62 protein-coding genes (2 of these 62 cut by a window edge) are annotated in these 57,671 nt (G+C 36.6%); 21 read left to right on the top strand and 41 right to left on the bottom strand.

The window, feature by feature from the left end:
• The 9 genes from soxB to dsbD form a co-directional block, all read right to left on the bottom strand.
• A protein-coding gene (soxB, locus tag MNY28_RS02965; RefSeq protein WP_226065482.1) for a thiosulfohydrolase SoxB crosses the window boundary here: on the bottom strand, window positions 1–1,637 show its 5' portion. 124 nt of this gene lie to the left of the window's left edge; 1,637 of the gene's 1,761 nt are visible here — the first part of the coding sequence; the start codon lies at window positions 1,635–1,637; its stop codon lies off the left edge, out of view.
• Window positions 1,638–1,648: 11 nt separating this feature from the next.
• Window positions 1,649–2,419: a sulfur oxidation c-type cytochrome SoxA gene (gene soxA, locus MNY28_RS02970; RefSeq protein ID WP_151900145.1), complete on the bottom strand. Its 771-nt coding sequence runs from the start codon at window positions 2,417–2,419 to the stop codon at window positions 1,649–1,651.
• Window positions 2,420–2,423: 4 nt separating this feature from the next.
• The gene (gene soxZ / locus MNY28_RS02975; RefSeq protein ID WP_193149969.1) at window positions 2,424–2,759 is read right to left on the bottom strand and encodes a thiosulfate oxidation carrier complex protein SoxZ; all 336 of its coding nucleotides are present in this window, start codon (window positions 2,757–2,759) and stop codon (window positions 2,424–2,426) included.
• 51 nt (window positions 2,760–2,810) lie between these two features.
• Window positions 2,811–3,278: a thiosulfate oxidation carrier protein SoxY gene (gene soxY / locus MNY28_RS02980; protein WP_151900143.1), complete on the bottom strand. Its 468-nt coding sequence runs from the start codon at window positions 3,276–3,278 to the stop codon at window positions 2,811–2,813.
• A gap of 18 nt (window positions 3,279–3,296) precedes the next feature.
• Window positions 3,297–3,821, bottom strand: a complete 525-nt coding sequence (gene soxX, locus MNY28_RS02985) for a sulfur oxidation c-type cytochrome SoxX (protein ID WP_151900142.1) — start codon at window positions 3,819–3,821, stop codon at window positions 3,297–3,299.
• Window positions 3,822–3,900: 79 nt separating this feature from the next.
• Entirely contained in the window at window positions 3,901–5,058 is a 1,158-nt protein-coding gene (locus MNY28_RS02990; RefSeq protein ID WP_346388857.1) for a HAMP domain-containing sensor histidine kinase, read from the bottom strand.
• Complete coding sequence (locus MNY28_RS02995) at window positions 5,048–5,701, bottom strand: response regulator transcription factor (RefSeq protein WP_151900140.1); 654 nt, start codon at window positions 5,699–5,701, stop codon at window positions 5,048–5,050. The genes MNY28_RS02990 and MNY28_RS02995 overlap by 11 nt, the downstream gene beginning before the upstream one ends.
• Complete coding sequence (locus MNY28_RS03000) at window positions 5,698–6,792, bottom strand: cache domain-containing protein (protein WP_346388858.1); 1,095 nt, start codon at window positions 6,790–6,792, stop codon at window positions 5,698–5,700. The genes MNY28_RS02995 and MNY28_RS03000 overlap by 4 nt, the downstream gene beginning before the upstream one ends.
• A 30-nt stretch (window positions 6,793–6,822) precedes the next feature.
• The gene (gene dsbD, locus MNY28_RS03005; RefSeq protein ID WP_188110055.1) at window positions 6,823–8,559 is read right to left on the bottom strand and encodes a protein-disulfide reductase DsbD; all 1,737 of its coding nucleotides are present in this window, start codon (window positions 8,557–8,559) and stop codon (window positions 6,823–6,825) included.
• Between the two features lie 130 nt (window positions 8,560–8,689).
• Between dsbD and MNY28_RS03010 the strand changes: the two genes are divergently transcribed.
• Window positions 8,690–8,911, top strand: a complete 222-nt coding sequence (locus MNY28_RS03010) for a (2Fe-2S)-binding protein (RefSeq protein ID WP_151900138.1) — start codon at window positions 8,690–8,692, stop codon at window positions 8,909–8,911.
• Between the two features lie 3 nt (window positions 8,912–8,914).
• On the opposite strand, the gene MNY28_RS03015 is transcribed toward MNY28_RS03010, so the two are convergent.
• Both MNY28_RS03015 and MNY28_RS03020 read right to left on the bottom strand, forming a co-directional pair.
• Window positions 8,915–11,506, bottom strand: a complete 2,592-nt coding sequence (locus MNY28_RS03015) for an ABC transporter substrate-binding protein (protein ID WP_346388859.1) — start codon at window positions 11,504–11,506, stop codon at window positions 8,915–8,917.
• On the bottom strand, window positions 11,503–12,003 hold the full coding sequence (locus MNY28_RS03020) for a nucleoside 2-deoxyribosyltransferase (protein WP_151900136.1): 501 nt from the start codon (window positions 12,001–12,003) through the stop codon (window positions 11,503–11,505). Before MNY28_RS03020 ends, MNY28_RS03015 begins: the two co-directional genes overlap by 4 nt.
• A 277-nt stretch (window positions 12,004–12,280) precedes the next feature.
• On the opposite strand from MNY28_RS03020, the gene MNY28_RS03025 reads away from it, so the two are divergent.
• Window positions 12,281–14,212, top strand: coding sequence for a thioredoxin domain-containing protein (locus tag MNY28_RS03025; RefSeq protein WP_346388860.1), 1,932 nt, complete (start codon window positions 12,281–12,283; stop codon window positions 14,210–14,212).
• On the opposite strand, the gene MNY28_RS03030 is transcribed toward MNY28_RS03025, so the two are convergent.
• Window positions 14,184–15,053, bottom strand: coding sequence for a CHAD domain-containing protein (locus MNY28_RS03030; protein ID WP_346388861.1), 870 nt, complete (start codon window positions 15,051–15,053; stop codon window positions 14,184–14,186). The genes MNY28_RS03025 and MNY28_RS03030 overlap by 29 nt on opposite strands.
• A gap of 104 nt (window positions 15,054–15,157) precedes the next feature.
• Here MNY28_RS03030 and ppk2 point away from each other — a divergent pair, with 104 nt between their 5' ends.
• The 5 genes from ppk2 to MNY28_RS03055 all read left to right on the top strand — a co-directional run bounded on the left by ppk2 (window position 15,158) and on the right by MNY28_RS03055 (window position 19,924).
• Complete coding sequence (ppk2, locus tag MNY28_RS03035) at window positions 15,158–16,081, top strand: polyphosphate kinase 2 (RefSeq protein WP_151901504.1); 924 nt, start codon at window positions 15,158–15,160, stop codon at window positions 16,079–16,081.
• Window positions 16,082–16,145: 64 nt separating this feature from the next.
• On the top strand, window positions 16,146–16,862 hold the full coding sequence (locus tag MNY28_RS03040) for a lysophospholipid acyltransferase family protein (RefSeq protein ID WP_346388862.1): 717 nt from the start codon (window positions 16,146–16,148) through the stop codon (window positions 16,860–16,862).
• Window positions 16,859–17,641 (top strand): pyridoxine 5'-phosphate synthase, encoded by a 783-nt coding sequence (locus MNY28_RS03045; protein WP_346388863.1) that lies wholly within the window; start codon window positions 16,859–16,861, stop codon window positions 17,639–17,641. The genes MNY28_RS03040 and MNY28_RS03045 overlap by 4 nt, the downstream gene beginning before the upstream one ends.
• Window positions 17,638–18,582 (top strand): 4-hydroxythreonine-4-phosphate dehydrogenase, encoded by a 945-nt coding sequence (pdxA, locus tag MNY28_RS03050; protein ID WP_346388864.1) that lies wholly within the window; start codon window positions 17,638–17,640, stop codon window positions 18,580–18,582. The genes MNY28_RS03045 and pdxA overlap by 4 nt, the downstream gene beginning before the upstream one ends.
• 328 nt (window positions 18,583–18,910) lie before the next feature.
• Window positions 18,911–19,924, top strand: a complete 1,014-nt coding sequence (locus tag MNY28_RS03055; RefSeq protein ID WP_346388865.1) for a cytochrome-c peroxidase — start codon at window positions 18,911–18,913, stop codon at window positions 19,922–19,924.
• 21 nt (window positions 19,925–19,945) lie between these two features.
• On the opposite strand, the gene MNY28_RS03060 is transcribed toward MNY28_RS03055, so the two are convergent.
• The 6 genes from MNY28_RS03060 to MNY28_RS03085 form a co-directional block, all read right to left on the bottom strand.
• Entirely contained in the window at window positions 19,946–21,325 is a 1,380-nt protein-coding gene (locus MNY28_RS03060; RefSeq protein ID WP_346388866.1) for a BatD family protein, read from the bottom strand.
• Window positions 21,303–22,850 (bottom strand): VWA domain-containing protein, encoded by a 1,548-nt coding sequence (locus MNY28_RS03065; protein ID WP_346388867.1) that lies wholly within the window; start codon window positions 22,848–22,850, stop codon window positions 21,303–21,305. The genes MNY28_RS03060 and MNY28_RS03065 overlap by 23 nt, the downstream gene beginning before the upstream one ends.
• On the bottom strand, window positions 22,851–23,663 hold the full coding sequence (locus tag MNY28_RS03070; RefSeq protein WP_346388868.1) for a VWA domain-containing protein: 813 nt from the start codon (window positions 23,661–23,663) through the stop codon (window positions 22,851–22,853).
• A 94-nt stretch (window positions 23,664–23,757) separates the two neighbouring features.
• Window positions 23,758–24,144 carry a hypothetical protein gene (locus tag MNY28_RS03075; RefSeq protein ID WP_151900124.1) on the bottom strand — a complete coding sequence of 129 codons (387 nt, stop codon included), beginning with the start codon at window positions 24,142–24,144 and terminating at the stop codon, window positions 23,758–23,760.
• Complete coding sequence (locus MNY28_RS03080) at window positions 24,141–25,001, bottom strand: DUF58 domain-containing protein (RefSeq protein ID WP_346388869.1); 861 nt, start codon at window positions 24,999–25,001, stop codon at window positions 24,141–24,143. Before MNY28_RS03080 ends, MNY28_RS03075 begins: the two co-directional genes overlap by 4 nt.
• A 4-nt stretch (window positions 25,002–25,005) precedes the next feature.
• Window positions 25,006–25,953 (bottom strand): MoxR family ATPase, encoded by a 948-nt coding sequence (locus tag MNY28_RS03085; protein ID WP_151900122.1) that lies wholly within the window; start codon window positions 25,951–25,953, stop codon window positions 25,006–25,008.
• A gap of 62 nt (window positions 25,954–26,015) precedes the next feature.
• Here MNY28_RS03085 and amrA point away from each other — a divergent pair, with 62 nt between their 5' ends.
• Window positions 26,016–26,570 carry an AmmeMemoRadiSam system protein A gene (gene amrA / locus MNY28_RS03090; protein ID WP_346388870.1) on the top strand — a complete coding sequence of 185 codons (555 nt, stop codon included), beginning with the start codon at window positions 26,016–26,018 and terminating at the stop codon, window positions 26,568–26,570.
• Window positions 26,571–26,594: 24 nt separating this feature from the next.
• On the opposite strand, the gene rbr is transcribed toward amrA, so the two are convergent.
• Window positions 26,595–27,251: a rubrerythrin gene (gene rbr / locus MNY28_RS03095; protein ID WP_151900120.1), complete on the bottom strand. Its 657-nt coding sequence runs from the start codon at window positions 27,249–27,251 to the stop codon at window positions 26,595–26,597.
• Window positions 27,252–27,416: 165 nt separating this feature from the next.
• Between rbr and MNY28_RS03100 the strand changes: the two genes are divergently transcribed.
• The 5 genes from MNY28_RS03100 to MNY28_RS03120 all read left to right on the top strand — a co-directional run bounded on the left by MNY28_RS03100 (window position 27,417) and on the right by MNY28_RS03120 (window position 32,162).
• On the top strand, window positions 27,417–28,664 hold the full coding sequence (locus tag MNY28_RS03100) for a serine hydroxymethyltransferase (RefSeq protein ID WP_151900119.1): 1,248 nt from the start codon (window positions 27,417–27,419) through the stop codon (window positions 28,662–28,664).
• 9 nt (window positions 28,665–28,673) lie between these two features.
• On the top strand, window positions 28,674–29,216 hold the full coding sequence (locus MNY28_RS03105) for a DUF1882 domain-containing protein (protein ID WP_151900118.1): 543 nt from the start codon (window positions 28,674–28,676) through the stop codon (window positions 29,214–29,216).
• A 61-nt stretch (window positions 29,217–29,277) separates the two neighbouring features.
• Window positions 29,278–29,928, top strand: coding sequence for an SPOR domain-containing protein (locus MNY28_RS03110; RefSeq protein WP_346388871.1), 651 nt, complete (start codon window positions 29,278–29,280; stop codon window positions 29,926–29,928).
• 16 nt (window positions 29,929–29,944) lie between these two features.
• Entirely contained in the window at window positions 29,945–31,357 is a 1,413-nt protein-coding gene (locus MNY28_RS03115; RefSeq protein ID WP_151900116.1) for a chorismate-binding protein, read from the top strand.
• Window positions 31,358–31,367: 10 nt separating this feature from the next.
• The gene (locus MNY28_RS03120) at window positions 31,368–32,162 is read left to right on the top strand and encodes a shikimate dehydrogenase (RefSeq protein ID WP_151900115.1); all 795 of its coding nucleotides are present in this window, start codon (window positions 31,368–31,370) and stop codon (window positions 32,160–32,162) included.
• Here MNY28_RS03120 and MNY28_RS03125 read toward each other — a convergent pair.
• Genes MNY28_RS03125 through MNY28_RS03135 form a run of 3 tightly spaced genes read right to left on the bottom strand, consistent with a single transcriptional unit; the run spans window position 32,159 to window position 34,719 of the window.
• Window positions 32,159–33,049 carry a phospholipase A gene (locus tag MNY28_RS03125; protein ID WP_346388872.1) on the bottom strand — a complete coding sequence of 297 codons (891 nt, stop codon included), beginning with the start codon at window positions 33,047–33,049 and terminating at the stop codon, window positions 32,159–32,161. The two genes, MNY28_RS03120 and MNY28_RS03125, sit on opposite strands and share 4 nt — an antisense overlap.
• Entirely contained in the window at window positions 33,050–33,619 is a 570-nt protein-coding gene (recR, locus tag MNY28_RS03130) for a recombination mediator RecR (RefSeq protein WP_151900113.1), read from the bottom strand.
• Window positions 33,616–34,719 (bottom strand): murein transglycosylase A, encoded by a 1,104-nt coding sequence (locus MNY28_RS03135; RefSeq protein ID WP_346388873.1) that lies wholly within the window; start codon window positions 34,717–34,719, stop codon window positions 33,616–33,618. The genes recR and MNY28_RS03135 overlap by 4 nt, the downstream gene beginning before the upstream one ends.
• An 87-nt stretch (window positions 34,720–34,806) precedes the next feature.
• On the opposite strand from MNY28_RS03135, the gene dnaJ reads away from it, so the two are divergent.
• Both dnaJ and MNY28_RS03145 read left to right on the top strand, forming a co-directional pair.
• On the top strand, window positions 34,807–35,928 hold the full coding sequence (dnaJ, locus tag MNY28_RS03140; RefSeq protein WP_151900112.1) for a molecular chaperone DnaJ: 1,122 nt from the start codon (window positions 34,807–34,809) through the stop codon (window positions 35,926–35,928).
• Between the two features lie 5 nt (window positions 35,929–35,933).
• On the top strand, window positions 35,934–36,527 hold the full coding sequence (locus tag MNY28_RS03145; protein WP_151900111.1) for a class II aldolase and adducin N-terminal domain-containing protein: 594 nt from the start codon (window positions 35,934–35,936) through the stop codon (window positions 36,525–36,527).
• On the opposite strand, the gene MNY28_RS03150 is transcribed toward MNY28_RS03145, so the two are convergent.
• On the bottom strand, window positions 36,524–37,819 hold the full coding sequence (locus MNY28_RS03150) for an adenosylmethionine--8-amino-7-oxononanoate transaminase (RefSeq protein WP_346388874.1): 1,296 nt from the start codon (window positions 37,817–37,819) through the stop codon (window positions 36,524–36,526). The two genes, MNY28_RS03145 and MNY28_RS03150, sit on opposite strands and share 4 nt — an antisense overlap.
• A gap of 94 nt (window positions 37,820–37,913) precedes the next feature.
• On the opposite strand from MNY28_RS03150, the gene MNY28_RS03155 reads away from it, so the two are divergent.
• Genes MNY28_RS03155 through MNY28_RS03170 form a run of 4 tightly spaced genes read left to right on the top strand, consistent with a single transcriptional unit; the run spans window position 37,914 to window position 42,179 of the window.
• The gene (locus MNY28_RS03155; RefSeq protein WP_346388875.1) at window positions 37,914–39,380 is read left to right on the top strand and encodes a peptidylprolyl isomerase; all 1,467 of its coding nucleotides are present in this window, start codon (window positions 37,914–37,916) and stop codon (window positions 39,378–39,380) included.
• 1 nt (window position 39,381) lies between these two features.
• On the top strand, window positions 39,382–40,746 hold the full coding sequence (gene ftsA / locus MNY28_RS03160) for a cell division protein FtsA (RefSeq protein WP_346388876.1): 1,365 nt from the start codon (window positions 39,382–39,384) through the stop codon (window positions 40,744–40,746).
• A 12-nt stretch (window positions 40,747–40,758) separates the two neighbouring features.
• Window positions 40,759–41,871: a cell division protein FtsZ gene (gene ftsZ / locus MNY28_RS03165; RefSeq protein WP_151900107.1), complete on the top strand. Its 1,113-nt coding sequence runs from the start codon at window positions 40,759–40,761 to the stop codon at window positions 41,869–41,871.
• A gap of 26 nt (window positions 41,872–41,897) precedes the next feature.
• Complete coding sequence (locus tag MNY28_RS03170; protein WP_346388877.1) at window positions 41,898–42,179, top strand: J domain-containing protein; 282 nt, start codon at window positions 41,898–41,900, stop codon at window positions 42,177–42,179.
• Here the strand turns inward: MNY28_RS03170 and MNY28_RS03175 are convergent.
• The 10 genes from MNY28_RS03175 to MNY28_RS03220 all read right to left on the bottom strand — a co-directional run bounded on the left by MNY28_RS03175 (window position 42,176) and on the right by MNY28_RS03220 (window position 49,129).
• Window positions 42,176–43,135, bottom strand: a complete 960-nt coding sequence (locus MNY28_RS03175; RefSeq protein WP_346388878.1) for a hypothetical protein — start codon at window positions 43,133–43,135, stop codon at window positions 42,176–42,178. The two genes, MNY28_RS03170 and MNY28_RS03175, sit on opposite strands and share 4 nt — an antisense overlap.
• Window positions 43,126–43,785 (bottom strand): ABC transporter ATP-binding protein, encoded by a 660-nt coding sequence (locus MNY28_RS03180; protein WP_346388879.1) that lies wholly within the window; start codon window positions 43,783–43,785, stop codon window positions 43,126–43,128. The genes MNY28_RS03175 and MNY28_RS03180 overlap by 10 nt, the downstream gene beginning before the upstream one ends.
• Window positions 43,782–44,954 carry an FtsX-like permease family protein gene (locus tag MNY28_RS03185; protein ID WP_346388880.1) on the bottom strand — a complete coding sequence of 391 codons (1,173 nt, stop codon included), beginning with the start codon at window positions 44,952–44,954 and terminating at the stop codon, window positions 43,782–43,784. Before MNY28_RS03185 ends, MNY28_RS03180 begins: the two co-directional genes overlap by 4 nt.
• Window positions 44,951–45,148 carry a hypothetical protein gene (locus MNY28_RS03190; protein WP_346388881.1) on the bottom strand — a complete coding sequence of 66 codons (198 nt, stop codon included), beginning with the start codon at window positions 45,146–45,148 and terminating at the stop codon, window positions 44,951–44,953. The genes MNY28_RS03185 and MNY28_RS03190 overlap by 4 nt, the downstream gene beginning before the upstream one ends.
• Window positions 45,141–45,809, bottom strand: coding sequence for a nitrous oxide reductase accessory protein NosL (locus tag MNY28_RS03195; RefSeq protein ID WP_151900101.1), 669 nt, complete (start codon window positions 45,807–45,809; stop codon window positions 45,141–45,143). Before MNY28_RS03195 ends, MNY28_RS03190 begins: the two co-directional genes overlap by 8 nt.
• A gap of 62 nt (window positions 45,810–45,871) precedes the next feature.
• Entirely contained in the window at window positions 45,872–46,363 is a 492-nt protein-coding gene (locus MNY28_RS03200) for a DUF4149 domain-containing protein (RefSeq protein WP_346388882.1), read from the bottom strand.
• 14 nt (window positions 46,364–46,377) lie between these two features.
• Entirely contained in the window at window positions 46,378–47,208 is an 831-nt protein-coding gene (gene prmC, locus MNY28_RS03205; protein WP_346388883.1) for a peptide chain release factor N(5)-glutamine methyltransferase, read from the bottom strand.
• Window positions 47,190–48,449, bottom strand: a complete 1,260-nt coding sequence (locus MNY28_RS03210) for a M48 family metallopeptidase (protein WP_346388884.1) — start codon at window positions 48,447–48,449, stop codon at window positions 47,190–47,192. The genes prmC and MNY28_RS03210 overlap by 19 nt, the downstream gene beginning before the upstream one ends.
• Before the next feature lie 42 nt (window positions 48,450–48,491).
• Window positions 48,492–48,704, bottom strand: a complete 213-nt coding sequence (locus tag MNY28_RS03215) for a hypothetical protein (protein WP_230973313.1) — start codon at window positions 48,702–48,704, stop codon at window positions 48,492–48,494.
• 131 nt (window positions 48,705–48,835) lie between these two features.
• Complete coding sequence (locus MNY28_RS03220; protein ID WP_151900097.1) at window positions 48,836–49,129, bottom strand: Dabb family protein; 294 nt, start codon at window positions 49,127–49,129, stop codon at window positions 48,836–48,838.
• A gap of 67 nt (window positions 49,130–49,196) precedes the next feature.
• On the opposite strand from MNY28_RS03220, the gene MNY28_RS03225 reads away from it, so the two are divergent.
• Window positions 49,197–49,388, top strand: coding sequence for a hypothetical protein (locus tag MNY28_RS03225; RefSeq protein ID WP_151900096.1), 192 nt, complete (start codon window positions 49,197–49,199; stop codon window positions 49,386–49,388).
• On the opposite strand, the gene MNY28_RS03230 is transcribed toward MNY28_RS03225, so the two are convergent.
• From MNY28_RS03230 to MNY28_RS03260, 7 genes are all read right to left on the bottom strand, one after another.
• Entirely contained in the window at window positions 49,383–50,714 is a 1,332-nt protein-coding gene (locus MNY28_RS03230) for a DASS family sodium-coupled anion symporter (RefSeq protein ID WP_346388885.1), read from the bottom strand. The two genes, MNY28_RS03225 and MNY28_RS03230, sit on opposite strands and share 6 nt — an antisense overlap.
• A gap of 14 nt (window positions 50,715–50,728) precedes the next feature.
• On the bottom strand, window positions 50,729–51,616 hold the full coding sequence (locus MNY28_RS03235; protein ID WP_346388886.1) for an NAD(P)H-dependent glycerol-3-phosphate dehydrogenase: 888 nt from the start codon (window positions 51,614–51,616) through the stop codon (window positions 50,729–50,731).
• Window positions 51,588–52,307: an NAD-binding protein gene (locus MNY28_RS03240; protein ID WP_151900093.1), complete on the bottom strand. Its 720-nt coding sequence runs from the start codon at window positions 52,305–52,307 to the stop codon at window positions 51,588–51,590. The genes MNY28_RS03235 and MNY28_RS03240 overlap by 29 nt, the downstream gene beginning before the upstream one ends.
• Window positions 52,300–53,862 (bottom strand): ion transporter, encoded by a 1,563-nt coding sequence (locus MNY28_RS03245; RefSeq protein ID WP_346388887.1) that lies wholly within the window; start codon window positions 53,860–53,862, stop codon window positions 52,300–52,302. The genes MNY28_RS03240 and MNY28_RS03245 overlap by 8 nt, the downstream gene beginning before the upstream one ends.
• A gap of 5 nt (window positions 53,863–53,867) precedes the next feature.
• Window positions 53,868–55,298: an Asp-tRNA(Asn)/Glu-tRNA(Gln) amidotransferase subunit GatB gene (gatB, locus tag MNY28_RS03250; protein WP_346388888.1), complete on the bottom strand. Its 1,431-nt coding sequence runs from the start codon at window positions 55,296–55,298 to the stop codon at window positions 53,868–53,870.
• Window positions 55,299–55,360: 62 nt separating this feature from the next.
• Entirely contained in the window at window positions 55,361–55,624 is a 264-nt protein-coding gene (locus MNY28_RS03255; RefSeq protein WP_346388889.1) for a hypothetical protein, read from the bottom strand.
• A gap of 9 nt (window positions 55,625–55,633) precedes the next feature.
• Entirely contained in the window at window positions 55,634–56,311 is a 678-nt protein-coding gene (locus MNY28_RS03260) for a F0F1 ATP synthase subunit A (RefSeq protein WP_151900090.1), read from the bottom strand.
• A 111-nt stretch (window positions 56,312–56,422) separates the two neighbouring features.
• Here MNY28_RS03260 and MNY28_RS03265 point away from each other — a divergent pair, with 111 nt between their 5' ends.
• Window positions 56,423–56,998 (top strand): DUF3365 domain-containing protein, encoded by a 576-nt coding sequence (locus MNY28_RS03265; protein WP_346388890.1) that lies wholly within the window; start codon window positions 56,423–56,425, stop codon window positions 56,996–56,998.
• 20 nt (window positions 56,999–57,018) lie between these two features.
• On the opposite strand, the gene rny is transcribed toward MNY28_RS03265, so the two are convergent.
• A protein-coding gene (gene rny / locus MNY28_RS03270) for a ribonuclease Y (protein WP_151900088.1) crosses the window boundary here: on the bottom strand, window positions 57,019–57,671 show its final stretch. It continues 916 nt past the right edge of the window; the window shows 653 of its 1,569 coding nt (coding positions 917–1,569); the start codon falls outside the window, past its right edge; the stop codon is at window positions 57,019–57,021.

The following is a 57,671-nucleotide window of genomic DNA, read 5'->3' on the forward strand; positions in this document are numbered from 1 at the left end:
GGACGAATTTTGTCAGTTTGCAAGTTGGCGCCTGCTTTTTGCAGGTTCCCACCCCATGATGAGACTATATATGTTTTCTTCAAGTCTATAGGTTTACCTCCAATCTTAAGATTTGATATTCTCTCACCCGCTTTGTTTGAAACGGCGATAGAATAGGTTACACCGCCAAGACGGCTCATATCACCACCCTGCTGGTATAGAGGGTTTGCATTAAAAACATTATCTGCAATATCTTCTAAAAGTGTTGCAATTTTTTCACCTTTTAACTCAAATGTATACACATCAGGATAGGTAATCCCACACATCTCATATACATTGTCCATTAAAATATTGTCACCGGCAAGCACTGTTGTTCCCCATCTGTACCCTGGAGTAAAAGAGACATCACATTTCATCTCATCCATAATTGCATCATTGATGAGCTGATCAAATGTTGAGAAGAATGTATCACGCTTGTAAAGCATTCCTTTTGTTCGGCCTAACACTTCATTAAACTCTTTATCAAAAGGAGCATACAATTCATTGACAAGCTTTACACCCTCCGGATCTGCCGGAATGATATGAGAAGCAATAGGAATCAGTTTGTACTCATATCCGTTCACTTTTCCGTTTTTTGCATCAATATCCAAACGACCTATATATTTTCCGTGACTTCCTGCAATAACAATAACAGTACCGTTAATTACAATAGGCTCCGGTGAAGGGTCATGTGTATGACCGCTTAAAATAAAGTCGATACCTTTAACTTTACGCGCCACTTCCTGATCAACGCTGAATCCATCGTGCGAAAGCACAACAACGCAGTCCACTTTTTTCTCATTTCTCAACTCATCTACATATTCTTGAAGTGTTTCAAGTCTTAAACCAAAACTCCAACCCTCTGTAAACTCTTTTGGGTTCGCAGTAGATGTAAACGGAAAGGATTGTCCGATAATTCCGATTTTTGCCCCACCACGCTCTTCAATAGTATACGGTTCAAAAATCAACTCTTCATACTCATCAGCAAAAGGATCATCACCTATGATATTTTGAGAAATAAATTTCGCATCAAGCATCTCAATCAGCTCTTTGACTCTCTCTTTCCCATAGGTAAATTCCCAGTGCCCGACCATAGTGTCAATTCCAAGATAATTTTGGGCTTTTACAATAGCTTCGCCAGCGGTTTTCAGTGCCACACCAGTTCCCTGCCATGTATCACCGGAATCAAGGAAAAGTACATTCTCTTTTCCGCGTTCTTTTATAATGTGATTTGTCAAAGTTTTAATGTGCGCGATACCGCCCATTTTTCCAAACTTTTTAGCCAATTTGCTAAAGTCTATATATGTGTCGAAATATGCATCAAGAGAACTTGGTTCAAGTCCATAATGCTTTGCAAATGCTTCACCACATAAAAACCCAGGTGTTCCCACAAGGTTTGGAGCAGAGATCAATGTTGAGGGCTCTCTCCAGTACAGTGGTTTTATATGTGCATGTAAATCACATATATGCATCAGTGTAAAATTACCCATTGAATTAAACTGGTATATATCTTTTAAACCAATCTGCTCTATTTTTTGTGAACTTGCAAAGCTGCTTGTAGCTGCAGTCAGTCCAAATATCGCTGCAATGTGCATAAAATCTCTTCTAGAAATTTCCATTAATTAACCTTCTATCTTTTTAAACCAGGGATTGAAATTTCAGCGCCCTTTGCTTTATTTGTTAAATACACTTCAAGTGCTACCATCTGTTTTGAACCGAGCGGTATAACTTTTAAAAGTGCATTTTTCATACATCCCTGAAAACGGCGTTGCAGTGTTCTTAAAGATGATTTTGTCATTCTGTATGCCGGCCATGTTGCCGCAGCTTTTGCACCTTTTGCACCTAAATCCGGAAGCGGCTGTGTTCTTAAAATACGGCCGACTACAGCAGGAGCATGACAAGAGTTACATGAAAGTCCGCGACCGCCGCGTTTTGTCATATATGTCTTTAAACCCAGTGCATAAGCTTCTTTCATCTGCTTGTTTGCTGTTACATCTATGTTTATCTTTTCGCCGTTTGCAATAGATTTCACATATGCCACCATTGCAAACATGTTTCCGCTTTTAAGCTTCAGCGGTTTATGCCCTCCGTCTGCCATCATTGCCTGAATTACCTGGTCAATTCCTACAACCATGTCAAACTTTTTGATATAACGGGGAAACCCTGCTATATATGCCGGCAGTTCATCTTCGGTCACACCAAGATATTTTGCAAGACCTTCGTCTCCACCCATATAACCTAGTAATTCTTCACCGTCAGCCACCATAATGTCTGCAGGATTGTTCTCTGACATCTCTGCGTACATTGCACGGTCTGCGTCGCTCATTGCAAATTGCTCACCACCATAAGATAATGAAGCAAGCATTGCAACTGATAGAGCTATTTTAATACCTGTTTTCATTTGATTATCCTTTTGGTTTAATCTTTTTGGTTTTTTCGTGCGCTTCGCCAGTATTATCCGTATATTTAACAGTCAGTTTCCCTTTGCCGTTAATTTTCATGTATGTAGTAAATACAGGGTTTACAGATAATGACTCCCAGACTTTCATACTTGTAATTTCTTTTCCGTTATAAATAAACTTTACACTGTTTATATATTTTGCCGGAATAATTTTTTTCGTTTTTTTATCTTTAGCCATACCAGTATGCATTGGGTGCATAACCATAAAACTAACTTTGACTATCTCGCCGTTTTTATATCTTTTTGGCTTGATTTTAATCAGTGACTTTCTTTCTTGCATTTTCAATTCCTCTATTTTATATTTTTCTTGACTTTAAATGTTTGGTTAGAATCAACCACAACCACCAATAGTTACTTTAACACTTTGAGAAGCTGTTAAAAACTCTCCATTGCTCAACTCTACCAAAGCAGTTACTTTTTGCGTACCACCAAGTTTAATACGTGTTGAAAACATTGCTTTGCCGTTAGCAGGAGTCAAATAAACATCAATTGTACGAGCATTTGAATTTTTTCCTGTTAAAATATGAATAGCTTTTACATAGTTACTCTCAGTCATTGGAGAATCAACTGTAACTGTTACAGGAACAACTGCACCGTTTTCCGCAATTTCCGGAACTTTTAATTTTACTTTTTTTGAAGGTTTAGGGGTTTTCCCACCTGTTATCGTGTTTACAGCAGTATTATAATCCATTTTATTTGGACTTATAGGTTTCGAACCACCGGCAAAACTCATCGCTGGCATAACAGCTGATACCGCAGCTACTGTTCCTAGTTTTTTGAAAAAATCTCTTCTTTGCATAGTTTAAATTCCTTATAATTATTTTGGAGCAACAATATATGAAGTAATATCACATATTTCTCTTGGAGTGAATAACTTGGTTGTTAAGTTAATTGTCATATGAGTATCCGGATTGTCAATACGGGCATCAGCTATTTTTTGAAAAACAAACTGGTTGTCTCTTGCACCACTCTCTATAAAGTTTTCTCTATAGTCAGTTAAATCAGGACCTATATTACCGGCACCTTTAGCACCTTCTATATTATGGCAGGCAACACAGTTTCCGTATTGCTTGACTTTTCCGTCTTTCGTTTTTCTAGACAAACCTTTTGGCGGGTTTTTCTTTGCCTTCTTTCCGTTTAAATTATGGAAAATATATGCACCTCTTGCTATTGCATCAGGGTCAGTTGTTACACAACCGGCTGGCATACTATATACTTTTGGTGGTGCTAACAAATCTTTTTCTATCATCTTACTCGCATCCGGATGTGTTATTACTTTGCTATAATCAGTAGCAAATAATGAAACACCCACAAGTAATGACATCATAACAGTTTTCTTCATTCTCGTTCCTCCTATTTGTTTTATGGAGTAAGTGTAACTACTAAATGTAAAATTTATGTAAAATCAGTTTTATTTATATTTAATTTGTCTTTTTTTTAGGAAATGTGTAGATAAACAGACTTCCCTGCTTCGGAAGTGACTCTATTTCAAGTTCTATATTTTCTTTGTCTATGATTGCTTTTACTATATTGAGCCCTATTCCAAAACCGCCTTTGCTGCTGTCTTCTCTGTAATATCGGCTAAATATCTTTTCAACTTTTTCAATGCCTACACCATAGTCTTTAAAACTCAAATGGCATTTTTCATTTTTCCTAAAAAGAGTAATATCAATATTTGAATTTTCATACGAGTATTTTATGGCATTGGATATATTGTTGTCTATGAGACGCTGCAGTTCTTTGTCATTCATATATACCATTCCGCACTCCTGTATTGATGCATTGATCTGAATATTTTTCATTTTGGCAACTTCATTAAAATACTCTATACGTTCTTTTAAAAACTCGGCAAGATCTATATCTTTTTTTTCATGATGCAAGCGTTCATATTTTATAAGATAGTCCATATCATTGTAGATATTAGAGAGTACTTTTGCGGCAGCTTTCATTCTCTGCATATATTTGTTTTGTTCATATTTTCTGTTGTAAAGATCAATATTTACATTAATGATAGAGAGGGGTGTATTTATTTCATGCATGGAGTCTTTTATAAAGTTGTCCAGCTGCTTGTTTATTCTTTGAAAAGGTTTGGCGAAACTGCCTAGAAAAAAGAGACTCAGTATAAAGACGAAGACAACAATGGTAAAAAGGATAATAAACACTTTTTCATACACAGGTGCAAAGGAGATTTCATTTTTCAGTATAAGATATCTCGCACCGAAATATCTCTCTTTGGGCAAGGTTACAATGAGGTAGGCGTTGTTGCCTTCTAAATAATATCCCTCTTTAAAATAATTGATCGGAGTGTCAATCAAGGTAAAAATCGGATGAAAACCTTCGTCATAAAGACCTGACTGAAATGTTTTAAACCTTGGGTACTCAAAATATTCATCATCCTGGTTAAATTCTTCCATCGCTTTTACCACCAAAAGAGACTTTTCTTTTAAAAAAAGTTCATTTTGAATAGAATGGATATTTTTCATATAGACGAAATAAAAAAACAGAGGCGTCAGCAGTATGCCGGAAACCAAAAAAGTATAAATAAGCGCATATTTTGCCGAATATTTATTATCTTTCAATAATGTACCCTAAACCGCGTCTGTTTTGTATGACTGCCTGTGGAAGTTTCTTTTTAAGATTGTTGAGCTGAACTCGTATTGTAGCCGGTTCCACATACTCTCCCCATACTTCATCTTGAAACATTTCTGTAGAAACTATAGAGTTTTTATGCTTGATAAGCACTTCAAGCAAATCTTTTTCTGTTTTTCTCAGTACAATCTCTTCATCATCTTTCGTCAGTTTGCTTTTTTTCAAATCATACACCAGACCACAGCCGAGTTCTACACTGTTACCGTCATTTTGCAAATGACTTGCAATTGCCTGATCTATACGCAGTTCAAGCTCTTCGAGATCAAACGGCTTGCGGATATAGTCACAGCACCCTCTTTTGTAACCCTCTTTTAAATCATCAACATCCGTCATTGATGTTAGGAATATGGCAGGTGTTGTAATTTCATCTGCACGCAGTTTTTTTAAAAGTTCAAAACCGTTCAAAGAGGGAACATTTACATCCAAAAGAAGCAGATCATAACTTTTATCATAAACAGCATCATATGCTTCAAGTCCATCCGTAATCCCGTCTACTTCATATCCAAGATCACTCAAAAATTCTTCTACGCTGATACGCAAAGAGTATTCATCTTCCAAAAGTAAAATTTTCATTTAATTTTCCCGTCTATTTTTTTTACAATTTTTCTGTTAAGCATCATTTGAATCAACTCGTCTTTGGAATATTTATCAAACTTTTCATAGGCTTCGTCAAAAAACAGCTGTCTCTCTTCTTTGTCTATTACATCCTGCAGATAGACCATTGATTTGGCACTGTAGTCTTTATATATGTTGTTTTGATATTTTTTTTCTTTGACAACATCATACAGTCCGCTTCTTGTAACATTAATTAAAAAAGAGATATCATCTTCCGGATTTCTAAAATAATCCAAATATCTTTTTGGCAGTACAAAGACAAAAGCTCCTATTATTGTACCACTTCCGTCTTTCATATTTTCATAAAAAATATATTTTTCATCTGCATAAACAACACCGTTAAGCTTCAGTTCTTTAAAATCAATATGGTTGAGGGTTTGAATATGTGCATAATTATAGTTTCTGTTTGCCAGAACATAATTGTCAATTGTCAGGTTTTGCATCATCAAAACTGCAGTATCTGTGTGTTTTACATCGAGTAACACATACAAATCAACACCCATGGAGCTGAAAAAGTCTGTTATAGATTTAAAAAAAGAGATGACTTCCACAAAGCCCAAAAAGTTACCGTTTTTATATACAGGCACTGTTGCCTTTATACCCAGACGGCGTCCGATTTCTACAGAGGTACGGGGGTTTGTATGCGTATAGAAATATTGCAGATCCAGTCTGTAGTCACCTATCGGCATACCGGCATAAATGTCATCCCAGCTTCTTGCAAAGATATTCAGCTCTTTTGTAATGACCTGGGCACGTATATGCATACCGGTGTTTTTTTCAATATTCTGTGTAATATCTTCTAAAATTTTATAGCCCAGATCTTCATCATCATTTTCCAGGGCATTGACAAGTGCTTCATTTTTTGAAAGGAGCAGCGCAATTTTCAGATCATCCATTTCATGAGATTTGAGCTGTGAGTCAAGTGTCAGCCGCATTTGATCCATAATATGGTAAATTTTTTCTTCTTTGACTTCATTTTTGTAGTATAAGCTCAGAAGCAATGTGATCAGTATAATGCCCCCAAAAAAGATTACTATTTTTTTTAACAAATAAACTCCGCCTCTATTCTTTAGTCCAAATTACTGAAGATGTTTTAAGAACGCTTCCGGTTCTATAAATCCTACAATTGTTTTGGATTTCTCTACATTTAAATCTTTGTCAAAAAAGATCATCACAGGAGGACCAAAAACACCATATGCCTTAGAGAGTGCCTTTTCTTTTGCTCCGTTTGCCGTAACGTCAGCACGAATCAGAACATATTCACTTAATTTTTCTTTTACTCTCGGATCTGCAAAAGTCACCTCTTCAAGTTCTTTACATGCCGTACACCAGTCAGCTGCAAAATCAAGCATTATTTTTTTACCTCTGTTTTTTTCCAACAAAGTATTGAGCTCATCCAATGAGGTTACCTTTGTAAATGTCAACTTTTTCTCATTTGCAGGAAGCACTGTACCTGCTGCCTGTGATTTTAAAAATCCAAGCGGCTGTTTTATACTTGGTGCGCCTGCTAAAACACTCATGAAAAGTGCCAAAGAGTAGAGAAACAAGAGCAAAGACAGACTCCGCTTGAAACTGTGTCCGTCTTTGTCAAAGGCTCCAAAATGAACACTGAATCCTATTCCGACAATTGCATACATCAAAGTAGTAACAGATGACGGCAGTACTTTTTCAAGCATCCAAATAGCAACACCCAACATTAATGCGCCAAAAATTTCATTGACCATAACCATCCACGGACCAGGTTTAGGCATAAACTTACCGGCACTTACACCGACTAAAACAAGTAAAACACCCATTCCTATACTCATACTAAAAAGTGCAGCCCCGCCTAAGAGTGCATCACCCGTTTGTCCTATGTATACCAAAGCACCTGCCAAAGGAGCAGCAACACAGGGACCGACAATAAGTGCTGAGAGAAATCCCATAATGGCTACACCTATAAAACCGTTACGATTTGTATTTGTACTTACTTTGGTTACAAGTGCATCAGGAAGTTTCAATTCATAAAAACCAAACATACTTGCAGCAAGAGCAACAAAGATACCTGCAAAAGAGTAGACAACCCAGGGATTTTGCAATGCTGCTTGCAGATTAGCTCCAAAGACTCCTGCTAAAACACCTGCAATTGTATAGGCAACAGCCATTGCAAGTACATAAACCAAAGAGAGGGCAAAAGCTTTTTTTGTCGTAAGTCCTTCACCCTGAGAAATTATCACACCGGAAATTATAGGAATCATAGGAAATACACAAGGCGTCAAAGAGAGTAACACGCCAAACCCGAAAAAAGTTGCCAAAATAACAAAAAAACTGCTTGATTTTATCGTATCTGCTATAGAGTCAGTCTCTGATTTTTTTTCTGTTTTTGTACCTAACGCATCGTTTGTTGAAGAGAGTTTGTCTGTATCCACTGTGAGTGTAAACTCTTTTGTACTTGGTTCATAACACAAGCCCTGCTCCGAACATCCCTGGTAGGAGATTTTTAATTTTATTGTTTGCATCCCTTTCAGGGAAGCATCTTTTTTCAATGTAACAATAAAATTCGGTGACTTGATATAAACTTTGTCGCCCTGGTGCTCAGATGCAGCAGGCTTTGTGATGCTTTGTATGGACAAACCTTTTGCATCAATCAGTTCAATTTTTAATTTATCAACATACAGATAAATATCTTTGGCAATTTTCACACCTGTTTCTATCTGCATTGTGTCATTGACTTTGGCATAAGGTTTAAATGCCTGGTCCGGCATTAAAAAAGCGCTTGCATGAAGCAAGCCGAGGCTAAAAGTCAAAATTAAAAATATTTTATTCAACAGTTTCATATATCTGTCCTTTTAGGAAAATATTACATTTTTGTATGTATTCTTTGTGTAATTGTATCTCATAAATATAAAATTTGTGTTAATAAAAATATATTATAATTCCATATCAAAGAAAAAGGTTTTTAAAAACATGATAGATTTAGATACTGAAATATGTGTATGCAATTCGCTGACTCTAAAAGATATAGCTGATTGTATAAAAGAGAATAATTTCACAACCCTCCAAGAACTCCTGCAAAACGACATATGCCCTATGGGTGACAAATGTGAATCATGCAGAGATGAAGGATACCATAACGACGGGCTCAACCTCCCGATGGTTTTGGCAATGGTAAAAAGAAAACAAATCTAAATATTATTTTTGTACATCTTTTGGTATGACTATGGTAAAAGTTGTACCAAACATTGAACTTTCCACACTGATACTCCCTCCAAACTGTTTTTCTATAATCATTTTTGACATGTACAGTCCAAGGCCTGTTCCGTTTTTGCCTTTGGTAGAAAAATAGGGTTCAAACAATTTGGACAAGTGTTCTTTTCTTATACCTCCCGCTTTGTCAGTCACATCAATCTGAATCTTCGGACCGCTCTGTTTACATGTAAGCTTTATAATCTTATCTTCTGTTTTTTTATTTTCGTATGCTTCAATGGCATTGTTTAACAGATTCAGTAAAACCTGTATCAGTTCATTTGCATATACATTTGCATGCAACTCAGAATCACATTCTGTTTGGAGTTCAATTTTATTTGACTTGAGTCTTGGCTCAACAAATTTTATTGCTTTTTTTAGCAATCCTCTCATGTCAGTCTCTTGAGGAGCTTTGTTTGGGCGAAAATATGTCTTGAAATCCTCAATCGTATCTGAAAGATACACAACAGAATCACTGATATCTTCCAAAGTCTGCATAATATCCTCTTTGGAAATTTGTTGTCCCATAAGATATTTTAACTGTAAATTTGAAATTTGAAGCGTAATTGTATTTAGGGGCTGTCGCCATTGATGGGCAATCATACTGATCATTTCTCCCATTACAGCCTGTTTTGACTGTGCAGTCAGAATTTCATCTTTTTTTATCAGTTCTTTTGCTTTTTCCTGTACTTTGTGTTTTAAAATTTCATTTGTCTCCTGCAGTTCTTTTGTTTTTTGCTGCACTCTTTGTTCAAGTGCCGCATTGAAGTTTTTCAATTTTCTTTGATAGTAAATCATAATAAAAAAAATGATTGCAACAACCCCTAAAACCATCCATAAAAGAAAGTAATCAACTCTTTCATGATACCGCGTGAGTCTCCAGCTGTTTTTTATTGCTTCTATCTTCTCTTTGGAAAGACTCTTCAAAGCTTTTTGCATAATTGAGTACAGAACCGGTTCATCCTTTTGCACACCGATACTGCCATGCAGCAGCCTCTCTTTTGCCAGGAATCCATTGATCTTCAGCTTTCCGTATCCATATTTGTCAATAAAATAGTCCGCCTGTTCATCTATGGATGCAATAGCATAGGCTCTGCCGTCGAGCACTTTTTTCACCATTGTATTTTTATTCTCTTCCACTTCAATATTTAAATAGGGATACAGATAGTTTAAATAATTTTTAAATGAGTTTTTTTGCACCAGCAACAACTTTCCTTTTAAAAACAGAGGGTTTTCAACAAAGGATTTGTCAAGCCTGCTTAACAATGTGAAATGGGTACTGCTGAAAGGTTTTGTCGGTCTGACAGTAGTAAAATACCTGTTATTCGTTGCCACGACTGCAAGTAGTTTGCACTTTTTTTCTTGCAGTTTTAGGAACAACTCTTCTTCTGAGTGTGATTCTACAGGAATAAACTCAAAACCTGTTTTATTGCCAATCATTGCAAACACATCAGCCATAATACCAATGTGTCTGCCGTCTTTAAATCCGTCAATCGGAAAAAAATCATAATTTACACACAAAGATATCTTTTTATGCAGCTCTATATATCTTTGTTCCTCATCTGTCAATGCAAGTCCGTTTATCCCGGGCTTTACAATAAAATCATCCAGTGTTTTTCCCGCACCCACATGAAAATCATTTTTAAAAAGCTGCATCTGTTTATGCAGGAAGTTTCTGTCTATGGAACCTATGTCATATATAAAAGGCAATATCAGTTTGTTGATTGTTTCTGCTTCATATTCCAATGTCTCTGTGTCCAGCTGTGGCGCATATTTTTCATGAATGATTTTGGCAATCTCTTTTCTGTGCGAGAGAGCATATTCCCAGCCTTTTATGGAAGCTTTTTTAAAAGCATGCACCCGGTAGGGATGGTTTTTCAGTTCAGCAGCGGAGGTAAAGAGTTCCTCCTGCAAGACAAAGAGGTTATCATTTGAGGGATCCAGAATATTATATTTTACACCGAGTTTGTCAAGTTTGTGAGGCTGATCGGAAATAAAGGCCGTCATAGCATCGACTTCACCTTTTGCAAACTCATCCACACGGTATGTTTGCGGAACCATTTTAAGATCACTTATCTTTACGCCGTATCCATCCAAATAAGGTTTAAAATTAAGCCTGAAATCATCAACAAGCGAAGACATCACTGTTTTGCCGATCAGATCTTTGGGAGAATGGATAGAAGGCTGTGTAATCAATACAAGTGCGGAACGCTTAAAAAATGACGCCAACAGAATCAGGGGTTTTCCCTGCAGATACTCCAGTAAAATAGAAGAGTTGTAAATACCGTAATTTGCTCTTTGTGAGAGAACCTCATCAACGACATCCATCCCCGTCCTGTACTCTTTGATCTCCACATCCAGACCGGCATCACGGTAAAATCCCTTTTCTTTGGCAGCAATAAATCCCGCAAACTCAAACTGATATTTCCAGTGGAGTTGCAAAGAGACTTTTTCCAAGGCATCTGCAGCGTGTCCTCGGTTTGTATCGGCTTCTGTGAAACCACATAAAAAGAAGAGTATCAATAGGAAAAATCTCATTCTCTGCCTTTTAAAAATTTTAAAACTGTTTCAAAACTGCCTTCTATAATTTTTGTAGAACAGGAGAGCATTAGATTAAGCGGATAATCAAAATCTTCTATCACTCTTGCATCCAAATCGTAAAAAGATCCCTCTTTTGCAAATCTTTCATCTTCTGTAAATCTGTCAATATAATTACAGGCAGGACTTAAGTATCCGTATACCTCTTTTTTGAGTCCATAGGCATATCCGCACTCAAAAACAGTTCCGCTGTCAGGCTCTTTCCCGCGAAAAGGATTTAAGTTGGCTATCACTATGTCAGCCTCTTGTATCATTGCAATATTTGCATCAAATATATCCTGTGCAATTTTATGTTTTTGCTGTGAAAAATCAACAATGTTGTCAAGCGGGTAGAGACCTTCATATCCATATTTTTGGCACAATTGCACTAAATTTTTTCCAATTGCAACAGAATCAGGCTCAAAAACATCAGGTCCGGCTATATAGATTTTTTTCATACAATACTCTATTCACTAAATTCAACACTATTGTATCATGTTTTTATACAAGTTGTGTAAATTACACGCTTAAGCAAAGCATCAGCCCTTTTTTCATACCCTACCATACAAAATCAATGCCATTAAGTTAAGAAATAAGTTTGATGTTTTCTTGGAACCCAGGTTTTACCCTAGGCTTTAATTTTGAAAGACACAAAGCCCGCACTAAAGTACGGGTTCCGAAAAAATTGCTTAACTTAATGGCATTGACCCTATAAAATACAAGAGGTTACAAACTATGTCAAACAGATTAGCAAACGAAGATTCTCCATACCTGCAGCAGCACAAAGACAATCCCGTAGACTGGTGGCCGTGGTGTGAGGAGGCTTTTGTTCAGGCTGAGGCCCAAAACAAAGCAATTTTCATCAGCATAGGCTACAGTTCCTGTCACTGGTGCCATGTAATGGAAGAAAAAGTATTTGAAGACAAAGAGTGTGCGGATATTTTAAATGAAAGTTTCATCTCTATAAAAGTAGACAGAGAAGAGCGTCCGGATATAGACAAATATTATCAGGAAGTATATATGCTTTTGAATCGTCGCGCCGGAGGATGGCCGACAAGTATATTTTGTACACCACAGAACAAACCCTTTTTTGCCGCCACTTACATACCGCCTGAATCAAATTCTGGCAGCATAGAAGGCATGGGTTTTAAAGAGATTACACAACTTATAGCAAGAAAAGTAAAAGAGGGGGATCCCAAACTCTTTGAAAATGCCAATGAGATAGAAGGCTTTTTGGGTCAAAAAGAGCATCCAAAAGAAGCGACTGTGTTAAAAGAGGAGTTTTATAAAAATTTTCTGCTCCAAGCCAAAAACAATTATGACGCACAAAACGGCGGTTTTTCAGATAAACCGAAATTTCCACGTGCTTCCACTCTTGATGCCCTGCTTGTTGTTGCAAGACTCTACAATGATGCCGATGCAAAAACAATGCTGACAAATACACTCAAAAACATGATAAAAGGCGGTATGTATGACCTTGTAGACGGAGGCTTTTGCCGTTACAGTGTAGATGAAAAATGGCTTGTGCCGCATTTTGAAAAGATGCTCTATGACAATGCCCTGCTCTGTGGTGTCTACACAAAAGCCTATTTGCTATATGAGGATAAAACATATTTGCATATTGCAAAAGAGACAGCAGACTTCTGGTACAACTTTATGAGTGAAGATGGACTTTTTTACAGTGCAAGTGATGCCGACAGTGAGGAGGGAGAGGGAAGCTACTTTGTTTATACCTATGATGAAGTTTATACGCTTCTTGTTCAAAATGGATATGAAAATGCAAAAGAGATGTGTGAAACGATGCATGTTACGCATCACGGAAATTTTGAAGGCAAAAATATCATTCGTTTTGAAGAAGAGATTCCTGCATGGTTCAGTAATGTAAAACCGCTTCTACAAAAAATTCGACAAAAAAGAGACTACCCTTTTACAGACAAAAAAGTACAGACATCATGGTCGGGTATGATGATAAATACTTTATTTTTGCTTGGAACTGTTGATAGCAAGTACAAAGAAAAAGCCATAAAAAGCCTTGATAAACTTCTTGAAACACTCTTTATTGATGGAAAACTGTATCATACGGCACTCATGCACAAAAAGCCAAAAGTCGAAGCTTTTTTAGAAGATTATGCATTTCTCTCACAGGCACTTCTCAGCGCTTTTAAATACACACAAAATGAAATGTATCTTATACATGCCCAACGGTTTGTCAACAAAGCACTGGAAGAGTTTTACGACAAAGGACTGTGGAACTTCAGTAGCGGCGAATTTGCTGTAAAAGCCGAAATAACCGATACAACATATACAAGTTCCGTCAGTATTATGATAGATGTTCTACAAACCCTCGGAACACTTCTTGAAGATGAAAAATATACCCATTTTGCCTTTAAAACAATGGAATACAACTCTTATGAACTCGGGCGTAAGCCAATTTACTACCCCTCTATGCTTATACAGGCTTTACGATATGTCAAAGGAGACAGAGTTATAAAAACAAGCGAACAAAACATTTACAGCTACGCGTACAAACTGGCAAAAATAAAATATCCGTTCACACTGTTAAAAAGAAGTGAAACAGATGATTTCATGATATGCGGAGAGAAAAGCTGTTTTGCAAATACACAGGATGTGGATAAGATTAATCAACTTGTTGAGCAATCTTTCTAAACTCTTTCCACTTTAGAAAAAAAGCTTCTTTAAGCTTTTTTTTCCTCTTTGTATTCTCTGCTTCAAGTTGTTTTATAAAGGTAAAAAGTTTTTTGTTTTTTTGGGATTGCAGAAAAACTTTGTGCAACTCTTTTGTTACATATATATCATGAAGTTTTCCTAAAATATCCTGTAGTTCTTTGAGTGTGTTTGTGAGAGTATCTTTCTTTTGCAGATAAGCGGAAAACAGGTCTGTGGCATATCGCAGTTTTTTTAATTTAATTCGTAATTTGTGCGCCTGTTCATCTTCCAAGACACTCCCTGTTGCGGAACCGTATAAAATTATTTCATTTGTATAGCTTTTTAAAAAATTTTCGGCAAAAGGAATAATGTTTTTTTCCAGGGCGGACAACTCCTTTTTTTTAAGCTTTTTTCGCCATTTTTTTGTTTGTATCCATCTTCTTAGTTCTCTTATAAGCTTTTTATATTTGTGAGACTTTAAATACTTTTGAATCTTTTTATACTCTTTTTCTCTGTAGTGGACAACAATTTTATAAAGCAGCGATTCTGTAGAAGACAATGTCTCTTTTTTCAAGTATGTTTCCATGTAAACATCAATATCACGGGCTCTGTTGCAATAAGAGGCCACGGTTGCAATTTTTATGTCAATTTTTTTTGTAATTTTTTTTGGTATTACGGATTGAAAAGTAAACAATACAGAGCGCATCCTTCTCAAAGAGACACGCATTTGATGCAGGGGTTCGGTCTCTTTTTTTGCAAGCACAGCTTTTTTGTATTTTTGTATTTTTTTAAAATCAATTTCCAAAAAATTTTTAAATGCTGATTCAATACTTACATCCATCTTTTCATACCTTCTTGTACCATTATAACATAGAACAAAATTTATGTTAAGGTGAAAGTGATTATAATAAATCAAAGGATAAAAAGATGGGACATGAAAGAACTATGCTCGAAGATGAGATAAAAGAAGGTACTGATTTAAAAGATATTGTACATGAAGACAGAAGAAAAAATAAAACAAAAGAGAAAGACACTGAGGACAAAAGAGGCAAAGACCCTCATAAGAAACGTGTTGCCGTCTGGGTAAAAGATGAAGTCCTGCGATATGAAAGTGAACTCAAAGATTTACAGATAGAACTCTTAAAAATGCAAAACCATGTCAAAGAAACAGGACAGAAGGTTTTAATGATTTTTGAAGGTCGTGATGCTGCGGGAAAAGGCGGGACTATCAAACGTATTACAGAACATCTCAATCCTCGTGGTGCAAGAGTAGTAGCCCTTGACAAGCCCAGTGACAAAGAGAGAACACAGTGGTATTTTCAAAGATATGTCCAACACCTGCCATCAGCCGGAGAGATAGTCCTTTTTGACAGAAGTTACTATAACCGTGCAGGTGTTGAGCCTGTTATGGGCTTTTGTACACAAGAGGAGCATAAAGAGTTTTTACATGAAGTTCCCGAATTTGAAAAGATGCTTGTCAATTCCAATATAAAAATTTTTAAATTCTATTTTTCTGTTTCAAAAGCCGAACAGAAAAGACGTTTTGAAAAGAGAAAAACAGACCCGCTCAAGCAGTACAAACTCTCACCGGTGGATGAAAAATCACAAGATTTATGGGACAAATACACCATAGCGAAATATTCTATGCTCTTAGCATCTCATACAGACTATGCACCCTGGACAATCATTCGTTCCGATAACAAGAAAAAAGCCCGTATAAATACCATCAAACATATATTAAACCATTTTGACTATCCGAAAAAAATTGACAAACAGAAACTCAAAGCAGATGCTGACATACGTATTTCTGCCAATGATGAAATCAGAATCATGGAAACAGAGATGACCTTAAAAAAAGACAATGCGTAGGCGTGTTACAAAAGGGTTGTATATTTTTAGCTATAATTTTCTTTTTCAATAAAGAGGGTTACTCATGCTAAAAGATTTAGGAAAATTTATTTTTATGATTGAGCTTGGCTTCAAATATATAAAAATTTTCAAACAAACCTATTTTCATCCGTTTATCACACAAAAATATGCCTATCAGGAACTCTCAAAAGCAAGACAGGAGTATTCAAACAAAGTTTTGGACTTTTTAAATATCAAAGTAAAACCTGTAGGCAAACTTCCAAACAAAGACAAAATTCTTTATGCAATCAACCACCGTTCTCTGCTTGATATTCTCGTGATGGAAAATATTTTTTCAAGATACAGCAAAAGTGGTGCCTGGATAGCAAAACAGGAACTTTTTGAAGACCCGATATATGGCAAATTTTTTCAATACAGCGGATGTATTCCTGTAGATTTGGAAAACAAAAAAGGACTCGTACGCTTTTTTAAGACCATCAAAAGAACACTTGCCAAAGTTGATGACTTAAATATTTACATCTTTCCTGAAGGTGAGAGATACAACGGAGAAGGCATTAAACAATTTCAAAGCGGTGCTTCAAAAATAGCCAAAGCAAACAACCTTGACATAGTTCCTGTATATATCAATGACAAACTTGAAAAGGTATTTAAAAATGCCCCTTACAATGAACCTTACACTGTTGAAGTCCATATAGGCGAAATCATCAACTATGAGAATTTGGAAGAAAAGTATCTTGAATTTTATAAATCAGTAAAAGAAAAAACAAAAGGAAACAAATGAAACTTGGTGTAAACATTGATCATGTAGCAGTTTTACGAGAAGCCAGGCAGGTAAATGACCCTGATATTTTGCAGGCACTTTACGTCGCCTGTGAAAGCGGTGCTGATCAGATTACTATACACTTACGAGAAGACAGAAGACATATTCAGGACAATGATGTTACAAATATTTTGCAGTTTTCGAAGGTGCCTGTTAATTTGGAATGTTCGATTAATAAAAAAATACTCGACATTGTCAGTAAGGTCAGGCCTCATCGTGCAACCTTGGTTCCTGAAAAAAGAGAAGAAGTTACCACAGAAGGCGGACTTGATGTTTTTGCCTATGAAAATGAAATATCCTATGCAATTGAGCAACTCCATGACGCCATCATTCCTGTTTCGCTGTTTGTTGACCCCTCTACAGATGCAGTAGAACAGTCAAAAAAGCTCGGAGCCGAGATGGTCGAACTTCACACCGGACTTTTTGCAAATCTTTTTGCGATGCTTCACTCCTCTTTGCCAAAATCAAATCACTCTGTAAAAGAACTTGAATTTCCAAGATATGAACTCAGTGACAGACTGGAAACTGCCCTCGAAGAGTTAAAACTCTCTGCAAGATATGCAAAAGAACTTGGTCTCGAAGTAGCAGCAGGCCATGGACTCAATTATCATAATGTAGATGAAATCATGCAGATTCAGGAGATTACAGAGTTGAACATCGGACAAAGCATTATCGCCCGCAGTGTTTTTACCGGATTACGTGAAGCGATACAAGAGATGAAAAGAGTTACAAGGCGATGAATAAACCAACAATAGCCGTAAGTGTCGGTGATGTAAACGGTGTCGGACTGGAGATAGCACTCAAAGCACATGAAGAGATTGCTAAAATATGCCATCCGGTTTACTGCATCAATAAAAATATCTTGCAAAAAGCCTCTGCACTGTTACATGTAAGCATCCCTGATGATTTCACACTTTATGAAGTTGCGGGAGATTTTGCTCTGCAGCCGGGAAAAGTAGCTGCCAAGAGCGGTTTGTACGCCTATGATTCTTTTATGGCTGCCGTGCGTTTGTGTGAAGAAAAAAAAGCCAAAGCCGTTGTAACCTTACCGATACATAAAGAAGCCTGGATGCAGGCAGGACTTGAGTATAAAGGACATACAGACCTCTTACGCAAACACTTTGGCAAAGAAGCCATTATGATGCTAGGATGCCATAAAATGTATGTGGCACTTTTTACAGAACACATTCCACTCAAAGATGTTGCAAAAAGTATAAAATACAAAAAACTCAAACAGTTCTTTTTGGATATGCACAATACAATTCCAAAAGCCCCTGTAGCCGTGCTCGGTCTTAATCCGCATGCTGGAGACAACGGTGTTTTGGGGCATGAAGAGCTTATAATCACGAAGGCAATAAAAAGTGCCAACAAAAAAATAGGCTTTGAACAGTTTGTCGGTCCAATGGTGCCTGATGTGGCCTTTGCACCCTACTGCCGCAACAACTACAACTATTTTGCAGCAATGTATCACGACCAGGGACTTGCTCCGCTCAAAGCACTCTATTTTGACGAAAGTGTTAATATTTCACTTAACCTGCCCATCATACGCACATCAGTCGATCATGGAACTGCTTTTGACATCGCCTACAAAAATAAAGCAAAAACACTGAGTTATATCAATGCTGTACAGGCAGCATTGGATTTCATTAAATCTGAAGAATCAATTCCTTTAATAAGTTAAAAAAACTGATATTTTTTCCGAATCCGGGTTTTAACCTTGGATGTAGTCTTTTAATACCAAAAGCCCGCACTGAAGTACGGGTTCCAAACAACACTCTCTTCCCGAAATCGCTGTTTCAGACCTGAAAAATACCAAAAATGTTTTTAAAGCCTTTTCCAAACAGCACTCTCTTCCCGGAATCGGTACTTCAGTGCCGACTGTTGCTGCTTTTTGTCACTCCTGTTCCAGTTTGAAAGATAAATTCCATAAATTTTTTTAAATGATAATTATTTTCCTTTAAGATTAGTTCTGTTATACTACACCTATAAATATTTAGAAGGAAGACAAAATGAAAAAAATCGCAGCACTAGCATTAACAGCCGCTTCGTTAATGGCATCATCATTGGTTCAAGATGCAAAAAACGCAGGCCTTATGCCAATTCCGAGTTCACAAACTGAACTTTTAAAACTGATAGACAATCCGAAAAATCCTATCACAAAAGCAAAAGTAAAACTCGGTGAAAAGCTTTATATGGATCCGCGTCTTTCACGCAGTGGTCTTATTTCATGTAACACATGCCATAATTTAATGGAAGGTGGAGATGACGGCGTAGGTCCTTCAACAGGACATATGTGGAGACACAATCCGCATCACTTAAATGCACCGACAGTTTACAATGCAGTGTTCTTCGGTTCTCAGTTTTGGGACGGACGGGCAAAAGATTTGGAAGAGCAGGCACAGGGACCGGCACTTGCCCATCCTGAAATGGCAGCAACAAAAGGACATATAGAAGAAGTAGTCAAATCTATGCCGGAATATGTAAAAGCATTTAAAAAAGCATACGGTGACAATGTAAAAATCACTTTTGAAAAAATTACGGACACTATTGCAAATTTTGAACGTACACTTGTAACACCGGCACCGTTTGATGCATTTATGAATGGTTACAAAGAAGCAATGACACCAAAGCAAAAAGAGGGTCTGAAAACTTTCATTCAAGTTGGTTGTGCATCTTGTCATAACGGTGTAGCACTTGGCGGTGAAATGAATGTATTGAATGTGGCAGCAACATACAAATACATGAATACAGGTGACTTTAAAGGTGACAAAAACGGCATGGTAAAAGTACCGACACTCAGAAACATTACTGAGACTGCACCTTACTTTCACAATGGTATGATTTGGAACTTAAAAGATGCTATCAAAGAGATGGGGCGTATTCAACTTGGAATGAAAATTACGGACAAACAGGCTGAGTCTATTGAAGCATTCTTAGGTTCATTAACAGGGAAAAAACCGCATATGATGATGCCTATGCTTCCTGCTTCAACAGATAAAACTCCTAAACCGAACTTAAACTAGTTTTATAGCAACATAATGTTGCTATAAAATATCTTCTTCACAGATATATCTGATTATCTCTTTTTTCAATTGCTTAAATTCAGAATTTTCCACATTTTCAAGAGTATACAGTAATCTGTCCAGTGATCTGTTTTTTCCCAAATAAGGTACAACTTTTTTCAAAAATTTCTCTTTATCTCCAATACTCTGCAACTCTTTTTTGATCCTTTTTTCTTTGTCCGTTCTTGTAGTATTTTTCAGTACCTGATACATGTAAACTAAAAACAGTGCTGCAAATACTCCCGACAAAAAATAAACTGCTTTTTCCATCATAGTTGTCCTTTCCTTCTTTTTTGTTGTATCTTCAAACACAGCATCTTCCACATGTATCGCAAAAGCCTGTGTTGTTATCTCTTTTACTCTTTGCTCCTTGATGTCAAAATATTCTAAAGAAACAGAGGGAATCGTAAAGTTTTTATCCGAAACAATTTCAAAACTTTTTTGATAAATTTCTTCCTCTCCCTGGTGCAGTTTTTTTGTACTTTTTTCGTATACGGTTGCACCTGCTATACTTATGTTTATATCATCAAAATTATTGATATTACCCTCGCCCCGCAGAGAGAGTGTGAATTGTACCGGCTGATTTTTTTGGACATATTTGACATTCACACTTGCATGAAGCTCATAAGAACCCATAACAGTAAGATTATTTGGAATTTTTTTCACTTCCAGGTTCAGAGCATTAGAATAAATATTTCGTTTTGCATATTTTGGGATTGAGAGTTCTATTGTAGCTTTTATGGGATTTAAAACAAAAGTCCCGCTTTTTTGGGCTATGATTTCATAGCGAAGCTCTTCGACCCATTCGCCTTTATCGTTTTTATACTCTTTGTCACTGATTTCCTGCAATGCAAAATCATTAAAACGGGGGGTCTCAACACTATAGTCTTCTACATCATCTTTACAGACAAGCCTTACATGTAACAGAAACTTTTCTCCTGCCATCGGCGTTATATTGCTGATGTTCATACTGAGTTGATAATCCGGTGAATGTGTTTGTGTGCGTTTTTTCACCTTTACATGTAAAGGCTGTGTCTTTTCAACCTTGCCGTCAACTTTGATACTAAAAGCAGGTAATGTAACATCTTCGGTCGGTGCCAAAGAGTAAATTTTAGTCACTTTGTCTGCTTTTTTCGCATGAATCAGCGTTGCCTCATGGAAAGTTCTTACATTTTGCACGATATACCCGTCTATATACTCTATCATTGGAAATGTAACATGAAAACCTTTTGCAACCACGCGAAACTCCAAAGTTTCTGTTTTGACAATCTCTTTGGGTGCAGTTGTTTGTACCCATGCATACAGTTCCAAAGGAATACAAAAGAGTAAAAAAATTATACTACCAAGGTTTTTTACTGTCACTGCTGCTCCTTTTTGTCCGGATTTTTTGCAAGAAAACAGGAGTTTTTTGTTTTTGTATTATTTTTATCCATTTTTCTTCCTCTGACAAAACCAGTTTTTGCAGTTTTATCTTGTATTTTGAACTGACTTTATAATCATTATTCATTTGTTCAAGCCTGTTTTTAAAACATACTTTTGCCGTGCCTCTGCTGAAAATCTTTTTGAGTTTTTTTCTTTTTTTAAGCTCCTGTGTAATTATCTGTAAATTCTTTTTTGTCTCATCAAAAACATGCAGTTGCAAAGAATGCTCAAACTGAGACTTTGCCAGTTCCAGTTTCCCTCTTTGTACATAACAGTTGCCGATATTGTGATAAATTTTTGCATTGAACAGTTTATCTTTGCCGAGTGCTTTTTTATAATACTTTATTGCCTGTAAATATTCATGTTCTTTATACAAAGCATTGGCAATATTATAATTAACTGCGCTTGTAGGCTTGAGCTTTTTGTAACATTCTACCGCTTGCTCATACTGCTTTTTTGCATAAAAAGACTTTGCTTTTTGCAGAGTTATAAAATCGAAAACACCCGCATTTACAGGAGTATTTAAAAAAGTCAGCTGCATCAGAGCAAACAACACTGTCAGTTTAACTGTATGCTTTTTTTTCAAGTTCAGTATAAAAACAAAATAGAGAATCAACAGTGCAAGCCCCAAAGGATACATAAACAGTTCCTGATACTGTTTCATATCATATGCATCAGCAGATATCTTTTGCGAACTCTTTTGTATGGCATTGAGAATTTTTTCTATGTCACCCTCTCCCCATTGATACTTTGTATAATACCCATGACTCTTTTGCACCATATTGTTCAAGGCATTATTTTTCCTGGATGCAAAATCAATGACATACAGCCTTAGATGATTTTTTCTAATATATGCAGTTTCATCCACTCTTGTGACATCTTCACCACCGTCACTCAGTAAAATTATATTTTTTGTTTTTTCTGTATGCAGCATTTTTTCACTTGCCTCAAATACACCAAAGAGATTGGTGTTTGGCTCAAATTTTTGCTTTATCTGAGCGTTTTTAAGCATATAAGCAAGAGCCTGTGTATCTTCACTGAGAGGATAAAGCATATAGCTGTTTTTAGCGAACAACAGTACCCCTGCATGTAAATGCTCTGCTTTTTCGATGAGTTTTACAAGTTTTTCTTTGGCTAAAGTGAAACGGCTCGGATAAATATCTGATGAATTCATAGATTCTGAGACATCAAGTGCAATAACAGCCGAGCTGCTCATCTGTTTGATCACCGTATTTTGTTTCAGATATACAGGACGGGCAAGTGCGACTATCATCAAAGATATGACAAGTAAAAAATATCTGTAGCGCATGGAAGCTTGTATTAACTGAGGATGTAATGTGAGTTGTCTGATCACTGCCTGAGAAAAAACAGTTTCGAGAATATTGTTGCTCTTTTTAAAAGAGAAAAGAAAGAGTAATGCAGGAACAACCAAGAGGTACAGCACATAATCATATAAAAAGAACATTTACAACACCCCTCTCGTTTTTACATGTGCTACAAGCAAGATTGCGCATAACAACGAAAACAGAAGAAAATAAAAATATATATGCTCTTCTACATCTAAAGTATTGTACTCGAGTTCACTTTTTTGCAGCCTATCAATGCGTTTGTAGACTTTAAGTAAATCTTTTTTATTTTGCACTTCAAAGTTTTGTGCACCGTTTTTACTGGCAATAACCTTCATCATGTTGCTGTAACTTTTGTCTATGGTTATCGTATAAATTTTTATGCTGTATTTTTTTGCCAGTTTCAGTGCAAATGCAAGCGGAATTTTACTTGCAGAGTCTTCTCCGTCGCTCAACAGTATAATGATTTTTGACTTGCTTTTTGAATTTTTCAAAAGCGTTACAGAGGAGACGAGAGCATCAATCAAAGCTGTGCTTTTACCAATAACCCCCACTTCAATCTTGCCCACGATATTTTTTTGCGCCTCTTTGTCAAAACTCAGAGGAGAGGCTATAGCGGCTGTTGTACCAAAAATGACCAAACCTATTCTGTCTCTCTTTCTCATATCTATAAAACTTTTCACGACCTCTTTTACCACATCCAGTCTGCTTTGTTTGTAATTTTTTTCATTAAAACCATAAGTACTCATAGAACCGCTGGTATCAAGTGCCAGCACAATATCAACTGCATTGCTCCTGACTGCTTTTATTTTTTTCACTACAACAGGATCGCTCAATGCAACAGTCATACATGTAATCATAGCCCATTTTATAATTTCTCTTGCATAGTGTTTCTTCTTAACATGCGAGAGCAGTTGCAAAAAATGAGGCATATAGAAAGATTCTTTTTCCTGATTGAATAACAAAGTGCTCAAAACAAACAAAGGAAGCAGCAGCAAAAAAAAGGGATATGTAAAATGAAAGGAATTAAGCATAGAATTCTCTTAGCGTATCTAAAAAATTCTCTATTTCATGAGAGAGCTTTTGCGGTATCTGTAGAGATTTTTGTTGGTATTTATAGAGAAAAAGCTGTGAAATTATATGCTCAAGCTCTTTTTTCTGCTCTTGTGTTTTTGCCAGTTTTCTTCCGTAATAGGTAAAAAGGTAAGCACTTTGTTTGACATTATAAAAATTTGAATGCAGCAGTATTTTCAAATAGCATGTTTCGTCTGTTTTATTTTTTTGCACTCTTTTTTTATAAAAATAAAAGAGTGCAAAAAACAGTATAAAAAAAAGCAGTATAAAAAACACTAACAGATACAAAGAGTTGTCCGGTACTGTTACAGGAGCAAAAATATCATTTATTTCATTCATGTTTTCTCCATAAGACCGATAATTTTTTCAGCCGGATCTTCATCTGTGTAAATTTTCACAAAACGGACTCCTGCTGTTTTCAGTTTTTTATACAGCATCTCATCATTTTGTACTATTTTTTTTCTATAGGAATGGAGCGTTTTTTTGTTAAGGCTTATCTCTGCACTCATACCCAAAGCCGGGTCGGTAATATGCAACTCCCCAAGTTCTGCAGGATTTTCTTCAAAACGGTCACGGACAATAATAAGTACAAGCTCATGTTTCAGACTCAATGCCATCAAATTTAAATCATGCGTATCAAAAAAATCTCCGATTAAAAACAGCATGCTCTTTCTTTGAATTTGTCTGTAAAGAGCCTGTGTACTATACGAATAATCCAAAGTTTTTCCAAGAATATCAAAACTCTCAACCTTTTCTGCCAGTCTTCGCACAGCAAAGAGCTGTTTGGTCTTTTGCGTACACAAAAAGAGTGTATCACTGCAGATATAGCTCTCAAAGGGATTGTTTTGCTTGACACAGCTGTAACTGAGTAATGCACAAATCTGAGTCAGTAAATCTTTTTTCAGTATTTTCGTTCCAAAATGAAGCGAACCGCATAAAAACGGAACAATCACTACGTTGAGTTCTTTTTGCTGATGAAAAACTTTCACATAGGGTTTTGTAGTTTTTGCACTTATAATCCAGTCAATATGCCTTATATCATCTCCGCTTTCATACTCTCTGAGTTCTTGGAAATCATATCCCTCGCCTCTTTTTTTTGAAATATTTTCCCCTGCAATTTTACTAAAGACTTCTCTTTGTGTTTTGATAAGGATTAGTGCAAGTTTTTTATTGGACTCCAAAAGTGTTTTCAGCATGCTGTTACGGTATTTCTATAGATTCTAGGATTGTTTGAATAATATCATCACTGCTTAACCCCTCTGCAATGGCGTCATAACTTAAAATGATACGGTGTCGCAATACATCTTTGATGCTCAGAGCAATATCTATAGGAGAGACAAAATCATTCCCTCTTAAATAGGCTCTTGCTTTGACGGCTTTGAGCATATTTATCGTTGCACGCGGACTTGCTCCAAAAGCTATATATCGTTCCAACGCTTCAAGACCGTATTTTTTCGGATCTCTTGTTGCAAAGATCAGTCTTACTATATAGGTACTCAACTCCTCTTCGATATAAACAGCCTTTACCTCTTCTTTCATCTCTTCGAGTTCACTGGCCAAAAGAACCGGTTCAATGGTTTCAAAAGTCTCATTTGCAGCTTTTTGTGCTATTAAATACTCTTCATCTTCTGTGTTATAACCGACAATTACTTTAAACATAAAGCGGTCTAACTGCGCTTCGGGCAAAGTATACGCGCCCTCCTGCTCAATCGGATTTTGTGTTGCAAGCACCAAAAACGGAGGTTCGATTTTAAAACTTTCATCACCAATTGTAACCTGTCTCTCTTGCATGACTTCCAAGAGTGCCGATTGTACTTTTGCAGGCGCTCTGTTTATTTCATCTGCCAAAAGCAAATTTGTAAAAACCGGACCGTGTTTAATTTTAAACTCTCCGGATTTGACATCATAAATCTCTGCTCCGATAATGTCTGACGGCAGTAAATCAGGAGTAAACTGCACACGTTTAAAATCCAGGCTCAATGCTTTTGACAAGGCATTGACAGCCGTTGTTTTTGCAAGACCGGGAACCCCTTCAAGCAATATATGTCCGTTTGTAATAAGTCCGATAAGCAGAGCATCAATCATATTTTCATGACCGATGACCCCTTTTGCTATTTCTTGTTTTAATAATTTTATCTTGTTTTTCATATATAAAGTGTAGTATTAGTTTGTAAAAGATATGTAAAATATATCTACAAAGGAGTTTTATTATGGACACAGATGAATTTTACCTCACAAACGAAGAAAAAAAAGCACTCAAAGAGATAGCAAAAGCAGCGCTTTATGAAGCTGTTATACATAACCGAAAAATTGCCCTCGATGAAGAGAAAGTACCTCCAAAATTCAAACTGCACCTCGGTGCTTTTGTCACACTTAAAGAAAACGGCAGACTCAGAGGCTGTATAGGACGATTTGAACCGGATGAGCCTCTTTATCAAGTCATTATAGATATGGCAATTTCCGCTTCACGGTATGACACCCGTTTTACCCCTGTCACAAAAGAAGAACTTGACAATATAGAGATTGAAATTTCAGTGCTTACACCGAGAAAAAAAGTCAATTCTGTTGATGATGTCATTGTCGGCAAACATGGAATATATATTGAATACGGCAATAAAAACGGTACCTATTTACCGCAAGTTGCAACAGATATGGGATGGGACAAAGAGCAGTTTGTCAGAAGCTGCTGCATTGAAAAAGCGGGAATTGCACCCGAGCATTGCAAGGATGCAACGCTGTATGTATATGAAGCGATAGTCTTTTAAGACTTCCTTCATCCTCTTTGGGACCTATTTTATTTCAAGCAGTCTTGAAAAATACTCTTGCGGATGTTTACACACAGGACATTTTTTCGGTGGTTTTTTTCCATAATGAACATGCCCGCACACTTCACATATCCATGCTTCTTCTTCATCACTTTCAAACTCATGTCCGGAAGTTAGACGTTCTAAAAGCATTTTATACATTTTCTCATGCTCAATTTCCACTTTGCCAATAGCCGTAAATAGTGCAGCTGCTTCTTTATCACCCTCTTCTTTGGCAATTTTTGCAAAATCAGGATACATATCAGAATTTTCATAATGCTCACCATTAATGGCATCTTGAAGATTTTCCATTGTCTTGCCAAAGCTCTCTTCACTGTTGTTTTTGAGCCTGTTATGCAGGGCAAATTCTAATTTTGCATGCTCTTTTTCATTGTTTGCCGCTCTTTGGAAATGGGCAGCTATATCTCGGTAACCTTCTTTTTGTGCTACTTTTGCATAAAATTCGTATTTGTTTCGGGCTTGAGATTCTCCGGCAAACGCTTTCATAAGATTGACTAAAGTAAGATTTTGCGTAATCATCTCCATTGCCACGCCACAACAATGCAGTTCTCCTCCTCCGACTGCCTGTATTTCTACAATATTTCCACATTTGTTACATCTATACGTTTCATACTTTCTCATAGCAACACCTTTATATTGAAATTTTCCATCATTATTGCACATAGAAACTTAAGGACAGCTCTCAAAACCCTGATAAATAAAAAACAGACTCTCCATTCAGAACAATATTATTATATTTTCAGTACAATAAATATATTTTTTAATTTTTACAAGGATTTTGACACCATGAGTTTTTTAAAAGAGTACGATGAAGAAGTTTATAACTTGTGCGAAAAAGAGTTAGAGAGACAGACTAACCATCTGGAAATGATAGCAAGTGAAAACTTCACACTTCCGGCAGTAATGGAAGCTATGGGTTCGGTTTTTACAAACAAATATGCTGAAGGGTATCCGGCAAAACGCTACTATGGCGGATGTGAATATGCTGACAGCGTAGAACAGCTGGCTATAGACAGAGCATGTAAACTTTTTGGGTGCAAATATGCAAATGTACAGCCACATTCAGGATCACAGGCGAACGGAGCTGTTTATGCGGCACTCTTAAAAGCAGGTGACAAACTTTTAGGTATGGACCTGAGCCATGGCGGACACTTGACACATGGTTCCAAACCAAGTTTTTCAGGGAAAAACTACTCCAGTTTCACCTATGGTGTTGAACTTGACGGACGTATTAACTATGACAGAGTTTTAGATATCGCTAAAATTGTACAGCCTAAAATCATCGTATGCGGGGCTTCTGCATATGCCCGTGAAATTGATTTTAAGAAATTTCGTGAAATTGCCGATGAAGTCGGTGCAATTCTTTTTGCAGATATCGCACACATTGCAGGTTTGGTAGCCGCAGGTGAGCATCCTAGTCCATTCCCTCATGCACATGTAGTTACAACAACTACACACAAAACACTTGCAGGACCTCGCGGCGGTATGATAATGACAGATGATGAGGATATAGCAAAGAAGATAAACTCTGCTATTTTCCCGGCTCTTCAAGGCGGACCGCTTGTACATGTAATCGCTGCAAAAGCAGTTGGTTTTAAACACAATCTTACACCAGAGTGGAAAGATTATGCGAAACAGGTAAAGAAAAATGCTTCTGTATTGGCTGATGTACTTATGAAACGCGGCTATGATGTCGTAAGCGGCGGAACAGACAATCACTTAGTGCTTGTCAGTTTTGTAGGCAAAGAGATCTCCGGAAAAGATGCTGATGCAGCTCTGGGAAATGCAGGGATCACTGTCAATAAAAACACTGTTCCCGGAGAGACACGAAGTCCTTTCGTAACATCAGGTATTCGTATCGGTTCACCGGCACTTACATCTCGCGGTATGAAAGAAAAAGAGTTTGAACTCATCGCAAATAAAATGGCAGATGTTTTGGATGATATCAACAATACTGAACTTCAGGCAAAAATAAAAGAAGAACTCAAAGAACTTGCACAAAATTTTGTAATATACAACCAACCAACATATTAAGGTTCCCACATGACTGCCATGGATTTAAAACTTATAAAAATGGTAAGTGACCACTACTGGATCAAAAGAGATACGGTAGTGAACAAAATCACTTTTAAAGGGCGTACTTTTTACAATAAATTTGAAAAAGTCAATGCGCCTTTAAACCAGTCTGTGATTAACAAACATATAAAAGGTGAAATAACTGTAGCTCATTCGATTGTGGACAAAAAAGGGATTGTTGAAAATATAGTTATTGATTATAACGGCAGAGATCCTGAAAGATTTTATCACAAAGCACAGCTTCTTTTGCGAGAAGAAGGTTTTATTAACTTTACAGCCTATGAAACAAAGACCAAAGGGCATTTGCATCTCTATATTCACAAAGGGCATACTACACTGCAAGAAGCGATACAGCTTGGCAAAATGATCAGTATGAAACTGGCTGCAAAACAGCCAAAGCAGTGGAGAATGTTTCCGACAAATGATTTGCCTGATGAATACAACATTTTGACACTTCCTTATGAAGTCTATGCAAAAGAGAGAGGCGCTTCGTGGTCGAAGCATATGTGATTTTGTTCTTTAGGTTATTTTTGGTATCATAGAACAAATAAAAGATTGAGGGTATAATAGTATGAATGATAAGAATGAACTAAGTGATATTGTCCTGAATAAAAACGGCTCTTCCAGCTCAAATAAAAAAATAATTCTCGCTGTTGCAACATTGGGAATTATTCTCATAGTAGTTGTAATGCTTATGAATTCACTTAATTCCAAGGGGACAGACAATTTGCCTCAAGCTATACTGCCGCCGGAACCTCAAGCCAAAACTCTTGCACAGGAAACACCTGAAGAACCTCTTTTTGAAGAAGTGGATGTCATACAGGAAAATAATTCTGTTGATGAAGATTTAGATAAAATCGCACAAAAACTCAAACAAGAAAGTAAACAAGAACATAAAACAGTTGCTGCACCACAGAAAAAAGTAGTGACTCAAACCAAAAAAGTGACACAAAAACCTCAGATAAAACAGAAACCTCATGGAACATCAAAGGTAAAGTATTATATACAGGTGGGGTCTTTTTCAAAATATGAACCAAATAAAAAATTCCTAAAATCTATTACGAATTTAGGCTATAAATATAGATATCATAAAGTTACAGTCAATTCAAAAACACTTAACAAAGTATTGATTGGACCATTTAAAACACAAAAAGAAGCAAATAATGCTAAACGTGTTATTCGTGCCAAAATTGAGCCGGGTGCATTTTTAGTAAAATTATAATTTTACAAGGGTAATCTTGATATATTCTAAACAATTTACACAAGATCAGCTGGCACCTATTGCCGTTTATTCAAAACTAAAAGAGTTTTTCAAAGAGGAGGTCTCCTACCTTTTTGAAAGTGCCGGACAAAGTGAGGGGAACTACAGTTTTATCTGTATAGGTGCGAGAGAACGCTTACAGTTTATAGACGACAAAACAGTCTATACAGACAAAAACGGTACAAAACATATTAAAAAAGAAAATCCTTTTTCCTTTTTAAAAGAGTATTATAAAAATATAGATACAGACGAATATAAAAATGCCACAAAAAAACTAAATGTCGGTTATGTGGATGGATTTATCGGCTATATCGGTTATGATATGGTAAAAGTCTTTGAGCCAAAACTTCGATCATTCATGGACAACCTCAAAGACGAATTGAACACTCCGGACTTAGACCTGATTTTACCAAAACTTGTCCTTGTCTATTCCCATAAAAATCATCAGATTACACTTATTTCGACACTCAAAGAGTACAGTGAAAAATTTCAAGCCATTGAAAATGATTTAAAAGGCACATATACTTACAAACACAGAGTCTTCAACATTGGAGAGGACAAAGGAAGCTTTGCCCATACAAAAGAAAAATTCTTTGCCATGATAGACAAATCAAAGGAGATGATTAAAAGCGGTGATGTTTTTCAAATTTTGATGACAAATCGTTTCACCAGACATATAAAAGTGCACCCTTTTAGTTTTTATCGTATTCTTCGTACAAAAAATCCCTCCCCTTATATGTTTTTAATGGAGTATGAAGATTTCAGTATCGTCGGCTCATCGCCTGAAGTTATGGTGAGACTCACAGATACACAATTGCTTCTTCGCCCAATTGCCGGTACAAGAAAACGCGGAACTACAAAACAAAAAGACAAAGAACTTGAAAAAGAACTGCTCGCAGACCCAAAAGAGTTGGCTGAACATTTAATGCTTATAGATCTTGGCAGAAACGATGTCGGCCGGGTTGCCAAAACCGGTACAGTCAAAGTGGAAGATATTATGCATATAGAGCGTTTTTCACATGTTATGCATATTGTTTCTGATGTGGTAGCAACACTCGATGATGACAAAGATATGTTTGATCTGTTTATGGCAACATTTACAGCAGGTACTATGACCGGTGCTCCAAAAATTCGTGCTATGGAACTTATAGCCGAATATGAAGGCTTAAAACGCGGTTTTTACAGCGGCAGTGTCGGATACTTCGGGTTTGACGGAAATATGGACAGTGCAATTGCCATACGAACAGCCCTTGTAAAAGAAGACAAGGTAGTTCTTCAGGCAGGTGCGGGCATAGTCGCAGACAGTATAAAAGAACTGGAGTATCTTGAAGTAAACAATAAACTGGGTGCGCTCATTCACTCACTTGAAGATTTAGATAAAAAAGACTAAAAGAGATACAATGCATAAACTTTTCTCCATCTTTGGAAATCCTGTTTCACACTCCCGCAGTCCTCTGATGCACAACAGCGTTTTCAAAAATCTTAATTACAATGCCTGCTATACACGCACGCTTCTCAAAGATGGCAACAAACTCAAAGAAACCTTTTTTTCTCTGGGCCTGAGCGGTGCCAATGTCACAGTACCACACAAAGAGAGCGCCTATGCTGCCTGTGATGAAGTTCGGGGCTTTGCAAAAAAAATCGGAGTTGTCAATACACTTATAAATGAAAACGGAAAACTTATCGGCTACAATACAGATGCTGATGGCTTTATGTATGCCATAAATGAGTTTAAAAATATACAAAATATTTTGGTACTTGGTGCAGGCGGCACAGCAAAAGCTCTTGTGCAAAAATTTTTAGAAGAAGGTTTACATGTAAGCATACTCAACAGAAGCAAGGCACGCCTTACATACTTTGAAAAACTTGACTGTGAATGTTATACATGGGAAAATTTTCAGCCCAGTCAGTATGACTTGGTTATAAATACAACAAGTGCCGGTCTCAAAGATGAAAATCTGCCTGCACCAAAAGAGATGATTGAAGCTGCTTTGCAAAATACCCGCTATGTTGCAGATGCCATATATGGCAGAATTACTCCCTTTTTACAACTTGCCAAGGAAAAAGGTCTTACATGTAAAGACGGTGCAGACATGCTTTTGGGACAGGGAGTTTTGGCAAATGAACTTTTTTGCAACTTTGAACTTGACAAAGAAGCCATAAAAAAAGAGATGCAAAAAAGTTTTCTTTACTAACGAGAAAAGCTAAAACCTATAGAAAGTTTTGTGATATCTTTGTTGTAATCTATTAAAGACTCTACATATCCACTAAAAAGTTTTATATACAGATATGATTTGTCTTTTCGTAAAGGGTAAGAATAGGTCGCTTCAACCGCTCCTCTCATACTGTCTATATTCCCTCGTGCCATCAGACTAAACATATGTTTATTATAAAAATAGGTAAATTTTACCTTTGTATACCCTAAATATTTCATTAAATCAGGATTATCACTTAAATTTGCACTTCCCGGGAAAGGTACCAAAAGTGTTAAGTCTGTAATAAGCGTACTATGTTGCAATCGCAATGTTGTATAAAAATAATTTATACTTTTAGAGAGATTAAAACCATTAAATTCTGGTATATACTCTGTATTCGGCTGTCCGTTTGATTTATGTGCAATAGCAAATTTTAATGATCGCATTTGAAATATTGAGCTTTTGTCACTAATGGGAAAAACAACAAATCCTTCAGGGTTATATAAGTTTTCTCTAAAAGGAGAAGATGTAACATATATCTGCCAAAAAGCCTGTTGCGTATATGCCAAAGAGTATTTTTCCCCTAAACCAAAAATATTTTTAAAAACTTGCAATTGCAAGCTCACTTGGATTTCAGCTTCAAACTTATCATATGGCACAATATCGAGTTTATGATTTATATACTTCTTATTTGCAGCACCAAAAGGTAAAAGGTAATTTGCTTTATAGGGACGAAGACCAAAAGAGTTATCAAGCCATTTTTGCATATTCTCTTTTGAAGTATCATTTGCAATATTTTCAATATTTATTTTACTTTTTGTTGCATCAGAGATTTGTTCTGCCTGGAGCACCGTTACTATTAAAATCACATATAAAAATAATCTCATCTACACCCTTACTCTATCTTCTAACGCTCTCGTTAATGAAAGCAAATCTATATTTTCCAAACTGACTCCTGTCGGGACACCCTGTGCTATTTTAGAAAAATTCAAATCATATATACCAAGTTTGTCTTCTATATACAGAATGACGGCATCATTTGCTATTGAGGGCGTAAGCGCAAACAACACTTCTCTTATTCCATTTTGTACAATAGTTTCCAGATGTGTCATACTTAACTCTTCGAGTGATTCCAAAACAAAATATTTTCCGTCAAACAGGCCATTTTCTTCCAAAAGCAAAATATCTTTAGCATTTTCAACTATGCACAATAAAGATGTGTCGCGTGTCTCGTCACAGCAGATATGACACAGTTCATCTTCGCTCATGCCACCACACTCTTTGCATTTTTTCAGACTCCCCAGGGCATCTTCAATAGCATGTGCTATTTTCATCCCTGCAAATGTATCGTTCATAATCATATGATACGCCAGTCTTGTCGCCGACTTTTTCCCAATACTTGGCAATTCACCGAGTGCATCAACAAGCCTGTTAAATTTTTCCAAGGAACTGTTCATTCATTCACTTCTTTTTTATTTGGCATAAATAGCCATAACTGCAATGGTGATTGTAGTTTTCCGGCAATTTTCAATGCATCTTCTCCATTGCCTAAAAACAGATCTGCCCGTACAGGACCTTTGACAGCTCCACCCGTATCTTGGGCAAAAACGATATTATTAAATTTTTCTTTTCCGAAATTTGATGACAAGTATAGCATATTTCCCAACGAAATATATTTTTTATCAACTGCAATAGAACTTTTCTCTCGAAGTTGTAACCCTAATGCACCTGTTGCACCTTTGTCTCTTTTTGTAAAAAAGACAAAAGAGGGATTGTAATCAAGTATTTCATCGATCTGAGAGGGATGTTCCTCCAACCATTTACGGATACTCTGCAAAGAGATGTTTTGCAAAGAAATTTCTCCTTTTTGCACCAAATACTTTCCTATTGATTTATATTTATAGCCATTTTGGTTTTCATATCCTATATACATCGTCGAATTATCATCCAGAATCACCTTTCCTGAACCCTGTACCTGTAGAAAAAATCTGTCTATTTTAGAATCACAGTAGCAAATGACCGAAGCATTTAAATCATGAAGCTTTGCTTCTTTGCGGCTGTAATAAGGAACCAGTCTGTTATTTTGTATCTTTCCTCGAAGCCTGTAGTTTTTGAGTTCGGGATATATAGAACTCAGATCGACAACAACCAGATCCTTCGGTGTTGCATAAATCGGATATTTGTAGGTATCGCTTTTATGAAAAGAACCGTGTATCCGTGCTTCATAGTACCCGGTTAACAAGCCCTCTTTATTTCCACTTGTATCAGCTATTGAGTAAGGGGTGAAGTTATTAAGCAAAAACTGTTTTGCATCTGTTACATGTAAGGCTTTTTGACATAAATTTTTATAGATTTTTTGTCCCTGTGTACTTTTACAGTTATTTGTAAAATTATTTAAGAATTCATCATAATTTTGTTCTTGAAATCCGGGAAGTTTTGAAAAAGATGTTTTGGTAAAATTTACATTTTTTATTTTGCTTGGCTGTGGCGACTGTGTATGTTTGTTGCACCCTAAAAAAAGTGTCATCATCAGGAAAAAAAGAGTTGTTTGTTTCATAAACAGTATTATATCATCTAATTATTTTTTTTTAAACTACAAAATGGGTATAATTTCAAAAAAATATTTAAATAGGATTTTATTATAATGGAACACTTAAGCTATTATGAGATTTTAGAAGTATCACAAAATGCAGATAAGGCAACTATCAAAAAAGCTTACCGAACTTTGGCAAAAAAATATCATCCGGATAAAAACTCTGGGGATAAAGAGGCAGAACACAAATTTAAGCTTATTAATGAAGCCTATCAGTGTTTGAGCAATGACCAGCAACGCAGTATTTATGACCGTTATGGCAAGGAAGGTCTCCAGGGAATGGGTGGCGGCAGTCGATCTTCTTCAAGTTTTGATGATTTGGGGTCTATGTTCGAAGAGATGTTCAGCGGATTTGGCGGCGGACGCACAAGACGCCAAAATCCTGCCGATATGGACAAATATCCGCTTGACATGAATGTCGATATTGTTATTGACTTTAACGAGGCTGTATTTGGCTGTGAAAAAGAGATAAAATACACCTATAAAAAAGCCTGTGAATCATGTAAAGGTACAGGAGCAAAAGACGGCAAACTCTCAACATGTCCGCAGTGTAAAGGACAGGGGCAAATCTATATGAAACAGGGCTTTATGACCTTTTCTCAAACCTGTCCGGTATGTAACGGAACAGGTACCTCAGCAACAGACAAATGTAGAAAATGCCATGGCAAGGGGTATGAAGAGGTAAAAGAGACTATTACCATCTCTGTGCCAAAAGGTATTGACAGCGGGAACCGCTTACGCGTTTCAGGAAAAGGAAATATCGGCAAAAAAGGAAACCGTGGCGATCTTTATGTAACATTTGAAGTCAAACCTGACAAACATTTTATAAGAGATGACAATGATGTATATATTGAAATTCCGGTATTTTTCACGCAAGCTGTTAAAGGAGACACCCTGACAATACCTTCTTTAACAGGCGAACTTGAACTAAAACTTGACATCGGAACAAAAGACAAACAACGGTATGTCTTTAGAGGTGAAGGGATAGAAGATGTCCATGGACACGGAAAAGGTGATTTAATCGCTGTGATCAACATCCAGTATCCTAAAAAACTGACTGATGAACAAAAAGAGCTTTTAGACAAAATTCAAGACTCTTTTGGCATAGAATCAAAACCTCATGAAGGTATTTTGGATTCAGTGATAGACAAAATGAAAAACTGGTTTAAGTAACCCTTATGAATAAAACACGCCTTAAAAATCAACTCTCATCACTGGCTCTTTCCATGTTTAGAAAAGATTTTTTTGGCATATATCACGGTTCAATATCTTCCAAAACAGACAAAAGCCGCTTTATCATCAACACAAAAGAGGCTATATTTGACAACATCAATGAAGAGAGTCTTATAGAGTTGTCTTTCAAACAGGACTACAGATGGAAACAGGCAAGTATAGACGCCAATATTCACCAAGGAATCTATTCGCATATTTCAGAAGCAAAATTTATATGCTTCAGTATGCCACAATTCACTACAGCCTATTCACTTGAACATAACATTATCATTCCAAAAGATTATTTTGGATATACAGAGATAGGCTTGGTGGAAATAATCGATCCCAAACAATTTGAAGACTGGTATGAAAGAGCACAAAGTGAAATTATTTTGTATTTTCAAACAAAAAAGACAAATCTGATGGTGATTCGCGGATATGGGGTCTATGCATACAGCAGAGATATTCATGAAATGGCAAAAAAACTTGCCATTTTGGAAAAAAGCTGTCGCTTACTCATGTTAGGTGATTCGTGTAACTCTCTTTGTGATTATGACTAAAGCCCTGTTATGGCTTCATATGCCACATCCATCATAGTATCTATCTCTTCCTTAGTTATCACATAAGGCGGCATAAAATAGACTATGTGTCCAAGCGGACGCAGCAAAACACCATGTTCAAGCCCATATTCATATACTTTTAGCCCTATTCTCTCTTTAGCATCATAGCCTTTGAGTTCCACAACACCAACCATCCCTGTCTGTCTGATTTGTTCTACATTCGGCAATTCTAAAAACCTTTGGAGTTTTTGTGACATATAGTCTGCAAGCTCTCTGTTCTTTTCAATAATATTTTGATTTTCAAAAATATCAAGTGTTGCATTTGCAGCGGCACAGGCTAAGGCATTCCCTGTATAGGAATGAGAATGCAAAAAAGCTTTATGCTCATTATAGTCACAGTAAAATTTTGCATATATGTTATTGGAAGTCAGAACCACAGAAAGCGGTAAATATCCGCCGGTCAAGCCTTTTGAAAGAATCAGGAAATCAGGGGATATTCCTGCTTTTTCACAGGCAAAAAGTTCTCCTGTTCTTCCAAAACCGACCATTACCTCATCGGCTATAAGATGAATATCATATTTTGTACATATTTCCCGAACAAGTACCAGATACTTTGCATGATACATATGCATATAGCCTGCACCCTGTATAAGAGGTTCTAATATCAAGGCACTGATTTGTGATGCTTTTTCCTGACACAGTTCTTCAAACTTCTGCGCTGCTTCTACAGCTGCCGTCTCACTCATATCAACAGGGACAGGTGTTTGAATTGTTTTGATCAAAAGAGGCTCATAGGTCTCTTTGTAAAGTTTCACATCTCCGACACTCAAAGCACCTATGGTTTCTCCATGGTATGAATTGCTTAAAGAAACAAAAAGAGACTTTTTCTTTCCGTCGTTATAATGAGCATGATAACTCATCTTCAAGGCAAGCTCAACAGCAGATGAACCGTTATCTGAGTAAAAACACTTATCCAGGTTAGCCGGTGTTAGTTTTACAAGACGCTCAGAGAGCCTTATAACCGGTTCATGCGTAAAACCTGCCAATATAACATGTTCCAAAGTATCAAGCTGTTCTTTTATTTTTGAATTAATATATTCATTCGTATGTCCAAACATATTTACCCACCAGGAGCTGATAGCATCTATATACCTGTTTCCCTCAAAATCTTCCAGATAAATACCGTGTGCTTTTTTAATCGGAATAAGCGGCAGCGTTTCGTGGTCTTTCATTTGTGTACACGGATGCCAAAGGACATCCAGATCTCTGTTTTTCAATTCATTGTTTTTCATGGGCAAATTATACCTTTTATTTTCTCTCTTTATCAAGTTTTAATACGAATTTACATAGAATATCAAACAATATCACAAACAAGGTTTTTATTATATGATTACATGGATGCAAAGACATAAGAAATGGCTTATTATAACTATATGGATTTCAACAATAGCATTTGTTGGAGCAGGCTTTGTCGGCTGGGGACAATACAGCTATGGCAACAAAGCAGGTGCTGTTGCAAAAGTGGGAAATGTTGAAATTACAAACGGTGAACTGCAAAAAACCTATTCTCGTCTTTATGCACAGTATAATCAAATGTTTCAGGGAAACTTTGATGAAGAAAAAGCAAAACAGTTCGGATTGGACAAACAGGCACTCCAACAGTTGGTACAGCAGGCATTGCTTATAAATCTTGCACAGTCCTATGACCTTATCGTAAGTGACGAAGAGATGATTGAAGCACTCAAACAGCAAAAAGCTTTTTACAAAAACGGAGCATTCGACAAAGAGACATACAAGCTTGTCCTTTCCCAGAACAGACTGAGTATCAAAGAGTATGAAACCGAGTTGCGAAAAGAACTTCTTATACAAAAAACTTTGAAACTGCTTCCTGTAAAAACATCAAAAAATGAAGAAAATATTTTAAACACGATTTTCAACATCGCAGACAAAATAAACTATAAAGTTCTTGCACTTGATGACATTCAGGTTTCTGTAGACAATGAAGCATTAAAAAAGTTTTGGCAAAAACAGAAAAACAATTTTATGAATGATGTTGTTTACGAGGTTACTTTTATCAAGGTAGCCCCTGTAACAAAAAAATTCAGCGATACAGAGATTGCGACATACTACAAAGAAAACAGAACACATTTCAAAGGCAGTGACGGTAAAATTTTAACTCTTGAGGCAGCTAAAGAAAAGGTTCTTAGGGAGCTTAATGCAAAAGCGATGAAAGACAAAGCCTTACGAACATATATAGCATTTAAAAAGAACAAACTTCCGGACACTGTAAAACCGCAAAGTACTCAAATCTCAAAATCAAACAATCCGTTCAATGAGCAAACACTCGATACAATTTCCAAACTGGCACTGACGAAACCATATACAAAACCGATAAATATCAATGGAACATACTATGTTTTTGAGTTAACAAAAACAATACCTGCAAAACCAAAATCATTTGAAGAAGCAAAAGCGGAAATTTTACCACTCTATATAACACAAAAGAAAAAAGAAAAGCTGATGAAACTTGTCAATGATTCTGTAAATACTTTTATAGGCAAAACTTCTGATTTTCTTACTGTGACTTCTGTAGACAAGTTAGCACCTCTAAGTAAGCAAGAAGCTGCTGATTTCTTACAAAAACTGTTTGTGAGTGATAAAAAAAGATCTTATATCGGTCTGAATAACGGAAAAGTTGTTTTATACAACATTTTGGAACAAAAACTGCTTACAAATAAAAACAACAATGTTAGCGATACTGTCGCAAAATTAAAAAATACTCTGTTTAACGAAGGGCTTATAAAAACGCTTCAAAACAAGTACCAAACTGAGATTTATATTCAAGGACTCTAAATTGAGTAGAACTGTTTTAGCCATAGATATAGGTTCGACAAAAATTTGTGCAATCATTGCAGAAATCGACAATAATCATACAATCTCAATAACCGGTGCAGGCACAACAAAAGCACAGGGTTTAAAAAAGGGAAGCATAACAAACATTGAACTTGCTTCAAGAAGTATAAAAACAGCAGTTGAAGATGCAAAACGGGTATCAGGCAGCAATATCAACACGGCAATTGTTTCCATATCCGGAGCCTACACAAAAAGCCTTAACTCAAACGGCATTGTAAACATTCAATCAAAGGAGATCTCCTTTGAAGAGATAAAACGAGTTATGCACACTTCTTTGTACAACGCCAATATACCAAACGAATACGAAGTTCTGCATGCACTGCCTTTTAACTTTAAAGTAGATGACCAGGACTATATAGAAGATCCGCTTGGGATGAATGCTTCAAGACTTGAGGTTGAAACACACATCATAACGACACAAAAATCAAATCTGAACAATCTTAAAAAAGCTGTCAGGGGAGCTGGTGTCGAGGTGGAGAATGTAGTCCTTAACAGTTATGCTTCAGCCATCGCAACACTCAATGAAGATGAAAGAGAGTTAGGTGCCGCAGTTATTGATATGGGTGGTAACACAAGCAACATTGCCATTCATTCAGGCAATTCAATTCGCTACAACGAATTCTTGGGTGTTGGTTCAAACCATGTGACAAGTGACCTTTCCATGGCCTTGCACACACCGCTTAATGTTGCAGACAAAGTAAAACTGACTTATGGTTCACTGCTCACGCCAAGCAATGATTTAATAGAGCTTCCTATTATCGGGGATGAGAACTCTACGCATGAAGTCTCTCTGGAAGTTGTCCACAATGTTATATTTGCAAGAGTCGAAGAGACATTAATGATACTTGCACAGTTTATAGAAAACAGTGGGCTTAAAGAGCAGATTGGAGCAGGTATAGTCCTCACAGGCGGTTTTTCAAAAATGGACGGTATACGTGACTTGGCTGTAGCAACCTTTGGTTCTGTCCCTGTTCGTTTGGCAAAACCTATTGAGATGAACGGTCTTTTTGACTCACTGCGCGGTCCGGAATATGCAAGTGCTGTCGGACTGGTTATATACTCTGCTTCTCCTTATACCCCTTATGAGATTGATGTCAACAAAAGAGTCCGTCATACTAATGAAGAGCCGACAGTAACAAACAGTATTGATCTGTCCAATGAACCTGTTATACCTATAGTCTCATCTGAAGAACAAACAGTTAGTGATAAGGATAAAATGGTAAACTTAGAGACAGCAAAAGAGAAAAAAAGTGATGAAGCTGGAAGTTTCAGTAAATTTTGGAACTGGGCAACCCAGTTATTTTAAAGGAGTGAAAGAATGGAACCATTTGTAATAGAAGAAGCACAGAGCCCTACCGGTGCGAGAATTATAGCTGTCGGTGTCGGTGGCGGCGGTGGAAACATGATAGGACATATGATTAATGAAGGTGTAACAGGTATTGAGATGATGCTTATCAATACCGATGCACAGGTTCTCAATGAAACAAATGCCGCTTCAAAGATTCAAATAGGTGCAAAACTTACAAAAGGTTTGGGTGCCGGAATGAAACCAAGCATAGGCAAAGATTCTGCACTGGAAAACTATGATGAAATCAGAGCAGCACTTGAAGGGGCTGACATTGTTTTTATCTCTGCAGGTCTTGGCGGAGGAACCGGAACAGGTGCTGCACCTGTAGTTGCTCAGATAGCCAAAGAAGTTGGAGCCCTTACTATTTCAATCGTTACCAAACCTTTTATGTTTGAAGGAAAAAAACGTTTAAAATTAGCGGAAGAAGGATTAGAAGAACTCAAAAAAGAGAGTGATTCTATAGTAGTTATTCCAAATGACAAACTTTTATCAATCATCGACCGAAGACTGGGACTTAAAGAGAGCTTTAAAATAGTAGACAGCGTATTGGCACAGGCTGTCAGCGGAACATCAGGTGTTATCCTCTCAAGCGGGGACAATGATATCAACCTTGACTTTGCCGACTTGCAAACTGTTATGAGTCACAAAGGTATGGCACTGATGGGTGTGGGGGAACATGAAGGTGAAAATGCAGCCTATGAAGCGATTAAAGCGGCAATAGAGTCTCCGCTCTTAGACAACATGTCCATTAACGGTGCAATGGGTGTTTTGGTACATTTCAGTATGCATCCTGATTTTCCTATGATGGAACTTGCAGAAGCAATGGAAGTTGTCCATGAAAGTGCACATGATGATGCAGAAGTTATCTGGGGAACCTCTACAAGCGAGAAGATTCCTGAGAACTATATTAAAATCACTATTGTTGCAACAGGTTTTGAAAAAGAACTGACAAACAATGAAGATTTTGTCAGTGAAACACCTGCTCCTGTTCGCGCCAAAGTAAGACCAAGACTTGTCGTAGGCGGCGAACTTGACGGTGACTATCTGGATATTCCTGCTTATATGAGACAACAACAAGACTAACTCCATTGCACTCTTTTGAAAAAATAATGAAGGCCAAATCACTCCTTGGTCTTCGCGAAAAAGCTTCTCTCAAAGAAATAAAAAACAAATATAAAAACCTTATGAAAAAATGGCATCCTGACAAACATAAAGACAACTATGAACAGGCAACACAGATGAGTATGCAAATCAATGAAGCCTATCAAATTATACTTGACTACTGCAACACTTATGAATACCCTCTTGATGAAGAGAGTGTTAAAAAATCAACCTACACACCTCAAGAGTGGTGGAACAGTAAATTTGGGGACAACCAACATAATGTCTAAAGCCAAACACCATTTTTTATATAATATGCAAGCGGGTAGTAACTTACAGCTGTAACATACAGAGTTGTAAAAAAAAGCGATATCTTATATTTTGCATTTTCATCTTCTTGCCTGAAAGGAACAAGTCCCAGAACAATACCAAAAAAAGTACCGATAAATAAAAATATATATAACAAATATCCTATATAGTTATAATCTTTTTGCAGCAGACAAAACGGGCAGTGATGTGTTGGCAGTTCGTATATATACGTTCCAAAAAAACCTATGAGTGAGACCAGGGCTGCAATAACAAACAGTAGATTCACAAGAGAAAACAGATATCTGTTTTTTATTTTGTATGCCAATACAATAAACGCAAACAGAGCATAAAAACTTCCAAGAAGCATTACCGGGTTTACACTTAGCAAATGTGCCATGTAGGTACCGTCTGTTGTAGAAAAAATAGCACCGCAACAGTCTACAACACTCTTTGTATCTATAGAAAGAAACATCAGGCTCTCCAGCCCTATTTCGAGAATGAGTAAAAAATATGCAAACAGATATATTTTTAACTTCAATTGTAAATATATCTGTTGTTCTGATTTCATATCTTCATTGTTAAGTACCAGCCAGTAGGCAAAAATATATAAATTGATAACTTTAAGTATCAGAAGATAGGTACCGTATTGTGTTGCATTGACGACACCGGCTCCACACATTGCCCCGGGTAAAATATTTGAAATATCATCAAGAGTAAAAATAAAAAATATAAACAATAAAACCTTGGTGTAAAAAATAAATTTTATAACTACACTTACCAGATAGCTTTGTTTTTCCAGATTATACTGCAATGGAGTTGTAGCATTACGGTCGTATCGGGAGACTATTTTCACACTGTAATAAAATGCAAGAGTGGCGAAAACAACAAAGAGCAGATTCAGTATGTCTATTGTCAATACTTCAGGCGTCAGGAGCATAGCAGTTTACCATTATGTATCTCTACAACACGATCCACAAAATCCAAATCAAAAAAAAGAGGGTCATGCGTTGCAACGATGACAGTTTTATTCATAGACTTTAATTCTTTAAGAATTTGTATGAATTCACAAGAGAGCTTTTCATCCAGATTTGCAGTCGGTTCATCTGCCAGAATTATTTTTGGATTGTTTACATTTGCCCTGGCTATTGCAACTCTTTGCTGTTCACCACCCGAGAGATTCTTTACCCTCGCATCTTTTTTATGTTCAATGTCAAACATCTTCATTACAGAAAAAAGCTTTACATGTAAAGCCTTTTCATCCAGGTTTAACGGCACCAATGGCAGTAAAATATTATCACGAACACTCAGCGTCGGAATCAAATTATATTTTTGAAATATAAATCCGATATTGTCTCTTCTGTATCGGGAGCAAAAATGATCCGGCAGTTTTGAGATATGTTTGTTTTCAACCAGGACATCTCCGCTTGTCGGTTTGAGCAGTCCGGCAATCAATGAAAGTATGGTACTTTTTCCACTGCCACTGACCCCTTTTAATATGACAAGTTCTCCTTCGCCAATTTCCAAATCAATGTTATCCAAAGCTTTTATATCATCATAAATTTTGCTTACATGTAGCAGTTTTATCATCGTATTACCTCATCAGCATCAAGCGTAGCAATTCTCCATGACGGAATGATTGTTGCAAACATATATACAGGGACACTGAGCAAAAAAAGTAAAAGCAGTATCTTATAGTCAAGCACAAAGGGAAGCGTAAAACTGTTTGCAATATCATTATAGTCTATAAATATGTTTTTGAGTATCGGCGCATTTAAAATATACACATAAAAGAGAGCCAGAGTTATTCCCATAATATAAGCGATAAAAGAGATAATGAGACCTTCATATATGCGTGCTTTAAGAACATCATCAATTGTCCAGCCTATTGCCTTAAGTATGCCTATCTCTTTTTTTTCTTCACTGCTGAGTCCGCTGGATTTATCATAAACAATCATAAAAAATGTAAAAAGAGTAATGGTAAACAGAATTAAAAAAACAGTGCTGGTATAATTAAACTGGTTTTCAAGTGCTGTTTTCAAATCTTTTCTCGCAACAATTTTAAAAGTTGGAAATCTATTTTGAATCTTTGACATTATGGAAGGAAGTTCCAGAGGGTTATTGACACGAACAGCCAAATCTGTAGCCTCACTGTTTGTGTAACCAAAAATTTCTTTCACAGTATCTTTGTTCATAACAATCATATCATTTGATTCCAACTGTGTTGCGGCTTTGAATGTTCCGGCTATATAAATTTTTTTTACTGATAAATCAGGAGAAATAAAATTAAAATATTCTTTATAATAACTTGCATCCAATATGCGTTTGACTCCCTCTCCTACAAGCATAGACGAAGCATTCAGTTCACTGTTCTTTATTATATTTTCAAAAGTAGCATTGTATTGATTTTCAAATTCATCTATACCTACTACAATAAATCTTGCATGCATATGTTTAAACCAATAATATCCCCATACACGTGCATTTACATCGGATACACCTTTAATATTTACAATGCTATCTATCACATGCTCATCCACAGTGGTATCTCTGCCCGCCTTTTGATTTGTCACTATAATTTGCGGTTGGGCATCAAGTGTTGATTCCAGTTCATACTTCAGCGAGTTTTGCACAAAAAAGAATGACGCCAACAGAGTAATGAGCAGTGTCAGTATTATAAGAATAAATATATTCTTTGCTTTATATCGTAAAATATAATTGATGGCATATTCCAGAAGATGAAAATTAATCTTTTTCACGGTATTGCCTTAATAGAGTTGTTTTTCAGCGCCAAAACAAAATTGGAAACAGTTGTCATTTGTACAAATTTTTTCTTTTGCATACACTCTTGTTTTGTCAGCGTATTATTCATCTGTAGATAAAACATCTCTCCCACACTCAAAAGCACTAAAGCACTACATGTAAAGAGACAAAAGCGGCTTTTTTTATTCATCCAGTTTATACACATCTTCAGGCGTTATATCATCAAACTTGAGTATCTTTTTTCCCTTGTGGTCAAGATAAAACCGTTTGGCAGATGCTTCATCCTTAAAAGCTATCAACTCATTTCCCATGGGTCCGTACACATCACTCCACATAACAAAATAGGCTTTTTTTGCATCAATAACCTGCTGCGTATAATACTCTTGCACCAACATATGTTTTATTTTCTTCGGATGTTCAAAATAGTACTTCATCATATCTTTAATTCCGTCAAAAGATACATTTTTGTCAGTATACTCTATACGTGAAATCCAACTTGGATATTTATATAAAAGCATACCGCACACAGGACATTTTTCATCTTTTGAAACAGTAAGTTTGCAAAAGTGTCTGTGTTTGCCTGAGACTCTTTTAACCTCCCACAGATAAAGCGCCAATGCCTCCAAGTATTTTTTATTGAGTGTTGCACAACTCTTTTTTGTAAGCAAAGCATTTGAGAGTTCTTCATAACTGTTGTATCTCTTTACGTCTATATCAGAACATTTTTTCTTATAAATTTTTTCACCCATAGGATAAAGCTTCTTCTCTTTAAAGGCCTGTGAATAATTCGGATAAGAAAAAAGAAGTGTTGAAAAAAGAGGAACAAGAATGAAAAATTTAAAAATTGACATAAAACCACCTAATACAAAAATATGTTCAGGACAAATCTTATCAAAATAGTGTTAATTTAGCGTTAAAGTTGCCTGGAAGGTACTCTTAAGAGCATCAATCTTCTGACAAACAGAACCAAAAGAGCAAATGCCAGTATTTTAAAATCTATCTCACTTGCAATATGAAGATGTTCAAAGGTATCGCTTTGTGTAGCTTCTGCTCCCAGTGCCTGCATAGAAAGGATTTTTGGAACATACACTGCAGAAAACATCAAAGATGCAAATATCACTGTGACAGCCGCTGCAAAACTGATGGCATCACGCTGACCCATTTTATAAGCCATGGCCTCATACAAAGCGACAAAAGTTGCTACAAAATAGGTCCAATATGAAAACCTGTGAAAAATTTCTCCCATTATAATACCCGCATTATAATGGTCTATCAGCAAGTTGACTGTAATCTTGTCTGTATGAAAAATAACAGGCGCAACGATAGCACCTAAAACCAAAACAGCTCCAAAAGTAGCTGCTAAAACAATAAAATATGTAAAATCCAGATAAATATTTTTTTTCATTTTGTAAAACCTTGTTATATTTGTAATGTAAATCCGCGATCGAACGAGCTGTAGTCTTTGTAAAAAGTTATAGATTTAAAATCTTTTCCTTGCATATAATCCTGTATTTTATCTTGTTGGTCATAACCAATCTCACAACTAAAAAATCTAATCTTTTGTCTTAAGACTTCATCAAGAAGTTCTTTAATAATTTCATCACCGACCTCTCCCCCAAAAAGTGCATTTTGCGGCTCATAGGAGAGATTTGATTCCAAAGCAGTACCATTTTCAATATACGGCGGATTTGAAACCAGATAATCAATTTTTTCACAAACCGGTTCAAGCAGAGATCCTAACCGCAGTTCAATCTGCTCCTGCAGTCCAAATTTTTCTATATTTTTTTGTGCCACATCCAAAGCTTTTTGAGAAATATCCACTGCAATGATTTTAGAGTTTTTAAAAGTCTTTGCAAGCATTATAGAGATGATGCCGCTCCCTACTCCGACCTCGGCAAAAGTGAAAGCACTCTTTTTATCCGGTACGTTTTTGACCACTTCATCTATCAGCAGTTCTGTTTCGGGACGGGGTATCAGGGCGCCCTCGTCTATGTAAAACTCTTCACTGTAAAAGCTTACCCGCTTTGTGATGTATTCAAAAGGTTCATTGTTTTGCCGTCTTTGTACCCATTCAAAAAACTGCTGTGAAATTTCTACAGAACTGTTTTGATGGGTAATGAGCCAGAGTTCATCCACTTCAAGATATTTCATTAAAAGCAGCTGTGCTTCTCTTGGGGCTCTTTGTACACAAGGCTGTAGATTCTGTGTAACCTCACGAAGTAAATCTTTGACTATATATCTGCTTCGCATTTACCCTCAGTACCGCTCTTTTCTATATATCCCACATCCATGCCGAGTTCCTTTAATCGTTCAATCACAGGAGGATGTGTATAGTGAAAGAAAATATACAAAGGATGCGAAAGCGGAAAACTTTTGTTTTCATTTACCAGTTTTTTCAGTGCATTTGCAAGTTCAATTGCACCTGCGCTTCCGCCAAGTTCACTCCCCGTCTTATCCGCTTCATATTCGTTATGCCGACTGACAATTCCCATAACAGGCATCATTACAAAACCAAGTACCGGCATAAACAGCATCAGTAAAATCATAATGACATAGGGCTGTTTGGAAACACCGAGTTCCAGGTAAAGCGAATCCGGCAAATTACCAAAGATTGCAAACATTGCAAAAAGCATCACACCCACCAAAGCAATGTTTTTATAAATATCCCCATGGGCAAAATGTCCGAGTTCATGCCCTAAAACGGCTAAAAGCTCCTTCGTTGTCAGTTTTTTAAGCAAAGTGTCAAACAAAACAACTTTTTTAGCTTTTCCGAATCCGCCGAAATAGGCATTGAGCCTGTTATCCCGCTTACTCGCATCACTTACAAAAACACCCGAACTTACAAAACCTGTTTTGTCCATAAGTCTTTTAATTTCACTGTCAAGTTCTGCATCTTCAAGCGGTGTCAGTTTATCAAAAAACATTGCACGAAAAGTAGGATAAAGCATATTTATCAAAATCACTATCGCAAAAACAAACAAAAAGCTCCACAGCCACCACAACTCAAAGTTTGCAATGATTTCATAAATACCCCACACAACCAGAGAACCAAAAATAATTGTCAGAAAAAAAGAAATAAACGTATCTTTTATCCACTGTCCAAGGGTTGAATTGTTAAAGCCGTATTTTGCATCAATCACAAATTTTTCATAATAGGAAAAAGGCAAAGAAATGATATAGTTTACAACTACAAAACTCATGACTATAGCCACATTCATCAATGCCTGGTTTGACAGAGTATAGTACTGTTCAACAAGGTACTTTATCCCAATGCCGATCCAGGCAATAAACACAAGATAGTCAACAAAAGTATTTACAATCGAGAGTTTTTCTTTTTCAACAGCATAATTTCCCGCTTTTAAGAAATCAGCAGCAGACAGCAAAACCGGTGTTTTTCTTTTTATGAGATTAATATAGCCTATCTGCATTACACTTGTATATATCATTATCAATACATAAAAACTATATATACCCACTATTGTCATTAACATGCCACTACCGCCTTATTTTAATTGAGAAATTATAGCTAAAACTTATCTAATTGGAATACTTTTGCTTAACGGAACGATTGTTATTTCATCTTTTACAGGAATAACATCCCCTTTGTCATCAAATATATTATATGCGATCATATATACAGCGCCTAAAAGAAGACCGGCAATGATAACCGCCCATACAATTCTCTTTTTTTCGCCTTTTAACGTATTGTAATCACCCATATCTTCTAATCTTGGTTCTGACATCATTTTCCATCCTTTATAAATATTTTGTGAGATTGTATCAAAAATAAATATAAGCTGATGTGATAAAAAAGAGCTAGTTTGACGATTTAAGTCTATTTTTTATTTTGTTTTATCGTCATTTTAGAAAAATTCAGTTACTCAAGTATATAATCAACAACTTTTGACTCTACAGTAACTTCTTTGATAAAAGAGACCACTTTGAGATGCTCTTCATGTGTCGCATATGTTTCAAGATCTGCTTGGGTTGCAAATGTTGAGTAAAGAGAGAGGTCCATAGCTCTGTCTGATTCATTAAAATTAATACCAACTTCAATGGTTCTGAGCACATCAATACTTTTTTCCAGACTTTCAAGTTTCGCTTTTGCCTTTGCTATATTTAAAGCTTTGTTTTCATCTTTAAATTTAAACATCACTATATGGACTATCATTTTTCAACCTTTAGATATTTCTTGCAATATTAGCAAAGATTTTATAATATTTTGCTAAGATACCTGTATGAAAGAGTTATACGGTGTAGGAATTTTATTTTTTTATTTTTTGAAATGGCCAATCGCCGTTGTTTATCCGTACATGCTGACACATGGTCTGCAGCATAATCCAATTCTGGATATTTTATGGGTCTACTCTGTATTTTTAATCCTCAAAGACCTTTACATGTACATCAGAAAAAAGAGTGACAAACTATAAAATATTTTTCCAAAAATATTCTGCAATAAAAACGATAAAAAATATTCCAAGTAAATTCAAAACTATTCCGTATTTCAGCATATCTTTTACCCCGACAGCTCCGCTGCTCATCGCAATAGCATTGGGCGGTGTGGCAATAGGCAGCATAAAAGCATAACTGGCACACAGGGTAGCCACCATCATGAAAAGTGTTGTATTTATGCCGGACTGCTCTGCTACAGAATAGATAACCGGCAGCATTATCGAAATCAGTGCCGTATTTGACGTAATTTCTGTCGTAAAAGTTATCAATACAGCAACACTCAACAGAAGAAGCAATGGTGAAAGTTCAGTCATATGCAAGAGATATGATGCAACCTCATCTGCCAGTCCGGTTTGTGCAAAAGCTTTTGCAATAGAAAAACCCGCACCAAATAAAAACATTATGGCATAAGGGATTTTTTTACTGTCCTCTTTCCATTGCAGTATATTAAAAGGCGGCATAAACAGTGCCAATCCAAAACCAAGCAGTATGCCACTCTCACTCATACCAAGACCATTCCAATAGGGTCTTACAGGAGCGTTGACAAACAAGACTGCAATTAAGCCCAACATTAAATACATCACTTTTTTCTGTGATGGCTCTAAAACTTTTTTTTCTATTTTTGTCTGTATCGGTATTGCATTGACACCGTAACTCAGTAAAAAACCGACACTTGTCAACATAAAAAGAGAGAGTGGCGCAACCATAAACATCCACTGGAAAAACGGAATAAGCTGCATACTGTGTTCTTGCATAATACCGAGCAAAATCAAATTTGGAGGTGTGCCGATGGGTGTCAATATACCTCCTATACTTGCACCATAAGCAATAGCAAGGGCAAAACGCATTTTTAATTTTATATTATCTGTTAAAAAAACTGCAATACTGATAAGTAACAGGGTTGTTGTCGTATTGGACAAAATGGAACTTAAAAGAGCCGATGTCAGTGCAAGAGAAAATATCATCCCTCTTGGTGTTGCAGGAAACAAACCCAAAAGTTTATTGGCTACATGTAAATGCAGCTTTGTTTTCTCAACCGCTATTGCAAGTAAAAAACCGCCAAAAAAGAGATAAATGATAGGGTTGGCATAATTTATGGCAGTCATTTTTGTATCTAAAATCCCAAAGGCAGGAAAAAGAACTATCGGTAAAAGAGAGACTACGCCCAATGGCAGACCTTCGTTTGTCCAAAGCGTTACAAAAAAGGCTATACACCCTATAAGGGTACTCTGTTGGAGTGTAAAAAAGACTCCGCTTAGAGCAAAAAAGAAAAGTCCTATACTCAGTGCCACTGCTATTTTCATATATATCCTGCTTTCTACTTTGTCAATAGATCTTTCAAACTTTCATGTGGGTTTTTTCCCTCAAGTGTCAGATACACTTCTCTCGCAATAGGAAGATACAAATCATGTTTTACAGAGATGTCATGCAGCGCATACGCAGTTCCTATTCCCTCTGCAACTTCGCCCAATGCTTCAAGAATTTCTTTTTGAGTACGGCCTTTTGCAAGACCGATTCCCACTCTGAAGTTTCTGCTCATGGGAGAAGAAGCTGTCAAAAACAGATCACCTGCACCACTTAACCCTATGAAACTCTCCTCTTTTGCGCCGTATGCAATGCCAAAGCGTTGCATTTCAACCAAACCGCGAGATATCAACGCTGCAGCTGCATTATTTCCCAGTTCCAATCCATTGCATATGCCTGCGGCAATCGCAATGACATTTTTGTATGCACCGCAAACTTCTGCGCCTGTCACATCATCTGAGGTATATGTTTTGATAAAAGAGGGAAACAAACCACCCAATTCTTGAGCAAGTTTCTCATTCGAGGAGTTTATAACCAAGGCAGTCGGCAGTGACTGCATCACTTCTGACGCAAAAGAGGGACCGGATAAAAAGGCTATATTTTCATCGGGAACATACTTTTCATATATTTCATTTAAAAACTTTCCGCTTGTAGCCTCTATGCCCTTCGATGCCACAAGAATTTTTTGGTTTTTAAATACAAAATTTTCTTCAAGCCAGCCTGCTATCTGCTGTGCAGGTACTGTAATCACAAGATACTCACATTCAAGAATCTCATCTAGAGTGACAAAATTGTCTAAATCTCTCGGAGTTCTAGATGTTATAAGAACACTGTTTTTTTCACTCAGGGCAAATGCCAAAGCACTGCCCCACTTACCTGCTCCAATGACTCCAATTGACATATCGCTTACTCCCAATCAAATTTTCAAATTCCTGTATATCTTTTTCATATCCTACAATTACGAGAATATCACCGCTTTTTATAACATGCTCTTTTGCTTTGTTTGAATATATAAATTCACTCTGCATATCTTCGTGCATCACAGACAATACCAGTATGCCATTATATCGTGTCCAGTCTATACTTTTAAGTTTTTCATCTTTAAAATGACTTGTGTCATCAATTTTAATTTGTGCAATTTTGAGATCACTCTCTTCATATAAAATACTGTGCAGTACCTTGTTCGATACCGGCTTTTCCAATACATTTGCAATAATATCCGATGTCGTTTCTACAATCGGAATGACTTTTGTGGCTCCTGCCATTTTCAGTTTATCTGAATTTTCTTTATTTGATGCAATCGTTATAATTGTCAGGTTTTTAAAACTTGAACGCAGTGATATCGTTAAAAATATATTTTCGGAAGGGTCTTCCAATGCACAAAAAGCTATTGAATTTTCAATATCGACATTGTTTTCTATATCTTCCCACTCATCACTTAAATCAAAAAGTTCCACATCATACAAACCCTCTTTTTTATCATTGTCATCCAAAGAGTACACTTTGATGCTGTTGTATTTGTCTTTTACATTTTTAATTATTTCATAGGCGTATTTATTGTGTCCAAATATCAATGCTGTAGTTTTAGTCATCATGTACTCTTGTATGCAAATATTTTTCAAATTCTTTAATATACACCTGATATCCAATGACCAAAAGATAATCTCCGGCCTCCAACAAAGTGCTGTCTAAAGGGTTAAAATAAAAACGGTCTTTTTCATGCTTATACACGCCAAGCAAAACGATACTGTAGTGTTTATTGTTCAAATCTCCGACTGTAGGAAAGTTTTCTACAATTCTTTTGGTGATGCCGATCTCATCGATAATTACATCAGAATCCTCACTCCTAAGCTCATGAATCACTTCAAAAGCAACAGGCTTTCCTACCAGCTCTTTCGTTATAAGTCCCACAAGCTCCTGAGGATAAACTATTTTATTGATGCCTACAAACTCCAGTTTGTTACGGTTTGCATCATTGTTTAACAAAGACAAAATCATAACATCTTTGTTTAAAGACCGTATAGTCAAAGCGGCATAAACATTGTCTACATCATTTTCACGCAGACACAGCACTCCTTTGAGTTGTTTTTTCATATCTATGTTGAGTTTTTCATAGCTTTCTTTATTGCCGGGATTATAATTTAATGTAGTATACCCGTCCAGTTTTGCATTTTCCACCCTTTGGGTATCTTCATCAAGAACGATAATGTTATGCCCGCTTTTTGAAAGTTTTCTGGCAACTTCCCTGGCAACATTTTCATATCCGCATATCAAATAAAATTTTTTTAGTTTGGCAATATTTTCAATTGTTTTTATCTCTTTGATCTCTTCAAGCTTCTCGGTAAAAGCAGAAACAAACAAAGATGTAGTAAATGCCAGGACAGCTATACCGGCAATAATAACGAGAATAGCTACAAAACGCCCTTCACTTGTTACCGGTGTTATATCGCCATAGCCTACTGTGGAAATTGTAACTATCGCCCAGTAAAGTGCTTCAAAAAGAGTATCAACAGGAGAGTCTGCCCTGTTGCCTTCCATAACATAAATCAAAACAGAAGAGATAAAAATAACGACAAAGGCAAAAATACCAAGCGTAAAAAACTCAAACTTTTTTGTTGCAAGAACAGAACTCAGTATTTGCAAACTTTTGGCATACCGAAAAAGTTTAAAAACCCTAAAAAGAATAAATATACGCAACAGTCTCAATTCATGGAAAAACGGTAAAATTGCAAGAAGATCTATAATGGCTTTTGGTGATGCCATATAGCTGAGTTTTACTTTTGCGATCTCTTTAAACGCCTTGTAAAGATTAACCTCTCGAAGCAAAAATGTATCATGTTCCGCTCGTTTGACAATAATTTCACTGACACTGCTGTTTACCCACAAACGCAACATATACTCTATAAAAAAAATGATAGAAATTACATAATTGCTAAAAAACATCAGGTAGTCATTTACATGATGTTTGACTTCCCGAATTAAAACACCCACACTTATAAAAATAAGCAGAATCATAAAGATATCTATATATCTTTTATATTTGCATTTGTCATTCTCTAAAATATTGTAAAAAAAGTTTTTAAAAGACTGATACTTTTTTGAGGTATTTAAAAAATAGGCCGCATCAAGTATCAAACTTTTTATCATAGAAGTTAACCCAGTTTAGCTTTAAGAATTTCATTGACAACCTGTGGATTTGCACTTCCTTTGCTTGCTTTCATCACCTGACCGACAAAGAAACCGAAAAGTTTCTCTTTTCCGCCTTTGTACTGGGCAACTTTATCCTCATTTGCATTGATAATTTCATCACACATCGCCTCGATTGCTCCGGTATCTGTAACCTGTTTGAGTCCGAGTTTGTCAATTGCACTGTCAACATCTACAGTTTCATTCTCCATTAAAAAATCTAAAACTTCTTTCGCCGCTTTACCGCTGATGGTTTTATCATCTATTCTTTTGACCAAAAATCCAAGCTTTTTTGCATCTACCGGAGAGTTCGTTATATTTATCTCCCCTTTGAAACGGGCAGGCAACTCCACAGTCAGCCATGTAGTAGCCGTTTTTGCACTCACCCCTTCCTCTTGCAGCATTGTTTCAAAAAAGTTTGCCGTCTCCACGGCAGAAGTGATTACCATAGCATTGTATTTATTCATACCGTATTCATTCACAAAACGCTCTTTTTTTGCATCAGGCAGTTCGGGAATTTGTGTATATTTTTGCATCATTTCATCTGTTACAACACATTTGAGCAGATCAGGTTCCGGAAAATATCTGTAATCAGCCGCTTCTTCTTTTCCTCTCATAGAACGTGTTTCCTGTTTTACAGGATCAAAAAGACGTGTCTCCTGACAAATCTCTTCTTCATATGTTCCATCTTCCCATGCATCAATCTGACGAGCCACTTCAAGCTCTATAGCACGCTGAATAAATTTAAAAGAGTTGATGTTTTTAATCTCGACACGGGTATACAGCTTTTCATCTCCTTTAGGACGGATAGAGACATTTACATCCACTCGAAAAGAGCCCTCCTGCATGTTTGCATCCCCTATATCCAAATAGCGGATAATCGAGTGAAGCTTTTTCAGATAAAGAATCGCATCTTCAGCACTGCGCATATCCGGTTCACTTACAATTTCGAGCAAAGGTGTTCCGGCACGGTTTAAATCAACTTTTGAAATATTGCCGTCATGGATGTTTTTACCGGCATCAGCCTCTATGTGTGCCCGATTGACACGAATCGTTTTGTGTGAACCGTCCTCAAAATCAATTTGCAGTTTCCCGTGTTCCACTATAGGCGTATAGAGCTGCGTAATTTGATAAGAAGAGGGAGAATCCGGATAAAAATAGGATTTTCTGTCAAAATAAGAAACTCTGTTAATCGTAGCGTCAAGGGCTGTACCGAGCATTATGGATTTATGTATAACTTCTTTGTTAAGCACAGGAAGTGCACCGGGCAGTGCCAAACAGGTCGGACAGGTATTTGTATTTTGCTTATGGTTAAAACTCGTAGGACACGAGCAAAAAAGTTTCGTTTTTGTATTTAATTGTACGTGGACTTCAAGACCGATAACTACTTCAAACATAAATTTCCTTGTGAAAATAAATTAATTGTTCTTATTTTAACCAATGTATGCTTTAAAGGACGTTATGAAGTGACTTGAGTATAGATTTCTTCTAAGAGTTCGGTTTGTTTTTTCGCTTCCTGCAGTCGCTGTTTATTGACTAAAAAAGCATCGATTGCGAGAATAAGAAAGAGTGAGATAAAGATATATACCATCGTGGTAAAAATCGCTATTACGATTCCGAAATTGATAAATATCTTGAAAGTAAACAGAGCACCGAACAATACTATTGCCCATGATGCTCCAAGCAAAAAGCTTATAATTTTTTCATAAATGTCTTTTTGCATTGAGAGAAATTAGATAGTCTCATCGACAAGTAATGAACCACCAAGGTAAACATATGTAAGCATCATAAAGATAAACGCCTGCAAAAATGCCATAAATGTCAACAGAGCAAACGGAACAATCGGCAATATCCAAGGAGCAAGCATCAATATTACCATCAAGAACATATCATCCCCTTTTACATTTCCAAAAAGACGGAATGTCAAAGAGATAATACGGGAGATATGAGACACAATCTCAATCGGGAACATTAACCAGTACAGCCACCAGACAGGTCCAAGAAAGTGCTTGAGATAAAGCAGCAGACCATGCTCTTTAATACCAACATAGTTGTAATACACAAATACAGTTATAGCAAGAGCCAAAGGCATTTCCAACATTGCTGTAGGCGCTTCAAATCCTGGGAATATTCCAATAATATTTGCAATTCCAACAAACAAACCGATAGTTGCTACCAGTGCAACATATTTACGGGCATGCAATCTGCCCATTACATCTGTACCCATAGACCATACACCCTGCACGTATGCTTCCATCAGGTTTTGTGTCCCTTTGGGTACAAGTTGTAAATTTGACATAGCCACTCTCGCTAAGATTAAAGCTATACCGGCTGATAGCAACATGTGACTCATAAAAATAAACGTTTTATCTTCTGAGATAAGTCCGAAAAAAGTAAACAGTTCACCCATAGGTGTGCTCCCTTGTCTTTAAATATTGACGCAATTATACTCAAAGTTGCATTAAATTATTCTAAGTTTTGTTATAATCATCCCAAGAATATTTTAATCGAGGAGGATTTCATGAATATTTTAAAATCCGTTACATATATTACATTGAGTGTTTCATTGCTTTTTGGGGCCTCTCAACAGGAAAACAAACAACTGCAGAACATAATAAAAACAGGACAGAAAAGTTCCATGCTGCTGCTAAAAACCTTGGGTTCCAATATGAAAAGAAATATGAAAGCAGGCGGTCCTATGCAAGCCCTTGATTTCTGTACACAAAAAGCCTATACCCTGACAGAGGAAGTGAACAAAAAGCTTCCAAAAGGAGTAACAGTCAAAAGAATCAGTACAAAATACAGAAACCCCGCCAACCAGCCGCAAGGTAATGAACAAGAAGTTTTGGCATCACTTGAAAAGCTCCAAAGCCTACATGTAAAGCTACCAAAACAGTTGATACAAAAAGTAGATGAACATACATACAAATACTATAAACCATTAGTAATAAACAAACAGGTGTGCTTGAAATGTCATGGAAATATACAGAATGAAGCTTTAGAACGTGCCATTGCCCAAAGATATCCGGAAGATAAAGCACAGCACTACAAGATGGGTGACTTGAGAGGAGCCGTCGTTGTTACGATTAAAAAGTAAATAAAGTAGAGTTTTCTACTTTATTTGGCAAATTCCACAGCCCGACTTTCCCGAATAACATTTACTTTAATTTCACCCGGATACTGCACACGATCTTCTATCTCTTTTGCAATTTCTCTTGCCATCAGAATTGACTCATCATCATTTACCAAAGTTGCATTCACGATGACTCTGACTTCTCGTCCGGCATTAATCGCATATGCCTGTTTTACACCGCTGTGACGCGATGCGATATCTTCTATTTCGGTAACACGCTTTAAAAAACTCTCCAGAACTTCTCTTCGTGCACCCGGACGTGCCGCTGAAAGTGCATCTGCAGCACAAACCGCACCACACTCTATGGAGTTGATTTCCTGTTGTCCGTGATGTGCATAGATTGCATTGATGACAACTTCATCTTCATTGTATCTGCGACAAATCTGGGCCCCTAAATCAACATGATTTCCATCCATATCATGCGTCAATGCCTTGCCTATATCATGCAAAAGTCCTGCCCGTTTTGCCAAGATCGGGTCTCCCCCCATTTCTGCAGCCATAATTCCGGCAAGATGGGCAACCTCAAGCGTATGGGCTAACGCATTTTGTCCGTAACTTGCGCGGTAACGCAGTCTTCCGATTAATTTCATAAGTTCCGGGTGCATTACACCGATATTCATTTCTGCTATCAGTTCTT

This window comes from Sulfurimonas sp. NWX367, from assembly GCF_039667065.1.
GTDB classification, from domain to species: domain Bacteria; phylum Campylobacterota; class Campylobacteria; order Campylobacterales; family Sulfurimonadaceae; genus Sulfurimonas; species Sulfurimonas hydrogeniphila.

Coding starts and splice junctions, on each gene's coding strand:
- soxA (WP_151900145.1), bottom strand. CDS start 2,419: ATGAAAACAGGTATTAAAATAGCTCTATCAGTTGCAATGCTTGCTTCA.
- soxZ (WP_193149969.1), bottom strand. CDS start 2,759: ATGCAAGAAAGAAAGTCACTGATTAAAATCAAGCCAAAAAGATATAAA.
- soxY (WP_151900143.1), bottom strand. CDS start 3,278: ATGCAAAGAAGAGATTTTTTCAAAAAACTAGGAACAGTAGCTGCGGTA.
- soxX (WP_151900142.1), bottom strand. CDS start 3,821: ATGAAGAAAACTGTTATGATGTCATTACTTGTGGGTGTTTCATTATTT.
- MNY28_RS02995 (WP_151900140.1), bottom strand. CDS start 5,701: ATGAAAATTTTACTTTTGGAAGATGAATACTCTTTGCGTATCAGCGTA.
- dsbD (WP_188110055.1), bottom strand. CDS start 8,559: ATGAAACTGTTGAATAAAATATTTTTAATTTTGACTTTTAGCCTCGGC.
- MNY28_RS03010 (WP_151900138.1), top strand. CDS start 8,690: ATGATAGATTTAGATACTGAAATATGTGTATGCAATTCGCTGACTCTA.
- MNY28_RS03015 (WP_346388859.1), bottom strand. CDS start 11,506: ATGAGATTTTTCCTATTGATACTCTTCTTTTTATGTGGTTTCACAGAA.
- MNY28_RS03020 (WP_151900136.1), bottom strand. CDS start 12,003: ATGAAAAAAATCTATATAGCCGGACCTGATGTTTTTGAGCCTGATTCT.
- MNY28_RS03025 (WP_346388860.1), top strand. CDS start 12,281: ATGTCAAACAGATTAGCAAACGAAGATTCTCCATACCTGCAGCAGCAC.
- MNY28_RS03030 (WP_346388861.1), bottom strand. CDS start 15,053: ATGGATGTAAGTATTGAATCAGCATTTAAAAATTTTTTGGAAATTGAT.
- ppk2 (WP_151901504.1), top strand. CDS start 15,158: ATGCTCGAAGATGAGATAAAAGAAGGTACTGATTTAAAAGATATTGTA.
- MNY28_RS03040 (WP_346388862.1), top strand. CDS start 16,146: ATGCTAAAAGATTTAGGAAAATTTATTTTTATGATTGAGCTTGGCTTC.
- MNY28_RS03045 (WP_346388863.1), top strand. CDS start 16,859: ATGAAACTTGGTGTAAACATTGATCATGTAGCAGTTTTACGAGAAGCC.
- pdxA (WP_346388864.1), top strand. CDS start 17,638: ATGAATAAACCAACAATAGCCGTAAGTGTCGGTGATGTAAACGGTGTC.
- MNY28_RS03055 (WP_346388865.1), top strand. CDS start 18,911: ATGAAAAAAATCGCAGCACTAGCATTAACAGCCGCTTCGTTAATGGCA.
- MNY28_RS03065 (WP_346388867.1), bottom strand. CDS start 22,850: ATGTTCTTTTTATATGATTATGTGCTGTACCTCTTGGTTGTTCCTGCA.
- MNY28_RS03070 (WP_346388868.1), bottom strand. CDS start 23,663: ATGCCTCATTTTTTGCAACTGCTCTCGCATGTTAAGAAGAAACACTAT.
- MNY28_RS03075 (WP_151900124.1), bottom strand. CDS start 24,144: ATGAATGAAATAAATGATATTTTTGCTCCTGTAACAGTACCGGACAAC.
- MNY28_RS03080 (WP_346388869.1), bottom strand. CDS start 25,001: ATGCTGAAAACACTTTTGGAGTCCAATAAAAAACTTGCACTAATCCTT.
- MNY28_RS03085 (WP_151900122.1), bottom strand. CDS start 25,953: ATGAAAAACAAGATAAAATTATTAAAACAAGAAATAGCAAAAGGGGTC.
- amrA (WP_346388870.1), top strand. CDS start 26,016: ATGGACACAGATGAATTTTACCTCACAAACGAAGAAAAAAAAGCACTC.
- rbr (WP_151900120.1), bottom strand. CDS start 27,251: ATGAGAAAGTATGAAACGTATAGATGTAACAAATGTGGAAATATTGTA.
- MNY28_RS03100 (WP_151900119.1), top strand. CDS start 27,417: ATGAGTTTTTTAAAAGAGTACGATGAAGAAGTTTATAACTTGTGCGAA.
- MNY28_RS03105 (WP_151900118.1), top strand. CDS start 28,674: ATGACTGCCATGGATTTAAAACTTATAAAAATGGTAAGTGACCACTAC.
- MNY28_RS03110 (WP_346388871.1), top strand. CDS start 29,278: ATGAATGATAAGAATGAACTAAGTGATATTGTCCTGAATAAAAACGGC.
- MNY28_RS03120 (WP_151900115.1), top strand. CDS start 31,368: ATGCATAAACTTTTCTCCATCTTTGGAAATCCTGTTTCACACTCCCGC.
- MNY28_RS03125 (WP_346388872.1), bottom strand. CDS start 33,049: ATGAGATTATTTTTATATGTGATTTTAATAGTAACGGTGCTCCAGGCA.
- recR (WP_151900113.1), bottom strand. CDS start 33,619: ATGAACAGTTCCTTGGAAAAATTTAACAGGCTTGTTGATGCACTCGGT.
- MNY28_RS03135 (WP_346388873.1), bottom strand. CDS start 34,719: ATGAAACAAACAACTCTTTTTTTCCTGATGATGACACTTTTTTTAGGG.
- dnaJ (WP_151900112.1), top strand. CDS start 34,807: ATGGAACACTTAAGCTATTATGAGATTTTAGAAGTATCACAAAATGCA.
- MNY28_RS03145 (WP_151900111.1), top strand. CDS start 35,934: ATGAATAAAACACGCCTTAAAAATCAACTCTCATCACTGGCTCTTTCC.
- MNY28_RS03150 (WP_346388874.1), bottom strand. CDS start 37,819: ATGAAAAACAATGAATTGAAAAACAGAGATCTGGATGTCCTTTGGCAT.
- MNY28_RS03155 (WP_346388875.1), top strand. CDS start 37,914: ATGATTACATGGATGCAAAGACATAAGAAATGGCTTATTATAACTATA.
- ftsZ (WP_151900107.1), top strand. CDS start 40,759: ATGGAACCATTTGTAATAGAAGAAGCACAGAGCCCTACCGGTGCGAGA.
- MNY28_RS03170 (WP_346388877.1), top strand. CDS start 41,898: ATGAAGGCCAAATCACTCCTTGGTCTTCGCGAAAAAGCTTCTCTCAAA.
- MNY28_RS03175 (WP_346388878.1), bottom strand. CDS start 43,135: ATGCTCCTGACGCCTGAAGTATTGACAATAGACATACTGAATCTGCTC.
- MNY28_RS03180 (WP_346388879.1), bottom strand. CDS start 43,785: ATGATAAAACTGCTACATGTAAGCAAAATTTATGATGATATAAAAGCT.
- MNY28_RS03190 (WP_346388881.1), bottom strand. CDS start 45,148: ATGAATAAAAAAAGCCGCTTTTGTCTCTTTACATGTAGTGCTTTAGTG.
- MNY28_RS03195 (WP_151900101.1), bottom strand. CDS start 45,809: ATGTCAATTTTTAAATTTTTCATTCTTGTTCCTCTTTTTTCAACACTT.
- MNY28_RS03200 (WP_346388882.1), bottom strand. CDS start 46,363: ATGAAAAAAAATATTTATCTGGATTTTACATATTTTATTGTTTTAGCA.
- prmC (WP_346388883.1), bottom strand. CDS start 47,208: ATGCGAAGCAGATATATAGTCAAAGATTTACTTCGTGAGGTTACACAG.
- MNY28_RS03210 (WP_346388884.1), bottom strand. CDS start 48,449: ATGTTAATGACAATAGTGGGTATATATAGTTTTTATGTATTGATAATG.
- MNY28_RS03215 (WP_230973313.1), bottom strand. CDS start 48,704: ATGATGTCAGAACCAAGATTAGAAGATATGGGTGATTACAATACGTTA.
- MNY28_RS03220 (WP_151900097.1), bottom strand. CDS start 49,129: ATGATAGTCCATATAGTGATGTTTAAATTTAAAGATGAAAACAAAGCT.
- MNY28_RS03225 (WP_151900096.1), top strand. CDS start 49,197: ATGAAAGAGTTATACGGTGTAGGAATTTTATTTTTTTATTTTTTGAAA.
- MNY28_RS03230 (WP_346388885.1), bottom strand. CDS start 50,714: ATGAAAATAGCAGTGGCACTGAGTATAGGACTTTTCTTTTTTGCTCTA.
- MNY28_RS03235 (WP_346388886.1), bottom strand. CDS start 51,616: ATGTCAATTGGAGTCATTGGAGCAGGTAAGTGGGGCAGTGCTTTGGCA.
- MNY28_RS03240 (WP_151900093.1), bottom strand. CDS start 52,307: ATGACTAAAACTACAGCATTGATATTTGGACACAATAAATACGCCTAT.
- MNY28_RS03245 (WP_346388887.1), bottom strand. CDS start 53,862: ATGATAAAAAGTTTGATACTTGATGCGGCCTATTTTTTAAATACCTCA.
- gatB (WP_346388888.1), bottom strand. CDS start 55,298: ATGTTTGAAGTAGTTATCGGTCTTGAAGTCCACGTACAATTAAATACA.
- MNY28_RS03255 (WP_346388889.1), bottom strand. CDS start 55,624: ATGCAAAAAGACATTTATGAAAAAATTATAAGCTTTTTGCTTGGAGCA.
- MNY28_RS03260 (WP_151900090.1), bottom strand. CDS start 56,311: ATGGGTGAACTGTTTACTTTTTTCGGACTTATCTCAGAAGATAAAACG.
- MNY28_RS03265 (WP_346388890.1), top strand. CDS start 56,423: ATGAATATTTTAAAATCCGTTACATATATTACATTGAGTGTTTCATTG.